Source organism: Acidovorax sp. K2F, assembly GCF_025246485.1.
Classification (GTDB): Bacteria; Pseudomonadota; Gammaproteobacteria; order Burkholderiales; family Burkholderiaceae_C; genus Acidovorax; species Acidovorax delafieldii.
The window spans coordinates 56,773-112,950 of the sequence record NZ_JAOBSQ010000009.1 but is presented as its reverse complement, the minus strand read 5'-3'; the positions used below and the strand labels follow the sequence as shown (position 1 = coordinate 112,950).

Below are 56,178 nucleotides of genomic sequence, written 5' to 3'. Positions count from 1 at the left end.
CCAGGCCATTGCCGAAGCACGGCGCGAGGTCATGCTGGAAACCTTCATCCTGTTCGAGGACAAGATCGGCCAACAGCTGCACGCCGCTTTGCTGGCGGCCGCCCGGCGGGGCGTGGAGGTGCATGTGCTGGTGGACGGCTTTGGCTCGCCCGATCTGTCGGACCAGTTTGTCGGCAGCCTGGTGGAGGCCGGCGTGCACTTTCGCATCTTTGACCCGGGCCGCCGTTTCCTGGGCCAGCGGCTGAACCTGCTGCGCCGCATGCATCGCAAGATCGTGGTGGTGGACGGGCACCTGGGGTTCATTGGTGGCATCAACTACTCGGCCGACCATGTGGCCGACTTTGGCCCCGAAGCCAAGCAGGACTATGCCGTGCAGGTGCGCGGCCCCATCGTGGCGCAGATGCACCACTTCACCCGCGAGGCCGTGCTCAGCCGCCAGGACCGCAAGCGCCACCAGGCCGCAGGCATCACCGGGCGCCCGCACGCGGGCACGGCCCATGCCATGTTCGTGACACGCGACAACCAGCAGCACACCAACGACATCGAGCGCCACTACCGCGTGGCCCTGCGCGCAGCGCGCAGCCGGGTGGTGATTGCCAACGCCTACTTCTTCCCGGGTTACCGGTTCATCCGCGAGATGCGGCGCGCCGCGAAACGGGGTGTGGATGTGCGCATCATCCTGCAAGGCCAGCCCGACATGCCCATCGTGAAGACGGCAGCCAGCCTGCTGTACGACCACCTGCAGCGCGCAGGCGTGCGGGTGTACGAATACTGCGACCGCCCGCTGCACGGCAAAGTGGCGCTGGTGGACGAGGACTGGTCCACCGTGGGCTCCAGCAACCTCGACCCGCTGAGCCTGTCGCTGAACCTGGAGGCCAACGTGATCATCCAGGACCGCGCCTTCAACGCCCACCTGCACCGCCGCCTGTCGCACCTGATGGAGCACAGCTGCAAGCAGGTCGAAGCCACCGCGCCCAGCCGCTGGAACGGCCTGCGCCTACTGCGCAGCTATGCGGTGTTTCACCTGCTGCGCTGGTTCCCCGCCTGGGCGGGCTGGCTGCCCCGGCACGAGCCCCACATCACGCTCGCCAACCCGGGCGCCGCAGAGCCCGCAGGCAGCCCCGCCACCTGAACCGGCGGGCACACACGATGGCCACCCCCACGCTGCACGCGGACACCCCGGTGGGCCGCAACCGGCACACCACCAGTAGCTGGCGCCACTGGCCGCAGCAGGCCTGGTGGCCCTGGCTCACGCGGGGGGTCGCCATCGCCTTCTTTGCGGCGGTAGCCGCGCTGATCTTTCGGCAGGCGCGCACGGTGGACTGGCCCGCCGTGCTGCAGGCGCTGCGCGATCTGCCCACCGCCGCACTGGCGCTGGGCGGCGCACTGGCGCTGCTGAGCCACTTTACCTACGGCAGCTTTGACTGGGTGGGCCGCCATTGCAGCGGCCACCGCCTGCCGCGCGGCACCACCCTGGCCATTGCCATGACGAGCTACCCGTTCACGCTCAACCTGGGCTCGCTGATTGGCGGCGTGGGCGTGCGCTACCGGCTGTACGACCGGCGCGGCGTGGACCCCGGCACCATCGGCCAGGTGGTGGGCACCAGCATCGTGACCAACTGGGTGGGCTACCTGATGCTGGCAGGCGTGCTGTCATGGTTGTGGCAGCCCCCGGCAGTGGCCGGGTGGACGGTAGCGCCCTGGCAATGGCACTTGGGCGGTACGGTACTGGGCGGCCTGCCGCTGGCCTACCTGGCACTGTGCGCGGTGCGCAGGGGCCGCGCGCTCACGCTGCGCGGCCATGCGTTTCCGCTGCCGCACTGGCCCGTCGCACTGTGGCAAATCGCGGCATCGGCCGCCAACTGGATGCTGATGGGCGCCGCGCTGTGGACGGTGCTGCAACACCAGGTGCCCTACCCCGCCGCCCTGGCCACCGTGCTGCTGGGGGCCGTGGCCGGGCTGGTGCTGCGCGTGCCTGCAGGCCTGGGTGTGCTGGAGGCCGTGGGCGTAGCGCTGCTGGCCACCCACGCATTGGGGCAGGAACAGGTGCTGGCTGCACTGCTGGCCTACCGGGCGCTGTACTACTTTGGGCCGTTGGTGCTGGCCGCCGTGGCGCTGGGTGTGGCCGAGCTGCGCTGGCGCCAGGGGCCTGCGCAAGGCATGCAGCGCACTCCGTAGTCAGAATTTCAGCCAAAAGTGCCAGATGCGCTAGTGCATATTGGCCTTGTTGCTATCATTTTTATATAACCCTGCCGCCCGATACCCCGGTAACTCGGTCCGACAGGGGTTCCGCCCGCTGCGCGGACCCCGTATCATCCCGGCCCCACGCCATTGCTTTTCGCCCGATCGACACGGGCCCGCAAGACCATGATCCGACTCTCCGAAATCCGGCTGCCGTTCACCGTGGCCGAAGCCCCCGAGGCGCCCCTGCGCGCCGCTGCCGCCCAAATCCTGGGCCTGGCTGACGCCGACATTGCCCACCTGCACGTCTTCAAGCGCAGCTTTGACGCGCGCAAGGCCGACCTGCTGGCGGTCTACATCGTGGACATCACGCTGGCTCAGCCTGAGCGCGAAGCCGCGCTGCTCGCAAAGTTCGCTGGCAACCCGCACATCCAGCCCACGCCCGACATGGCCTGGCACCCCGTGGGCCAGGCGCCTGCCGAGCTGCCCTTGCGCCCGGTGGTGGTGGGCTTTGGCCCCTGCGGCATCTTTGCTGCGCTGGTGCTGGCGCAGATGGGCTTCAAGCCCATCGTGCTGGAGCGCGGCAAGACCGTGCGCGAACGTACCAAGGACACCTGGGGCCTGTGGCGCAAGCGTGAGCTGCACGCCGAAAGCAACGTGCAGTTTGGCGAAGGTGGCGCCGGCACGTTCAGCGACGGCAAGCTCTACAGCCAGATCAAGGACCCGCGTCACCTGGGCCGCAAGGTGATGAACGAGTTCGTCAAAGCCGGTGCGCCCGAAGAAATCCTGTATGTCGCCCACCCGCACATCGGTACCTTCAAGCTGGTGAAGGTGGTGGAAAACCTGCGCGAGCAGATCATTGCGCTGGGCGGCGAGATCCGCTTCGAGCAGCGCGTGACGGACGTGATCATCGAAGGCCAGGGCGACCAGCGCCACCTGCGCGGCCTGAAGGTGCTGAACCAGGCCACGGGCGAGACCACCGAGCTGCGCGCCGACCATGTGGTGATGGCCCTGGGCCACAGCTCGCGCGACACCTTTGCCATGCTGTACCAGCGCGGCGTGGCCATGGAGGCCAAGCCGTTTTCCATCGGTTTCCGTATCGAGCACCCACAGGGCGTGATCGACCGCGCCCGCTGGGGCCGCCACGCGGGCCACCCGCTGCTGGGCGCGGCCGACTACAAGCTGGTGCACCACGCCGCCAACGGCCGTGCGGTGTACAGCTTCTGCATGTGCCCCGGCGGCACCGTGGTGGCCGCCACCAGCGAGCCCAACCGCGTGGTCACCAACGGCATGAGCCAGTATTCGCGCAACGAGCGCAATGCCAACGCGGGCATGGTGGTGGGCATCGACCCCCGCGACTACCCGCAGGACGCGCAGGCGTTTGAAACCCACCTGGGCCAGACCTACGGCGTGGAGGCCCTGCCCGCCGGGCAGTTCCACCCGCTATCGGGCAGCGTGCTGCAGCGCCAGCTCGAATCCAACGCCTTTGTGCTGGGCGGGCGCGACTACAGCGCACCGGGCCAACTGGTGGGCGAGTTCATTGCGGGCAAGCCTTCGACCCAGTTGGGCAGCGTGGAGCCCTCGTACAAGCCCGGCGTGGCCCTGGGCGACCTGCACGCCGCCCTGCCCGGCTATGCCATCGAGGCGCTGCGCGAGGCGCTGCCCGTGTTCGGTCGCAAGATCAAGGGCTTTGACATGCACGACGCGGTGCTGACCGGCGTGGAGACGCGCACCTCGTCGCCGCTCAAGATTGGCCGTGGCGACAACTTGCAAAGCCTGAACACGCCGGGTCTGTACCCGGCGGGCGAAGGCGCCAGCTACGCGGGCGGCATTCTGTCCGCCGGCGTGGATGGCATCAAGGTCGGCGAGGCCGTGGCCCGGAGTCTGCTGGGCGCAGCGGGCTGACCTGCCTCCTGACGGTGCCGGCCCGGGGCACCGCTTACTTGCGCTGCAAAAAGTCCACGGCCAGCGCCGCCAGCGAGCGAGCGCCCACGGGCAACTGGTCTTCGTCGATGTCGAACAGCGCAGAGTGGTTGGGCGGGGCCTTGGCAAAATCCTTGCCCTTGGGTGGCGCACCCAGGAAGTAGAAGAAGCCCGGCACGACCTTCTGGAACTCCGAGAAGTCCTCCGACCCTGCCACCTTCGGGATCACCATGGTCTTGCCGCCCATGGCCAGGTTCAGCGCGGGCAGCGAGGCCTGCGTGAGCGGCGCCGGGTTGGTGGTCACGGGGTAGGCCACGGGGCCAAAACGCACGCTGGCCTTGGCACCGCTGGCGGCGGCAATCGACTCGGCCGTGGTGGTGATGCGCTTGAGCGCTTCCTGGCGCATGTCTTCGTCAAAGGTGCGCAGCGTGCCCATCATCTCCACCTTGTCGGGGATGATGTTGTAGCGGGTGCCGCCCTGGATCTGGCCGATGGTGACCACCGCCGGTTCCTGGCTGATGTTGAGCTGGCGGCTCACCACGGTCTGCAGGCCCATCACCACCTGGCTGGCGGCCACGATGGGGTCGATGGCGGCCCAGGGCGACGAGCCATGGCCGCCACGCCCTTCCACATGGATGGTGATGTTGTCCGAACCGGCCATCAGCGGGCCGCTGCGGTAGCCCACCACGCCGCCAGGCAGGTTGGAGGTGATGTGCAGCCCATAGATGGCCTGCACGTCCTTGAGCGCACCGGCTTCGATCATGGCCTTGGCGCCGAAGCTGGGCACCTTGCCGTTGGCGTCGGGCTCCACGGGAGCGCCCTCTTCGGCGGGCTGGAAGATGAACTTGATCGTGCCCGGCAGCTGCGCCTTCATGCCCGCCAGCACCTCGGCCGCGCCCATCAGCATGGCGGTGTGGGCGTCATGGCCGCAGGCGTGCATAACGGGCACTTCCTTGCCCAGGTAGTTGGCCTTGGCCTTGCTCGCAAACGGCAGGCCGGTGTTCTCGGGCACGGGCAGGGCATCCATGTCAGCGCGCAGGGCCACCACCTTGCCGGGCAGGCCCCCCTTGAGCGTGCCCACCACGCCGGTGCCGCCCACGCCGGTCTGCACGTCCATGCCCAGCTTCTTCAGGTGCTCGGCCACGAGCTTGGCCGTGCGCACTTCCTGGCCCGAGAGTTCGGGGTGGGCATGGATGTCGCGGCGCCAGTTGACCATCTTGGGCGCCACGGCCGTCACGGCGGCATCGATGGCCTGCAGGCCGGCGGCGTCCAGGGCCTGGGCCTGGGCGGACGGTGCGAACGTCAGCCCGCTGAGAAGCAGGCCGGTGGCCAGCGAGATGGCAGAGAGGGGTTTGTGCATGAGACAGATCCGTGCAGGAAGTGAAAACAAAAGGGAACGCGGCAAAAAAACGCACGTTCATGCTAAGAGCCCACCCCACGCTGCAGACAAGCGAGAATGGCCATCCACAGAGCCAATATCGCCATGCCCCGTTCTTCTGTCCCATCTGCGACGGCGCCGGTTTTTCGCATCGACATCCCGCTGCTGCCCGAATCGGCGGTGGGCAACGCACTGCAGTTCATCGACCTCTTGCGCAGCGCCAATCTGCTGGCCGGCTTGCGGGGCGGCGCTGGCTCGCCCCGCCTGGCCTGGCGGCTGCTGGACGCCCAAGGCCAGCCGCTGGCGCACCAGCCGGGCCCGCTGGCGGCCTACACGCAGCCCCCGGCGGCACCTGCCGAGGGGCCGGCATTCGCCTGGTTCATCCCCTCCTTCCACGCCGCCGACATCCCCGCCATCCGCAGCGTGGCGTCGCGCCACCGCGCCCTCTCGCGCCAGATCGGCATTGCGCTGGATGCAGGGCACAAGGTGCTCACGGTCGGCAGCGGGGCCTGGCTGGCGGCGCAGAGCGGGCGCCTGCAGGGCCGCCGCTGCGGCCTGCCGTGGTTCTACCTGGCCGGGTTTGAGCGCGACTATCCCGACATCGACCTCGATGCAGGCCACGACCTGACCGATGACGGCCCCTGGCTCAGCTGTGCGCTGCCCCACAGCCTGGGAGAAATGGCCATCGCCCTGGTGCGCCACGCACTGGGCGACGCGCTGGCCCAGACCTGCGCCAGCGTGCTGCGGCCCGACCACGAACGCGCCCGGGCTGCGCTGCAGGCCAACGCGCAGCAACACATCCCCGCCACGCGCGACAGCACCCTGGCCCGCGCCATGGCCTGGATGGAGACCCATCTGGACGAGCCCTACTCGCTGGCCCGGCTGGCCGAGGCGGCGGCGGTGAGCCCGCGCACTTTGCTGCGGCACTTTCAGCTGGAGCTGTCGCAGTCGCCGCTGGACCACCTGCACAGCCTGCGCTGCGCACGCGCCAAGGTGCTGCTGGAGGTGACGCTGGAGAGCGTGCCCAGCATTGCCACGGCCTGCGGCTATGCCGACCCGGCGGCGTTCCGGCGCATCTTTGTGCGCTACACCGGCATGGCACCGGCCGAGTACCGCAAGCGCCATGCACTGCGCGCGCCGCGCAGGCGCTGGCGGGTGGATCTGACGTGAAAGCCCGGTGTACTCTCGCCTAGTGTGCTGTCCCGCAAATAGCTGCACGAAATGAAATCGATGGCATCGCGCCCAGGGCAAGGCGCAAACCGCAGTGATAGCCGTAGCTATCGCGAGGATTTGCAACGCAGCCCTGGGGGTGAGGACGCGACTTCATGTGGAGTTATTTGCGGGATAGCACACTAGCGAGGCAGCGCGTTGCCCGAAGGCAGGCGAAACGCCTCCACCAGCTCGGCCAGCTGTTGCGCCTGCACCCGCAGGCCTTGCGCGGCGGCGGAGGATTCTTCCACCAGTGCGGCGTTCTGCTGCGTCATCTGGTCGAGCTGCGAAACCGCCTCACCCACCTGGCTCAGGCCCGTGGTCTGCTCGCGCGCCGCAGTGCTGATCTCGCCAATGATGGTGGCCACCTGCTGCACCGAGTTCACGATCTCGCCCATGGTGCCGCCTGCCGCGTGGACCAGCTGGGTGCCCTCGTCCACCTGCCGCACGCTGTCGCTGATCAGGCCCCCGATCTCCTTCGCCGCCGTGGCGGAACGCTGCGCCAGGCTGCGCACTTCGCTGGCCACCACCGCAAAGCCACGGCCCTGCTCACCGGCACGGGCTGCCTCCACGGCCGCATTCAGCGCGAGGATGTTGGTCTGGAATGCAATGCCGTCGATCACGCTGGTGATGTCGGCAATGCGGCGCGACGACAGCGCAATGCCGTCCATAGTGCCCACCACGCGGTCCACCGCCTCGCGCCCGCGCTGGGCCACGCTGCTGGCGCCAGTGGCCAGGGTGCTGGCCTGCGCAGCCGCGTCGGCGCTGTGGCGCACGGTGGCCAGCAGCTCCTCCATGCTGGCGGCGATCTCTTCGAGGTTGGAGGCGGTCTGCTCGGTGCGGGCCGACAGGTCGCTGTTGCCTGCCGCGATCTCGCTGCTGGCACCGGCCACCGAGGTGCTGGCCTGGCGCATGCCCACCACCAGCTCGGCCAGCCGTGCCTGCATGCCGCCCAGGCGCGCCAGCAGGGCCTGCAGTTCGTCGCGGTTGCCCGCCTGCGGCGCGGGCACGGGGGAAGTGAGGTCGCCTTCGGCAATGCGGTCGGTCACCTCGGACGCATGGGCCAGGGGCTGCAGGATGGAGCGCGACAGCAGCCAGGCACAGGCCAGGCTCAGCAGCAAGCCCACCAACGAGCCCGCCGCCAGCAGCGTGATGCCCTGGCTTTCGCTGCGGGCGGCAGCCGCACGCGCTTCGGCCACACGCTGGCGCTGGTATTCGGCCAGCTTGTCCACGGCTGCGGCGTAGGCGTCTGCCGCAGGACGCAGCTGCTTGGCAATGGCGTCGGGCGGCAAGGCCTCGCCCGCCTTGCGGCGCTTGACGAGGTCGTCCCGCAACGTGCGAAAGCCGTTGCCCGCCTTGTCGATGGCATCGAACAAGGCCTGGGATTCCGGGTCTGCCGCCAGCTCGTCCAGGCGCTTGCGCACTTCGGACGAGCGGGCTGACGTGGTCTTGCGGTCGGCGTCGATGCGCGCCGCGTAGTCGGGGTTGTTGTCGATCTCCAGCAGCGTTTCGGCGCGGGCGGAGCTGAGCACCACGATGGCGTGCAGCTCCCGCGCCAGCAGCGCGCGCTCGGACGACGCACCGCCCAGGTCGTCCGCAATGTCCTGCAGCCCGGCCAGCCGCCAGATGCCCACCGCCGCCGACAGGGACATGACGAGGCAGACCACACCAAAAGCCAGGGCCAGGCGGACAGCAACACGTGCGTGGGAGATGGACATGGGAGGCTCTCGTGAGGGTGAATGGGGCAACGCGGGACAGCCGCTGGGGGTGGCAGGCGTTGGGAATGTATCGACAAAAGGTTACAAGTCCTTGAGCCGGCCCACAACAGGCCACACCCTGCCGGAGCGCCAAAGCAACAGCCGCAACGCACCAACAAAAAGGCCGCCACAGTGCAAGACTGTGGCGGCCTTCGGGGCCGATCAGGCGTCGCGCCTGAGGCGGTTCGGGTTATTGCTGCTGTGCGTTTTGCAGCGCAGCAATGCGCTCTTCGATGGGCGGGTGGGTGCTGAACAGCTTGCCAATGCCACCGGCGATGCCCATGGCCGCCACGCTCTTGGGCAGCTCGCCGGGGTGCATGCCACCCAGGCGGGCCAGCGCGTTGATCATGGGCTGGCGGCGGCCCATCAGCTGGGCAGCGCCCGCGTCGGCGCGGAACTCGCGCTGGCGGCTGAACCAAGCCACGATCATCGCGGCCACAAAGCCCAGCACGATGTCGAGTACGATGGTGGTCACGTAGTAGCCGATGCCGGGGCCCGAGCTGTTCTCGTCGTTCTTGCGCAGGAAGCTGTCCACCGCGTAGCCGATGACCCGCGACAGGAACACCACGAAGGTGTTCATCACGCCCTGGATCAGCGTCATGGTCACCATGTCGCCGTTGGCGATGTGGGCCACTTCGTGGCCGATCACGGCCTCGACCTCATCGCGTGTCATGCCCTGCAGCAGGCCGGTGGACACCGCCACCAGGGCGGAGTTCTTGAACGCGCCCGTGGCAAAGGCATTGGGGTCGCCTTCAAAGATGCCGACTTCGGGCATGCCGATCTGGGCCTGGTCGGCGAACTTGCGCACGGTCTCGACGATCCAGCGCTCGTCGGGCGAGCCGGAGCCGTCGATCACGCGCACACCCGAGGTCCACTTGGCCATGGGCTTGCTGATGAGCAGCGAGATGATCGCGCCGCCAAAACCCATGATGAGCGCAAAGCCCAGCAGCGCGCCCAGGTTGAGCCCGTTGGCCGTGAGGTAGCGGTTCACGCCCAGCAGGCTGGCCACCACCCCCAGCACGACAACGACGGCCAGGTTGGTCATCACAAACAAAAGGATCCGCTTCATGGAATGGTTTCTCCGTGGGGTAAACAACAACGAGTGTTTGCTGGCTCAGATGGGGGCCGGGGGCGCCGCTTCAAGCGCCAGTCTCCAGGCGGCGAGGCCGTGGCAGCCCCCCATGGCCGCGATTTCATCGCGCTATGGTAGGTGCAAACCCCGGCCGGGGCCTTATCACACAAGCCTTGGCGGGAATTACGAAACCGCCGCAGCCCGCAAGGGCCGGAACACCTGCGCATCGGCATAGAAGCCCGGCGCTGCATTGGCCGGCCACCAGCCGGGCACGCCCAGCACCGGCAGCGGCGTGAAGGGCTTGCTGGACCATGCCGAGGCCTCCACCTGCCCTGCCAGCCACGCATCCACCTCCGCTATGAAATCAATAGCTGCTGGCACATGAAATACGTGCGCCACCATGGGTTTTCGCGGAAAAACCAGCTTTTCGAGCAGTGCGTGCCCGAACAGCACCAGCCGGGCCTGGCCCCACAGCGGGCGCAAGTCGGTAAACAGGCGCTGCCAGTCCCGCGCCCGGAGCGCATCCCACAGGGCATCCGGCGCCTGCAGCAGTGCGCCGTTTTCATCAAACACCGTGAGTGCATCGCGCAGCGGTCCGCGCACGGCCTGCACGCCATCGGCGGCGATGGCCTGGGCCTGCAGCTGGTTCAGGCGCCGCTTGGTGTGCGGAAACCGCAACCACACCAGGCCGTTGAAAAAGTCGTGCAGGTTGTCGCGCGTGGGCACGCGGCGGGTGTCCCAGATGTACTGCTCGTAGGCGGTGCCTTCGGGCAGCGCGGACTGGGGCACAAAGACCACCGGAGCACCCTGCGGCGCTGCGGTCTGCAATGCCTGGTGCACCGATGGGTCATCCTGCAGCAGCTGCTGGGCCAGGGGTTGGCCCAGGCCGCGCCACGGCGCCAGCCAGGGAGCGCTCCAGTCGATGGCGTCGAAGGGCGGACTTACACCAGCCGCCACGGCAGGGCTTCACCGGCGCGCAGGGGCTTGAGTTCGGCTTCGCCAAACGCAAAGCTGTCGGGCGGTGTCCACGACTCGCGGCGCAGGGTGATGGTGGTGGTGTTGCGCGGCAGGCTGTAGAAGTCCGGGCCATGAAAGCTGGCGAAGCCTTCGAGCTGGTCGAGCGCCCCGGCATTGTCGAACGCCTCGGCATACATCTCGATGGCCGCGTGGGCGGTGTAGCAGCCCGCGCAGCCGGTGGCGTGCTCCTTGAGGTGCGCCGGGTGCGGTGCACTGTCGGTGCCCAAAAAGAACTTGCTGCTGCCGCTGGTGGCGGCCTGCACCAGGGCCACGCGATGGGTCTCGCGCTTGAGCACCGGCAGGCAGTAGTAATGGGGGCGCACACCGCCGATGAAGATGGCGTTGCGGTTGTACAGCAGGTGGTGCGCGGTGATGGTGGCGGCGGTGAAGCGGTCGGCGCTGGCCACGTAGTCGGCCGCGTCCTTGGTGGTGATGTGCTCGAAGACGATCTTCAGCTCGGGGAAGTCGCGGCGCAGCGGGATGAGCTGCTGCTCGATGAACACGGCCTCGCGGTCGAACAGGTCGATGTCGCTGCTGGTCACTTCGCCGTGCACCAGCAGCAGCATGCCGGCCTTCTGCATGGCTTCCAGCGTTTTATAGGTCTTGCGCAGGTCGGTCACGCCCGCGTCGCTGTTGGTGGTGGCGCCTGCGGGGTAGAGCTTGCAGGCCACCACGCCTGCGGCCTTGGCACGCACGATTTCTTCGGGCGGGAGGTTGTCGGTCAGGTACAGCGTCATCAGCGGCTCAAAGCTCATGCCTGCGGGCACGGCGGCCAGGATGCGCTGCTTGTAGGCCAGGGCCTGCTCGGCCGTGGTGACCGGCGGGCGCAGGTTGGGCATGATGATCGCGCGCCCGAACTGGGCGGCGGTATGGGGCACGACGGTGTGCAAGGGCTCGCCGTCGCGAACGTGCAGGTGCCAGTCGTCGGGGCGGGTGATGGTGAGGGTTTGGGGGGCTGCAGTCATGGGCGTCATTGTCCCATTGCGGACATGCCGCCTCCAAACGCTCTCATTTTCATAGCTAGCGAGGCATATGTTCGTAGCGCTACCGCATGAAACGGCTCATCACGGTAGCGCCAGGGACAGATCTGCCGGTTTATTCGGCGGTGATCCCTGCGCGTTTGACGACCGCGCCGAACTTCACCATCCGGTCCGCCATCATTTTTTCGAACGCGGCGGGCGACATCTCTTCCGGCACGATCACGCCACGGTCCTTGAGGTTGGCCACCATGGCGGGCGATGTGGCCACTTGGCGCACGGCCTTGTACAGCGTCTGCACCACCGCATCGGGTGTGCCCGCAGGCGCGGCCAGGCCTGTCCAGGAAGTGAGGTTGAGCTCGGGGTGGCCCACCTCGGCCATGGTGGGCACATCGGGCAGTTGCGGCAGGCGCTGGTCGGCCGCCACGGCCAGAGCGCGCACCTTGCCCGCCTGGATGTGGGGCAGCATGATGACCAGGTTGTCGAGGATGAACTGCACCTCGTTGCCCAGCACGCCCGTGATCAGCGGCGTGCCCCCACGGTAGGGAATGTGCGTGGTGAACACGCCCGTGGACACCTTGAGCATTTCCACATTGAGCTGGCCCATGCTGCCCACGCCGCCGCTGCCGTAGTTGAGCTTGCCCGGGTTCTTCTTGGCGTAGTCGATGAACTCCTTGAAGGTCTTGAACGGCAGGCTGCTGTGCACCACCAGCGCGTTGGGCTGGCGGCCCAGGATGGCGATGTTCTCAAAATCCTTGACCGGGTCGTAGCCGATCTTGGGCTGGGTCAGCGGGTTGGCCAGGTGGCTGCTTTGCGATGACACGACCAGGGTGTAGCCATCGGCTTTGGAGCGCGCCACATACTGCGCGCCCACCGAGCCACCCGCGCCGGCGCGGTTTTCCACCACGATGGGCACGCCCAGCACGCGCGACAGCGGCTCGGAATACTGGCGCGCCATGATGTCCACCGACCCACCCGGCGGGAAGGGCACCACCAGCGTGATCGGGCGCGAAGGGAACTTGTCTTGCGCCATGGCGGGCAGCGCGGCGAGGCCGGCAAGGCCCAGTCCGGTGGTCAGAAGGTGGCGGCGGGAAGGTGTGGTGTGCATGACGATCAAAGAACTCAAAAAAGGGGCGGGAAGGTACAAAAAATCAGGGGTGTGCCAGCACGGCCAGCGCCACGGCCTGCGCGCGTGGCACAAAGGTGGACAGCTCGCAGTACTCGCGTTCGGTGTGTGCGTGGCCGCCCACCGGGCCCGTGGCGCACAGCGTAGGCACGCCCACTGATGCGGTCAGGCCGCTGTCGGCCGCGCCGCCGGTGAACTCGCCTTGCACCTCAAAGCCCAGCGACCGCGCGCCTTGCTGGTACAGCGCCAGCAGGTCGTCCGGGGTGGGCTTCATGGGCAGGGTGCGGCGCGTGGTGGTGATGCGGCCCTGAGTGCGGGGCACGGACTCTTCTTCGACGATGGCACGCACGCGCTCCAGCAGTTCGTCGGGGTTGGTGTCGGCGGTAAAGCGCAGGTCCACCTCAGCGCGGGCGTGTGGGGCCACCATGTTGGGCACGATACCCCCTTGCACCACGCCCACATTACAGGTGACGCCCGTGGCCGGGTCGGTCAGCGCATGCAGCGCCAGGGTCTTGCGGGCCAGGGCTTCGATGGCGCTGGCGCCAGCGGCATGGTTGATGCCTGCATGCGCGGCCACGCCCTGCACCTCGAACTCCACCACCATCGAGCCCTTGCGGCTGGTGACCACGTTGCCGCTGACGCGGCCCGGCTCGGCGTTGAACACCACACGCGCCCCCCGCACGCGGGCCATGATGAGGTCACGCGTGGCGGGCGAACCGATCTCTTCATCGCACGAGAAGAACAGGTGCAGCGGCGCCTGCAGGCCGCCGCAGCGCGCAAAGGCCTCGGCCACAAACACGTTGAGCACCAGGCCGGACTTCATGTCGGCCACGCCTGGGCCGTAGGCGCGCCCCGCTTCTTCGCGGTAAGGGCGCTTGGCCACGGTGCCATCGGGAAACACCGTGTCCATGTGCCCCATGAGGATGATGGGCGCGCCACCGGCTGCAGCGCCCTCTGCCGGGTTGACCTGCGCATGCAGCAGCACGCCATAACCGGGCACGGGCTCAAACTGCACCGGCACACCGGCCGCCTGCAGGCGCTCGGCCAGGGCATGGGCCACGGCTGTCACGCCCGCCTCATTGCGGCTGCCGCTCTCGATATTGACCACTTTTTGCAACAGGTCTTGCATGGACTGCTGCTGTCTGGCCAGCCAGTCCAGGACCTGCGCACGCACCGGCAGCAGACCTTCGTTCAGGGTATTGAGCATCGTTGTCCTTGGGCAAGCCCCAGGTAGGGGCAAAATTTGGGCCGCAGTGTTGCACGCGACCCGGGGTTCTGCAACGTATTTTGCACGAATGAGAATTTTATGAAATCATCATTGCACGAATCCAGCGCCTTGCTGACCGAGCGGCTGGCCCGCCAGGACGCCGACCTGACCGCCAGCGAACGGGCGCTGGCCGAGGCCCTGGGGCGCGACTACCCCCACGCCCTGCTGGAGTCCGCCACCGCCCTCGCTGCGCGCACTGGCACCAGTGCATCGACCGTGGTGCGGCTGTTTGCCAAGCTGGGCTACGGCAGCTATGCCGAGGCCCAGCGCGAGGCGCGGGCCGAGGTCACCGCCCTGCTGCAAACGGCGGGGCAGCGCGCGCCGGTCACCATCGGCACCCGGCGCAGCCTGCAGCAGTGCGTGGACGACGCGCTGCTGCACGACCAGCACAACCTCACCACCACGCGCGACGGACTGGACATGGCGGCCTTCGAGGCCATGGTGGCACGTATCGCACAGGGCAAGGGACGCATCTTTGTGCTGGCGCAGATCAACAGCGCCCCGGTGGCCGCCTGGCTGGCGCTGCACCTGAACATGTGCCGCCCGGGCGTGCACGAACTGGGGGCTGGCGCGGTGGACGCCACCGACCAGCTGCTGTGGATCCAGCCCGAAGATGCCTTGCTGGTCTTCAGCATCCGCCGCTACGCCAGCGGGCCGGTGAAAGTGGCGCAGCGCTTTCGCGACGCCGGGGCCCAGGTGCTGGCCATCACCGACAGCGCCGCTGCGCCCTTGGCCGCGCTGTCCCACCACCGGCTGCAGGTGCGCACATCCAATGCGTCGCCGTTCGACTCTTACACCGCCGCGTTCTTCCTGTGCAATGCGCTGGTGTCGGCCGTGGCCCAGCTGCGGCACAAGGCGGTGTCCGAGGCACTGAAGCGGCGCGACGATCTGTGGACGGATTTCGAGTCGCAACTCATCGTGGAAAGCCCCTCGCCAGCCAGTCGGCGGAGCAAGCGCTAGCCTGTGCGCGGCAGACGTTCAGCCCTGGGTGGCCCCATGAAAAAAGCGCTCCGGAGAGCGCTTTTTTGTAGCCCCCAACCCTTGCGGCACGGGAGTGCAGGCACCGTTCAGTGCTGCAGGATCTTGTTGAGGAAGTCCTTGGTACGCGGCTGGCGTGCGTCGGGGTTGTTGAAGAAGTCGTCCTTGGAGCAGTCTTCCAGGATCTTGCCGCCCACGTCCATGAAGATCACGCGGTTGCTCACCTTGCGGGCAAAGCCCATTTCGTGGGTCACGCACATCATGGTCATGCCTTCGTTGGCCAGGCCCACCATCACGTCCAGCACTTCACCGACCATTTCGGGGTCGAGCGCGGATGTGGGTTCGTCGAACAGCATCACGATGGGGTCCATGCTCAGCGCGCGCGCAATGGCCACGCGCTGTTGCTGACCGCCCGAGAGCTGGCCGGGGAACTTGTCCTTGTGGGCGATCAGGCCCACGCGCTCCAGCATCTTGAGGCCGCGCTTCTTGGCGTCGTCCGCGCTGCGGCCCAGCACCTTGATCTGCGCAATGGTCAGGTTGTCCGTCACCGACAGGTGGGGGAACAGCTCGAAGTGCTGGAACACCATGCCCACGCGGCTGCGCAGCTTGGGCAGGTTGGTGCTGGGGTCATGCAGCTTCACGCCATCGACCGTGATCTCGCCCTTCTGGAAGGGTTCGAGCGCGTTGATGGTCTTGATGAGTGTGGACTTGCCAGAGCCCGAGGGCCCGCAGACCACGACCACTTCACCCTTGTTGATGGTGGCCGAGCACTCGTTGAGCACCTGCACCGGGCCATACCACTTGGATACGTTTTTGAGTTCGATCATTTCTTTTTCCTCAATCCAATCTCTTTTGCACCAGCCTCGATCAGCGGATGATCGCGATCTTCTGGTGCAGGCGCTTGACCGCCCAGGACAGCGCATAGCACATGATGAAGTACAGAACCGCAGCGGCCAGGTACGCCTCGATCGGACGACCAAAGTTCTTGCCCGCCACTTCAAAGCCCTTGAGCATGTCGTAGGCGCCAATGGCATAAACCAGCGACGTGTCCTGGAACAGGATGATGGTCTGGGTGAGCAGCACGGGCAGCATGTTGCGGAACGCCTGGGGCAGCACCACCAGCTTCATGTTCTGGCCGTAGGTCATGCCCAATGCCTGGCCGGCGTACACCTGGCCGCGTGGGATGGACTGGATGCCAGCGCGCATGATTTCGCTGAAGTACGCTGCCTCAAAGGCAATGAAGGTGATGACTGCCGACACTTCGGCGCCAATGGGGCGGCCGATGATGGCGGGCACCAGCAGGAAGAACCACAGGATCACCATCACCAGCGGAATGGAGCGCATGCCGTTGACGTAGATGGTGGCGGGCACATCCAGCCACTTCTTGCCCGACAGGCGCATAAGTGCCAGCACGGTGCCAAACAGCACGCCCCCGATGGTGGCCACCAGCGTGAGTATCAGGCTGAAGTACAGCCCCTTGAGCACGAAGTTGGAGATCAGGTCCCAGTTGTAGAAGGAGAAATCGAGATTCATATCAATGCCCCCCTCCGGCCGCGCCACTCACGACCATGCCAGGGATGCGTGCGCGCTTTTCAATGAAGGCCATGATGCGGTTGATCGCAAACGCCGAGATGATGTACAGCGTGGTCACCGCCAGATAGACCTCGATGCCGCGCGAGGTTTCTTCCTGCGCCTGCATGGCGAACATGGTGAGTTCGGCCACCGACACAGCAAACGCCACGGACGAGTTCTTGAAGATGTTCATCGTCTCGCTGGTCAGCGGCGGAATGATGATGCGAAACGCCATGGGCAGCAGCACATAGCGGTAGGTCTGGAAGGTGGTGAAACCCATGGCCATGCCGGCGTACCGCTGGCCGCGTGGCAGGGCCTGGATGCCCGAGCGCACCTGCTCGGCGATACGTGCCGAGGTGAAAAAGCCCAGCGCCAGCACCACCAGCGCAAAACCGGGCACGCCCCGTAGCACCGGGAACAGGCTGGGCAGCACGTGGTACCACAGGAAAATCTGCACCAGCAGCGGAATATTGCGAAACAGCTCGACCCAGGCATTGCCCAGCCGAACGATCATCGGGCGATCCTGCAAGGTGCGCAGCGTACCGATGAATGAACCCAACACAAGCGCCAGCAGCAAGGCCAGCAGCGAAACGGACACCGTCCAGCCCCAGGCCGACAGCATCCAGTCCAGGTAGGTGATCTCGCCGCCTTTGCCAAAGCAGCCCTGCACCACATCCCGGTCCATGGTGTCCTGGCAGAACACCTGCCAATCCCAACTCATAGGAGCACCCCTTTAATTTTTGGTTTTGCGCTGGGGGGCCCACTGGGCCGACCCAACAAAAAAGCCCCTTCAAACCAGCTGGCCGAAGGGGCACAAGCGTTGCAGAGCTTACTTCTTGGCGTAGTCTTCCATGGGCTTGTCGTTAGGCGATGCCCAAGCTGCCTTGGTAGCGTCGGACATCGGCAGACCGATCTTGGTGTTGGTCGGTGGCACAGGTTGCATGAACCACTTGTCGTACAGCTTGGCCAGCGAGCCGTCGGCGATCTGGCGCTTGATGGAGTCGTCCACAGCCTTCTTGAACGCGGGGTCGTCCTTGCGCAGCATGCAGGCGATGGGTTCCACCGACAGCACTTCGCCCACGATCTTGTAATCGGCAGGGTTCTTGGACTTGGAGACGTTGGCAGCCAGGATGGAGCCGTCCATCACGAATGCGTCAGCACGGCCGGTTTCCAGCATCAGGAAGCTGTCGGCGTGGTCCTTGCCAAACACTTCCTTGAAGTCGATGCCGCCAGCACGTTCGTGCTTGCGCAGGGTCTGCACGGAGGTCGTGCCGGTGGTGGTGGCCACGGTCTTGCCGTTCAGGTCCTTGATCGAGGTGATGCCCGAGTTGGCCTTCACCACGGTGCGCACTTCTTCCACATAGGTGGTCACGGCAAACGCCACGTCCTTTTGGCGGGCAGCGTTGTTGGTGGTGGAGCCGCACTCCAGATCCACGGTGCCGTTGGTCACCAGCGGAATACGGTTTTGCGAGGTCACGGGCTGGTACTTGATATCCAGCTTGGGCAAGCCCAGTTGCTTCTGGATATCGTGCAGAACGATCTCGCCCATTTCGGTGTGGAAACCCACGTACTTGCCGTTGCCCAGCGTGTACGAAAGACCCGAAGACTCGCGCACGCCCAGCGTCACGCTGCCGGAGGCCTTGATCTTGGCCAGAGTGTCATTGGCCTGGGCAAATACGCTGCCTGCAGCCAAGGCGGTCACGGCAACCGCGAGCAAATGTTTCTTCATAGGGATCTCCTTGTGTTGAAAACGAAAAAGGGGGGGATTTTAGAGACAGGGGCCAGCCGGGGGTAACCGGTCAGGACCGCACTCCAAAAAGGGGTAGCACGCAACCAGGGATATTAGTCAGAACGGGACCTGGTCGGTAGGGTATTTCCAGAAGTCGCGCAACAAGTAACTGACCGGCAGGCTCAGCACGGTGTTGTTGGGCGGAATGGCCTTGTTGAACCACTTGTCGTAAATCGGGTAAATCTCGCGGCTGGTAATCAGGCGGCGCATTTCCTCATCCACCAGCTTTTTGAACTCAGGGTCGTTCTTGGGCAGCATGATGGCCAGTGGCTCGGTGGTCATGAAGCGGCCCACCACCTTGAGCGCCTTGGGGTCGGGCCGCCCGGCCGCCAGGCCGTACAGCAGCACGTCGTCCATCACAAATGCATCGGCCTCACCCTTCTCGACCATCTCGACCGCCTTGGCATGGTCGGGTGCCTCGACGATGGTGATGCCCATCAGGCGCTCTCGGTTGGCCTGGTCGGCCGCCTTCAGGGGCGTCGTGCCCTTGGTGGACACCAGCTTCTTGCCGTTGAGATCCTCCACCCTGTCGACGGCGCTGGAGGACTTGACCAGCAGCCGCGCGCCGGTGATGAAGTGGGGGATGGTGAAGGCCACCTTCTGGCGCCGCTCGGCGTTGTTGGTGGTGGAGCCACACTCCATGTCGGCCTTGCCCTGCTCGATCATGGCGATGCGGTTGGCCGGCGTGACAGGCACCAGCTCGATCTCCATGTCCTTCTTGCCGGTCTTCTTGCGCACCAGCTCGGCCATGCGCAGGCACAGGTCCAGCGCATAGCCCACAGGCTTGCCCGACTGGCTGTCGATGTACGAGAAAGGCACCGAGGATTCACGGTAGGCAATGACCAGCTTGCCACCGCCAGCCACGCGCTCCAGCACGCTGGCCTGCGCAGACGCACCGACCGCACAGCACAGTGCTGCGAGGCCCCAGGCCAATCCCCAATGCTGAACTTTCATACGATGCCTCTGTGAAGGAATGAACCGGGTTTGCAATCTTCGTGCCACCGTGGGGCCCTGCCAAGGCACACGCTGCTATCCACCGATCCGGCGATGGCGCAGACTGTACGTGTCGTTACGGTGAAATTCCAATGCCGTTTGCGCGCACAACTATGCAAAGTGTTTATGTCCGTATTTACCCTTAGCATGAGGCCGCTTGGGCCTGCAGGTAGGTCCACAGCGCCTGCGCCGTGCCTTTAGGGGTGTCCTTGCCATTGGGCTTTTCGCGGTAGGCACGCACATCCATGGTCATCTGCAGGCCTTCGGTATCGGGGGGCGCGGCGCTGACCAGGCGGCGCGAGCGCAGCTCCTTCTTCACGGCGCTGTGGGGCAAGAAGGCCACGCCATGCCCTTCCAGCGCCATGGCCTTGAGACCTTCGGCCATATCGGTCTCGTACACACGCTCCAGGTGAATGGGCGTCTGCGATTGTTTGAGGATGAGTTCGGTCACCCGCCCCAGGTAGGCGCCGGGCGCATAGCCCAGGTAGGGCAGCGGCTGCCCCGCGCGGCCGGGCAGGCGGTGCACGGGCTGGCCCTCGGCGTCGGCCTTGCTGTAGGGCGACAACACTTCCTGACCCAGGCTGACCATTTCATACCGATCGGCATCGAGCTGAAAGGGCTGCGAGGGGTGGTGGTAGGCGATCAGCAAGTCGCACCCGCCTTCGACCAGGCGCATCACCGCGTCGTGCACATTCAGCGCAATCAGGCGGCTTTTGAACGGGCCGAACTTGTCGTGCAGGCTGGACACCCAGGCCGGGAAGAACGTGAACGCCAGCGTGTGGGGCACGGCGAACTCGATCATGTCCTTGCCTGCGCTGGTGTGCGCGCGCAGCATGGCACGCGTGTTCTGCAGCGACTGGAGCATTTCCAGGGCCTGGTCGTACAGGGTTTTGCCGGCCGGGGTCAGCCGGGTGGGGTAGGAGCTGCGGTCCACCAGGTCGGTGCCTGCCCAGGCCTCCAGCGCCTGGATGCGCCGCGAGAACGCTGGCTGGGTCACATGCCGCAGCTGCGCTGACCGGCTGAAGCTGCGGGTTTCCGCAAGACTGACGAAATCTTCAAGCCACTTGGTTTCCATCGGTGCATTATCCGCGCGCGGGCTACACCGTGCTGGCCGCTGGCATGAGGGTTTACACAGTGCTGACGCGGCGCACCAATGGTGTGCATGCATAGCAACCCATCGCATAATAGAAAGCGGCGCCTACAGCGCTCCGCGTCGAGGCCCCTGGTGCACAACACTGCCGGGCAGGGCGACCCGCATGCTCCCGTGTTTGTTCTCCTCCTTCCCCTGCCCCATGTCCTCCTCCTCCCCCCAAGGGCCTGCGACCGACGCACTGCCCGGCGCCGCGAGTCCCGAGGCCGAGCCCCGCTCGCTGCGCCTTGAAGACTGGCTCACCGTCATCGTCATGGCGGCCCTCGCACTCATCACATTTGCCAACGTGCTGGTGCGTTACTTCACCAACTCCTCGTTCGCCTGGACCGAAGAAATCTCGGTGTTCCTGATGATCGCGCTGGCGCTCATCGCAGGCTCGGCCGCCGTGGCGCGCGACCAGCACATCCGCATCGAGTACTTTGCCGAGGGCGGCTCTGCCCTGCGCAGCAAGCGCCTGTCCATGCTGGGCGCGGCCACTGTGGCCCTGCTGTTTGGCGTCATCGCCGTCCTGAGCGTGCGCGTGGTGTGGGACGACTACAGCTTTGGCGAAACCTCCCCCGGCATCGGCGTGCCGCAGTGGTGGTATTCAATCTGGCTGCCCGTGTTCTCTGCGCTCATCACGGCACGCGCCATCGGGCTGTTCATCCGCCGCAGCCGCGGCGCGGTCAGCGATGCCGCCCCGGCGCACAAGGATGCGCAACCATGATCGCAACGCTGCTGTTTGTGGCCTTTCTGGGCCTGATGTTTGTGGGCGTGCCGATTGGCGCCGCGCTGGGCCTGGCCGGTGCCGCCGCCATTGCGCTGGCCAATGCCGACAGCCAGTGGTTCGGCCTGCTGGCCGTGCCGCAGAACTTCTACGCCGGCCTGGGCAAATACCCGCTGCTGGCCATCCCGATGTTCGTGCTGGTCGGCTCCATCTTCGACCGCTCGGGCGTGGCGCTGCGCCTCGTGAACTTTGCCGTGGCCATCGTCGGGCGTGGCCCGGGCATGCTGCCGCTAGTGGCCATTGCGGTGGCCATGTTCCTGGGCGGCATCTCGGGCTCGGGCCCGGCCAATGCCGCTGCTGTGGGCGGGGTGATGATCGCGGCCATGTCGCGCGCGGGCTACCCGCCCTCGTTCTCGGCCAGCGTGGTGGGGGCCGCTGCGGCCACCGACATCCTGATCCCGCCCTCGGTCGCGTTCATCATCTACTCGGTGCTGGTGCCCGGCGCCTCGGTGCCCGCGCTGTTTGCGGCCGGCATGATCCCGGGCATCCTGGCGGGCGTGGCGCTGATCGTGCCCGCCGTGTGGATGGCGCGCAAGCACAAGATGGGCGCGCTCGAAGCCACCATGCCCCGCCCCCCATTCTGGAAGAGCCTGCGCGAGGCCACCTGGGGCCTGGCCGCACCGGTGCTGATCCTGGGCGGCATGCGCGCAGGCTGGTTCACGCCGACGGAAGCCGCTGTGGTCGCGGTGTTCTATGGCCTGTTCGTGGGCATGGTGATCCACCGCACGATTTCTGTGCGCGACCTGTTCCCCATCTTGCGCGAATCGGGCGAGCTGTCGGCGGTGATCCTCATCGTGGTGTCGCTCGCGGGCATCTTTGCGTATTCGCTGTCCACGCTGGGCGTGATCGACCCGGTGGCCAACGCCATCGTGAACTCGGGCCTGGGCGAGTACGGCGTGCTGGCGCTGCTCATCGTGCTGCTGATCACGGTGGGCATGTTCCTTGACGGCATCTCGATCTTCCTGATCTTTGTGCCGCTGCTCTTGCCCATCATGCAGCACTACCAATGGGACCCGGTGTGGTTTGGCGTCATCCTCACGCTCAAGGTGGCCCTGGGCCAGTTCACCCCGCCACTGGCCGTGAACCTGATGGTGTCTTGCCGCATTGCCGGTGTGCGCATGGAATCGACCGTGCGCTGGGTGGGCTGGATGCTGTTCGCCATGTTCCTTGTGATGGTGGCCGTGATCGCCTTCCCGCAACTGGCCCTGTGGCTGCCCGCCAAACTGGGCTACTGACCCCTTGCCGACGAATTTCTAACCAGGAGACTGAAACAATGAAACTGCGCACCTTCCTCACTTCCGCCGTGGCCGCTGCCGCCGCCCTGGCGTTCACCGCCCCAGCCGCCATCGCGCAGACCGCGTACAAGAGCGAGTACCGCATGTCGCTGGTGCTGGGCACGGCCTTTCCCTGGGGCAAGGGCGGCGAGCTGTGGGCCAACAAGGTGCGCGAGCGCACCCAGGGCCGCATCAACATCAAGCTCTACCCCGGGGTGTCGCTGATCCAGGGCGACCAGACGCGCGAGTTCAGCGCCCTGCGCCAGGGCGTGATCGACATGGCCGTGGGCTCCACCATCAACTGGTCGCCCCAGGTCAAGCAACTCAACCTTTTCTCGCTGCCCTTCCTGTTCCCCGACTACGCTGCGGTGGATGCAGTGACGCAAGGCGAAGTGGGCAAGCAGATCTTCACCACGCTGGAGAAGGCAGGTGTCGTGCCGCTCGCCTGGGGTGAGAACGGCTACCGCGAAATCTCCAACTCCAAGCTGGCCATCAAGAGCCCCGCCGACCTCAAGGGGCTGAAGATCCGCGTGGTGGGCTCGCCCCTGTTCCTGGACACCTTCACCGCGCTGGGCGCCAACCCCACACAAATGAGCTGGGCCGACGCACAGCCCGCCTTTGCCAGCGGCGCGGTGGACGGCCAGGAGAACCCCATCGCCGTGTACCAGGCCGCCAAGCTGCATACCGTGGCGCAGAAGCACATCACCATGTGGGGCTACGTGAACGACCCGCTGGTGTTCGTGGTGAACAAGGACATCTGGGCTTCGTGGACCCCTGCGGACCGAGAGATCGTGAAGCAGGCCGCCATCGACGCTGGCAAGGAAGAAATCGCCATCGCCCGCAAGGGCATGGTCGAGGCCGACAAGCCCCTGCTCAAGGAAATCGCCGCCAACGGCGTGACCGTCACGCAGCTGTCCGCCGCCGAGCGCGACGCGTTCGTGAAGGCCACGCGCCCCGTGTACGAAAAGTGGAAGGGCCAGATCGGCGCCGACCTCGTGGGCTCTGCCGAGAAGGCCATTGCTGCACGCAAGAAATGACCCTTGAGTGGGCCCATCCGTCACCGGTGCGAGCAGTCGCCCGGTACATGCCAAAGCCCCGCCATGGCGGGGCTTTTTGCTGGGTAGACCGGAAGACGGGCCCTGGTGCTGCATCCGCCATGAAACTATTAATTTGATAGCAACACAAGCATATTGCACTAGCGCTACCGGCCACTTTCACTTCAAACCATCGGGAACTGGGTGCTTGACCGCGTTTTTGCGCAGCTTGTGCTCCACGGCCTCCGCCAGGTCCACGCCCGCATGGTCCGCGAGCTGCAGCAGGTACAGCAGCACGTCGGCCACCTCATCGGCAATGGGCTCCTTCAGCGCTGGGTCCTCACGCACGGCGAGCGACTGTTCCGGCGTCATCCACTGGAAGATCTCGGCCAGCTCGGCCGCCTCGACCATCAGCGCCATCGCCAGGTTCTTGGGGGTGTGGAACGGCTGCCACTGCCGCTCCGCCGCAAACGCGCGCAACCGGGTCTGCAGCGCCGTCAGATCGACAGACATTCCATTGCTCCTGATTCAATAGCTAACAGCGCATATTCCACTAGCGCTATCGACCTGCACAGCCCCAAACCGGTCACACCGGCGTGACCGGCGCCTCACCTGCCAGATGGCGCCGGGCGTTCTCCATGAACCGATCCACCGAGGCCTGCACGGCTTCGGGCGACCAGCCTGCCACATGGGGCGTGAGTACCACGTTGTCCAGGTCCAGCAGCTCGGCCGGAGGGGCGGGCTCGCTCTCGTACACATCCAGCCCTGCGGCGGCAATGCGGCCGTCGCGCAGCGCTGCGGCCAGGGCGGTGGTGTCGATCACGCTGCCGCGTGCGATGTTGACCACCACGCCCCGCGCGCCGAGCGCCTTCAGCACGTCTGCGTTGACCAGGTGCCTGGTGCCCGCGCCGCCCGGCGTGGCGACCACGAGGAAGTCCGCCCATTCGGCCAGCGCGGTGACGTCAGCAAAGTAGCGGTAAGGCACATCGGTGCGTGCACTGCGGTTGTGGTAGCCCACCTCGATCTCGAAGCCCAGCGCGCGCTGGGCAATCTTCTTGCCGATGGTCCCCAGGCCGATGATGCCCAGCCGCTTGTGCGACACGTTGGGCGGTAGCGGCAAGGCCGTGCGCCAGATGCCGGCGCGGGTGGCCTTGTCCAGCGGCAGGATGCGGCGCTGCGCCGCGATCAGCAGGCCCCAGGTGTGGTCGGCCACGCAGTCGTCGTTGGTGCCTGCACCGGTGGCCACCACAATGCCGCGCGCCTTCGCATGGGCCACCGCCACGTTCTCGTAGCCTGCGCCCAGCGCGCAGATGAGTGTGAGCGCGGGCAGCGCATCGATCTGCGCCGGGCTCAGGCCCACCGTACCGATGGTGAGCACCACACGCACGCGGCTGCCGTGCTGCGCGATGGCGGTGGCGGCCTGCGGTGCATCGGGGGCGTAGAGCACTTCAAAGGTCTGGGCCATCTGCGCGATGTGCTCTTCAGACAAAAACATGAGGGCAAGAAGGACGGGCTTCATGGATGACAAATCGCGAAACAAATAAAAGAGAGAGAGGGATGCCGCTCAGGCGGCAGCATCGCTTTGCTGGAGCGACCACATGCTGGCGTAGCGGCCGCCGAGGGCCAGCAGCTGCGCGTGCGTGCCGCGCTCGATGATGCGGCCCGCGTCCATGACCAGGATCTCGTGCGCGTCCACCACCGTGGACAGGCGGTGGGCAATCACCAGCGTGGTCTTGTTCTGCGCCACGCCCTGCAGCTCGGCCTGGATGGCGCGCTCGTTGGCGGAGTCCAGCGCGCTGGTGGCCTCGTCAAAGATCAGGATGGGCGGGTTCTTGAGCAAGGTGCGGGCAATCGCCACGCGCTGCTTTTCACCGCCCGAAAGCTTGAGCCCCCGCTCGCCGACCATGGTGGCGTAGCCCTTGGGTGTGCTGGCGATGAAGTCGTGGATGCGCGCGGCGCGGGCGGCGGATTCGATCTCGTCCTGCGTGGCGCCAGGGCGGCCATAGGCGATGTTGTAGGCCACGGTGTCGTTGAACAGCACGGTGTCCTGCGGCACGATGCCAATCGCCTGGCGCACGCTGGCCTGCGTCACGCTGCGGATCTCCTGCCCCGCAATGGTGATGCGCCCCTGCTGGATGTCATAGAAGCGGAACAGCAGCCGTGCGAGTGTGCTCTTGCCCGAGCCCGAGGGCCCCACCACCGCCACCGTCTTGCCCGCCGGGATCTCGAAGCTGACGCCTTGCAGGATGGTGCGCCCGCCCTTGGCGTCATAGGCAAACACCACGTCCTCGAAACGCACGGTGGGCTGGTCCAGCCCCGCCAGCGGCTGGGCGCCCGGGGCGTCGGCCACCTCGCGCTCCTTGTCCATCAGCGTGAACATCTTGTCCAGGTCGGTCAGGCTCTGCTTGATTTCGCGGTAGATCACGCCCAGAAAGTTGAGCGGGATGTACAGCTGGATCATGAAGGCATTGACCATGACCAGGTCGCCCAGCGTCATGCGGCCATCGACCACGCCCTGCGTTGCGCGCCAGAGCATGGCCACCAGGCCCACGGCAATGATGAGCTGCTGGCCGGTGTTGAGCAGCGACAGCGTGGTCTGGCTCTTCAGGCGCGCGCGGCGCAGGCGCTCCAGGCTTTCGTCATAGCGGCGGGCCTCGAAGCCTTCGTTGTTGAAGTACTTCACCGTCTCGTAGTTGAGCAGCGAATCCACGGCCTTGGAATGCGCGGCCGAGTCGAACTCATTGGCCTCGCGGCGGAACTGGGTGCGCCACTCGGTCACCAGCACGGTGAAGAGGATGTACAGCGCCAGCGCCGCCAGCGTGATCCACGCAAACCAGGCGTCGAACTTGATGGCCAGCACCGACAGCACCAGCACCACCTCGACCAGGGTGGCGACCACGTTGAACAGCGTGAACGAGATCAGCGACTCGATGCCACGCACGCCGCGCTCGATGTCGCGGGTCATGCCGCCGGTCTGCCGCTCCAGGTGAAACCGCAGGCTGAGCGCATGCAGGTGTTCAAAGGTCTGCAGTGCAATCGAGCGCGCCGCGCCCTGCGTGGCCTTGGCAAACACCAGCTCGCGCAGCTCGGTGAACAGCGAAGTGGACAGCCGCAGCGCGCCGTAGGCCACGAGCAGCCCCACGGGCACCACCAGCAGCGCGGCGGGGTCGCCCGGCTTCAGGCTCATGGCATCGACCAGCGTCTTGAGCAGGATGGGCACGCCCACGTTGGCGAACTTGGCGCCCACCATGAAGACGATGGCGGCTATCACGCGCCATTTGTATTGCCACAGGTAGGGCAGCAATCGGTGCAGGGTGACCCAGTCCGACTGGACCGGTGCGGGACTGGCGGCCGTGCCACTGGCGGTGGCACCGGGCGCGTTGGCGGCGGTAGGGGGGGAGGTTTCGCCGTGGTGGCGCATGGGGGACAATTCCGGTTGTTGTTTTTACCGACCTGGCTGATGCCCAGGTGGCTTTTTCAGGGCGCGAGGCCTTGTGAAACCACCGGTTTCCCCAAGGATTGGCTCAGCCCCAACCGAGATTGTGCCCATGTCTGCCGTTTTCAGCCCACCACCCGCCGCATTGCCCACCGACAAGGAGCTGGTGCTCAAGGTCATCCCCATGCCCGCCGACACCAACGGCAATGGCGACATCTTTGGCGGATGGGTGATGGCGCAGGTCGACCTGGCGGGCTCCGTGCTGCCCGCGCGCTACATCCAGGGCCGCATGGCCACGGTGGCGGTCAATGAATTCATCTTCAAGCAGCCCGTGCGCGTGGGCGACATCCTGTCGTTCTTCTCGGCCATCACGCGCGTCGGCAACACCTCGGTCACCGTGGAGGTGGAGGTGTATGCCGAGCGTTTTTCTGCCCAGGGGCAGTATGTGAAAGTGACGGAGGCGCGCCTGACCTATGTAGCCATCGACCACCAGGGCAGGCCGCGCCCGGTGCCCAAGCACAACGCGCCTGAGTGAGCCACCGAACGGAATCGAACGGACTGACCGCGCCTATCGGGACGCGGTTGTGAGTGCAGATCAGGCTGCCAGCGCGGCTGGCTCAGCCCTCAAGGGGGCTGCTGCCCGCTGTGTGCTGCTGGACGACGATGCGGAAAAACCGGCCTCGATCTCTCCCGCAAGCTGTCCACCCTCTTCCACCACCAGCTTGCCGTAGCGGATCTTGCCGTTGACCTTGCCGGTGCTGTAGATCACCAGCTTTTGCCGCACGGTGAGCGTGCCGTTGAACTCGCCGTGGATCTCGGCAATGTCGATCTCAGCCGAGCCCTTGAAGGCGCCGTGCTCCGAGATCTGGATCACGCGCGAATCCATCGTGGCCTCGACCGTGCCTTCGACCACGAGCGTGTCGCAGTCGGTGATCTCCACGCCCTTGAGCTTGATGTTCGGGCCCACCGTGAGCTTGCTGCCCGAGCTGTCGCTGGCACTGGCCGACTTGGGGGCAGACGGAGCAGGCACCGGCTGCGCAGGTGCGGCGCTGCTGGCCGCCGTGCCGCCCAATACGGAGCCTGAGGTGGTGCTGCTGCGGGGTTGGAACGACTCGGGTTCACGCTTGCCAAAGAAAGGGTTTTGCACGGCCATCAGATCTCCTTGAAAAGAGAGTCATCGTAGGTTTCGTGTCCCTGGAAAGATGCCTTCGTTACGCAAGAACGGTAACCAAACGGTTCTCTCGTAGCATGCGCTTGCAAGGCTTGCGGGATCACACATCCCGCGCACGGCAGCACGCCCGGATCAAGAAACGATGTACGCCGCAGCCCCCGCCGACATGATCTGCCCGTCCGGCCCCAGAAACTCCATGCGTGTCGTGGCGACACGCGAGCCCAGCCGCAACACCTGCGCGCGCAGCTCAAAGTGGCTGCCAATGCCCGGGCGCAGGTAGTCGATGCGCAGGTCGATGGTGCCCAGCTTGGCAAAGCGGTGCAGGCGCTGCTCGGGCGGCTCGTCCAGGTGCTTGGCGCCAATCGCAGCCATCACGGCCAGGCCGCCCATGGCGTCGAGCCCCGCACTGATCACGCCACCGTGGATGCGGTTGTAGGCGTAGTGCCCCACCAGGTCGGGCTTCATGTCGATGCGTCCCACCACGCCGTCAGGCGCCAGGGCGGTGACCTTGAGCCCCAGGACCTGGTTGAACACGATCTTTTCTTCAAAGATGGACTTGAGCCCAGCGATGAACTCGGGCTCAAAAGCCTGTGGCTGGGGGGAAATGGTTTTGCTCATGGTGTGCTGTGTGCGGACCTGCAGCGCGCTGCGCCCACCGGTCCGATGACTCCTGTTTTTATAGCTGCTGGCGCTTGATACACAAGCACCTGGAGGCATTTTGACTTAAAACTGTCCGTGGCGTCCCTGCCCAGCCGCAAACCGCGAGGCGCCACGCAGCGCGTCGGCCAGGCATTCGCGGCCACCCGCCCACTCCTGCAGCAAGGCCTGCTGCAAAGGCAAGCCCTCCGCGGCCAGCGCGCTGGCGCGGTCTGCACGCAGGGTAGCCTGCGGGAAGGCGGCCAACTGATGTGCCAGCGCCAGGGCGGCCTCCAGCGCCTGCCCGGCAGGCACCACGCGGTTGCATAGCCCCATGCGCAGGGCTTCGGCAGATTCCACCTTGCGCCCGGTCAGGATCAGGTCGAGCGCGTGCGACAGCCCGACAAGGCGCGGCAGGCGCACGGTGCCGCCATCGATCAGCGGCACGCCAAAACGACGGCAGAACACGCCCATGTAGGCGTCCTCCGCCATCACGCGCAGGTCGCACCACAGTGCCAGCTCCATGCCGCCGGCCACAGCGGCGCCTTCGATCGCGGCGATCACCGGCTTGGACAGATGCAGGCGACTCGGCCCCATGGGCCCAGGTGGGTGGACCGCATCGGCCGTGAAGTCCAGCGTCTCCGCGAGCGCCTCGGGCGTGACGCCGGCGGCCAGCAGACGCGCGCCCGACTGCAGATCCCAGCCCGCACAAAAATGCCCGCCAGCGCCCTGGAACACCGCCACATTGGCGCTTTCATCGTGCTCAAAGGCCAGAAAGGCCGCATGCAGTGCGCGGGCGGTGTCGGCATCCACCGCGTTGCGCACATCAGGCCGGCGCAATGTCACCAGCGTGACACCGCCTTGCGTTTCAACCTCTACGGACATGCAGCTCTCCTGTGGTCCGGTGTCAGAACCTGTTCACCCACCCGACGTTACTCCTATTGCGCAGGGTGCAGCGCTGCGTCAATATCCGCCGCTACCCGCTCGCCCACCCCATCAGGGTTAGCCCCGAGTGCGGTATGCACAGCACGCGTGCACCATTATTTATGCAAAGCAATCGCTTTGTAAAAATAATCTGCAGGACCTGCGCAAGCAACGATGCACCTGGCACATGCCCACAAGGCATACGCCCCGCTCTTACCCGCTTTGCGTATCACTTATTCTGGAGAGCCAGTGTGCAATTTGTGCAACTGTTGATCAGCGGTGTCTCCCAGGGGTGCATCTACGGCCTGATCGCGCTGGGCTTCGTGCTCATCTACAAGGCCACGGAGACCGTGAGCTTCGCCCAGGGCGAACTCATGATGCTCGGCGCCTTCTGCGGGCTGGCACTCATGACGGTGCTGGGCTTTCCCTTCTGGGTGGCCGTGCTCGCCAGCATCCTGGCCATGGGCTGCTTTGGCGTGGTGCTGGAGCGCGCCGTGATCCGTCCCATCCTGGGCCAGCCCGCCTTCTCCATTGTCATGCTCACCATCGGCATCGGCTACGTGCTGCGTGGGCTGGTGACCATGATCCCCAACATCGGCACGGAAACTCACACGCTGCCCGTGCCCTACAAGGACCTGTCGTTTCGCCTCGGTGCACTGGTGCTCAACGCCGAGCAGCTGGTGGTGATCGGCGCCACGGGCGTGTTGTGCGTGCTGCTGTTTGCCATGTTCCGCTACAGCAAGCTGGGCATCGCCATGCAGGCGTCGTCGCAGAACCAGCTGGCCGCCTACTACATGGGCATTCCGGTGCAGCGGCTCAATGGCCTGGCCTGGGGCCTGGCCGCCGCTGTGGCGGCGGTGGCAGGCCTGCTGCTGGCGCCCATTACCTTCGTGCACGCCAACATGGGGCTGATCGGCCTCAAGGCATTTCCGGCCGCTGTGGTGGGCGGATTTGGCAGCCTGCCGGGCGCCATCGTCGGCGGACTGGTGATCGGCATCGTCGAATCGCTCTCGGGCTTCTATCTGCCCGATGGGTTCAAGGACACGGCCGCGTACATCGTGGTGCTGATCATGCTGATGGTCAAACCCAACGGACTGTTCGGCGAGAAGCTGAGAAAGAAAGTCTGACCCATGCGCTTTCTCTTCAAGACCTCGTACGAGCAAGACATTCGCCTCGCCAAGCATGGCGGGCATGTGTTCTGGTACAGCCTGCTGTGCCTGGCGCTGGTCGCCGCGCCCTGGGTGGCGCCGGAGTACTGGCTGGCGCAGCTCACCTTTGTGCTCATCTACGCCATCGTGGGCCTGGGGCTGATGCTGCTGGCGGGCTTCACCGGCTTGTTCTCGCTCGGGCATGCAGCGTTTCTGGGCGTGGGGGCGTATACGCAGGCCGTGCTCACGGGAATGGGCTGGCCGTTTGCGCTGTCGCTGGCCTGCGCGGCGGGGCTGTCGGCCGCTGTGGGCGTGGTGGTGGGCCTGCCCGCATTGCGCGTCAAGGGCATCTACCTGGGCATGGCCACGCTGTCGTTCGGGTTCATTGTGGAAGAAGTTTTTGCGCGCTGGGAGTCGGTGACCGGCGGCAACTCCGGCAAGCACCTGGTACCACCACAAATCGCGGGCTACTCGTTCGAGACCACGGAGTCGTTCTACTTTTTGTGCCTCGTGATTGCGGTGGTCAGCACGCTGGCCATCCTGAACCTGCTGCGCTCGCCCACGGGCCGCGCGTTTGTCGCCATCCGTGATTCAGAGATCTCCGCACAGAGCATGGGCATCCACCTCGCGCGCTACAAGACGCTGTCATTCTCCATATCGGCCGCACTGGCAGGCGTCGGCGGTGCGTTGTACGCGCACAAGCTGCAGTTCATCTCGCCCGACCAGTTCAACATCCTGCAGTCCATCGACCTGCTGCTGATGATCGTGATCGGCGGGCTGGGCTCGGTGCATGGCGCCTTTCTGGGCGCAATTTTCCTGATCTCCATGCCACAGCTCATCTCCCTGGGCAAGGACTGGCTCCCGGATTCCATCGGCCAGTCACCCGGCCTGCAGGCGGTGGTGTACGGCGTCGTGCTGATCGCGTTTGTGCTGTTCGAGCCCATGGGGCTGTATGGCCGCTGGCTCAAGGTGCGCACCTGGCTGCAGATGTTCCCGTTCTACCGCAAGGGCTTGTTCAAGCGGCAGAAATCGTTTCAAAAATCAGATCGGCTGAAATGAACAACGAAATCCTGCTCAGCGCCCAGAACCTCAGCGTGCGCTTTGGCGGCGTGCTCGCGGTCAACAACGTGAGCTTTGACGTGCGCCGTGGAGAGGTGTTCACCCTCATCGGCCCCAACGGCGCGGGCAAGACGACGGTGTTCAACCTGATCAGCCGCATCTATACGCCCACCACCGGCACCATCGCCTATGCGGGCCCGGGCGGGGCCCTGCTGCCACTGACCGACCAGCCGCCGCACAAGGTAGCAGGCCTGGGCATTGCACGCACCTTCCAGAACATCGAACTTTTCGAGCACGCGAGTGTGCTGCACAACCTGCTGATCGGCCGCCACACCCGACAACACAGCAGCCTGTGGGCCGAGATGTTCTTCACGCGCAAGGTGCGCGAAGGGGAAATTCAGGCCCGGGAGAAGGCCGAGCAGGTCATCGATTTTCTCGACTTGCAGCACTACCGCGACACCATGGTGGCAGGCCTGCCCTACGGCGTGCGCAAGGTGGTGGAGCTGGCCCGTGCGCTGTGCACCGAGCCGCAGTTGCTGCTGCTCGACGAGCCCTCGTCGGGCCTGAACGTGGAGGAGACTGACGACATGGCCTTCTGGATACAGGACATCCAGCACGAGCTGGGCATCACCGTGCTGATGGTGGAGCACGACATGTCGCTGGTCTCCAAGGTGTCCGACCGCGTGCTGGCGATGAACCAGGGCGAGGTCGTGGCCATGGGCACGCCGCGCGAGGTGCAGTCGCACCCCGGAGTGATCGAAGCGTATCTGGGCACCATCGACGATGTGAGCAACCTGCGCCGCCCGGCGGGGTCCCACATGGGGGTTCGGGCATGAGCGCCACGCCGGGCCGCCCCAAGCAAGCTCGCACCGCAGTGCGCAGCACGGAGGTTTCCTAATGAGCGCCGTACTTGCCGCCACCAGCACACCAGTTGCAGCAGCAGCTGACCAACCCCTGCTGCGCCTGCAGAACGTGGAGAGCGCCTACGGCCCCATCAAGGCCATCCGGGGCGTGAGCCTGCAGGTGCGGCGCGGCGAGATCGCTGCCGTGCTGGGCAGCAACGGCGCCGGCAAGACCACCATCCTGAAGACCATCAGCGGCATCATCGACCCGCGCAAGGGCTCCATCGAATTCCAGGGCGCCGACATCACCGCCAACGACCCAGCCGCCATCGTGCGCCGGGGCCTCATGCATGTGCCCGAGGGGCGCGAGGTGTTTGCGCTGCTCTCGGTGCGCGACAACCTGCTCATGGGCGCCTACACGCGCAGCGATGCCGACGCCGTGGCTCGGGATATCGAAACGGTGTATGGCTACTTCCCCATCCTGAAGGAGCGCGCCGCGCAGGACGCCGGCCTGCTGTCGGGAGGGCAGCAGCAGATGCTGGCGATCTCGCGCGCGCTCATGGCCAACCCCGAGCTCATCCTGCTCGACGAGCCCAGCCTGGGCCTGTCCCCCAAGCTCACCAAGGAGATCTTCGAAATCGTGGTGCGCATCAACCGCGAGCGCGGCACCACCATCCTGCTGGTGGAGCAGAACGCCAACATGGCGCTCAACGCGTCGGACTACGGCTATGTGCTGGAGAACGGCCGCATCGTGATGGAAGACAGCTGCGAGCGCCTGCGCGAGAAGGACGACATCAAGGAGTTCTACCTTGGGATGAAAGATGTCGGCGTGCGCGGAGAGCGGCGCTGGAAGAAAAAGAAGACCTGGAGATAAGCGCAAATGTCCAACCTCTGGGACCTCGATCACATCCAGCCCGCAGGCACCGACGTGCTCGCGGGCGACACCATCGCCGCCATGTTCTGGAACGCCGTGGCCGAGCGCGGCCCGCGCGTGTGGATGCGCCAGAAGGAGCTGGGCATCTGGAAGAGCTGGACCTGGGACCAGACGGCGGAAGCCGTGCGGGAGATTGCGGGCGGCCTGATGTCGCTGGGGTTTGCGCCTGGCGAATGCGCATCCATCCTGTCCAACACCAACATCGAATGGGTGCTGGCCGATCTGGCCGTGCTGAGCTGCGGCGGCGTGGCCAACGGCATCTACCCCACTGACGCTGCGGCGCAGGTGCACTACCTGAGCGAAGACTCTCGCACCACCGTGCTGTTTGTGGAAGACGATGAACAGCTCGACAAGGCCCTGGAAGTGCGCAGCAGCCTGCCCCTGCTGCGCAAGGTGGTGGTGTTCGACATGGAAGGCCTGCGCAGCCTGAACGACCCCGATGTGCTGAGCCTTGCGGACCTGCGCGAGCTGGGCCGCGCCTGGAATACACAACACCCCGACGCGCTGATGCAGCGCGTCAAGGCCTGCCGACCCGAAGACTTGGCCATCCTGGTCTACACCTCGGGCACCACCGGCAAGCCCAAGGGTGCCATGCACACGCACGCCGCGCTCACCTACACCGTGCGCGGCTACAACACGCTGATCTCGCGCAGTGAGGCCGACGAGACCATGTGTTTTCTGCCGCTGTGCCACATCGCCGAGCGCATGGGGGGTGAATACTTCTCGCTCTACACCGGCGCGCGCCTGAACTTTGTCGAGAACCCCGACACCGTACCCGAGAACGTGCGCGAGATCGCCCCCACGGTGTTCACCGCCGTACCCCGGGTGTGGGAGAAGTTCTATTCGGGCGTGATGATCGCGCTCAAGGAATCCACGCGCATGCAGCAGGCGGCCTATGCCTGGTCGATTGGCGTGGGCACCCGCATCGCTGACTTGGTGCTAGCCGGACAGCCGGTGGGCGGTTTGCTGAAGGCGCAGTTCATGCTGGCGCGCTTTCTGGCACTCAACAATGTGCGCAAGCTCATCGGCATCCACCGTGCGCGCTTTCTGGTCACAGGCGCAGCGCCCATTTCGCCCGATCTGGTGAAGTGGTACCTGGCGCTGGGCGTGCCCATGCTCGAGGTGTGGGGCATGACCGAGACCTGCGGCGCCTCCACCGGTGTGCCGGCCAGCCGCATCAAACCCGGCTCCATCGGCCCCGCAGCCAGCTACAACGAGGTGCGCATCGACCCCGCCACAAGCGAAATCCTGGTGCGTGGCCCCAATGTGTTCAAGGGCTATCTCAACCAACCCGAGAAAACGGCCGAAACCATCGACCCCGAAGGCTGGCTGCACACGGGCGATGTGGGCCTGATCGACGCTGATGGCTACCTGCGCATCACCGACCGCATGAAGGACATCATCATCACAGCGGGCGGCAAGAACATCACGCCGAGCGAGCTGGAGAACGAACTCAAGTTCAGCCCTTACATCACCGATGCGGTAGTGATTGGCGACAAGCTGCCCTACCTCACGGTGATCATCATGATCGACCAGGAGAACGTGGAGAAGTACGCTCAGGACAACGACGTGCCGTTCTCCAACTACGCCAGCCTGACCCGCACGCGCGAGGTGCAGGAGCTGATTCAGGCCGAGATCGACCGCGTGAACGCCAAGTTCGCCCGCGTGGAGCAGATCAAGAAGTTCTTCCTGCTCGACACCCAGCTCACGGCCGAGGATGAAGAGCTGACACCCACCATGAAGCTCAAGCGCAAGCTGGTGCAGCAGAAGTACGCCCCCCAGATTGAGGCGATGTACCGGTAGGTGCGCACGTCACGCAACCACAGGCCACGCCCGTCAGGATAGGGAAAGTGCTGGTGCCCCACCCCGGGCATCGTTCTATAACGAGCAACCGAGTTCGATCCAACCAAAGGAGACGTGCCATGAAACTTCATCACATTGCCGCGCTGGCCATCGTGGCCATGGCCGGAGGTGCTGCACAGGCGCAGCCCAGCCAGGGCGTGAGCAAGGACACCATCACGCTGGGTTCCATCCAGGATCTGTCCGGCCCGCTGGCGGGCTTTGGCAAGCAGGTCCGGCTGGGCATGATGCTGCGCGTGGACGAGGCCAACGAGCAAGGCGGCGTCAATGGCCGCAAGCTGGACCTGAAGGTGGAAGACTCGGGCTACGACCCCAAGAAAGCCGTGCTGGCCGCGCAAAAGCTCGTGAACCAGGACAAGATCTTCATGATGGTGGCGCACATCGGCACGGCGCAAAACCTGGCCGCCATGCCGGTGCAGTTCAGCAAGAACGTGATCAACTTCTTCCCGGTGACGGCCGCGCGGGAAATGTACGAGCCCTTCCACAAGCTCAAGTATTCGTTTGCCGCCACTTACTACGACCAGATCCGCCTGGCAGCCCCCAAGCTCATCAAGGAAAAGGGCGCGAAAAAGATCTGCACTATCTACCAGGACGATGAGTTTGGCCTGGAGGTGATGCGCGGGGGCGAGGCGGCACTCAAGTCCATGGGCATGGACTTCACCGAGAAGACCTCTTACAAGCGCGGCGCCACCGACTTCTCTTCACAGGTCGCCAAGATGAAGTCTTCCGAATGCGACTTCGTGATCCTGGGCACCATCATCCGCGAGACCATCGGCACGATTGGCGAGGCGCGCAAAACGGGCTTCAACCCCACCTTCCTGGGCTCCAGCGCCGCCTACACCGACCTCATCCACAAGCTGGGCGGCAAGCCCATGGATGGGCTGTACGCCACCATGACGGTGCAACACCCCTACCTGGATGAAGCCAGCCAGCCCATCCGTTTCTGGGCCAACAAGTACAAGACCAAGTTCAACGAAGACCCCACCGTGTTCTCGGTCTACGGCTACAACGCCATCGACGCCTTCATCAAGGCGGCCCAGAAGGCAGGACCCAACCTGAGCACCGACAGCTTCATCAAGGCCATGGACACCATGGTGATTCCGCCCGACATGTTCGGCAGCGCCGAGGGCACCTTTGGCCCACAAAAGCGCCTGGGCAGCGATCTTTCTCGCCTGTCGCAGATCACCGATGGCAAGTGGAAGGTGGTCTCCGACCACGTCAAGCCATGAGCGCCTGACCCGCCTCCTTCAAGCCGCCTTCGGGCGGCTTTTGCGTTTCAGGGGGTGCATCCGGGCTCAGTCGGTGGCAGAATTTAACCAAGCAGTAACTTTGCATAAATAAACTGGTTGCCCCACCATGATCGAACGCACCCTCTTCCAGCCCGACCACCAGGCCTTTGCTGACAGCTTTCGCCGCTTCATCGACAAGGAAGTTACGCCCCATCACGCCGCCTGGGAAGAGCAGGGCTATGTGGCGCGCGAGGTGTGGAGCCAGGCGGGCGCCAACGGCTTTCTTTGCATGAGCCTGCCCGAGGAGTACGGCGGCGCCGGGGCCGACAAGCTGTATTCGGTGGCGCAGATGGAAGAGCTGGCGCGTGCAGGCACCACTGGTATCGGCTTTGGTCTGCACAGCGAGATCGTGGCGCCGTACATCCTGCACTACGGCACTGAAGCCCAGAGACAGAAGTACCTGCCGCAGATGGCCAGCGGCGACGTGGTGGGCGCCATCGCCATGAGCGAGCCGGCTGCGGGCAGCGACCTGCAAGGCATCAAGACCACAGCCATCAAAAGTGCGGACGGGTCGCACTACGTGCTGAACGGCAGCAAAACCTTCATCACCAACGGCTGGCATGCCGACCTTGTGATCGTGGTCGCCAAGACCGACCCGGCTGCGGGCGCCAAGGGCACCAGCCTGTTATTGGTGGAACGCGGCATGCCCGGCTTTGAAAAAGGCCAGCGCCTCAAGAAGATGGGCATGAAGGCGCAGGACACGTCCGAGCTGTTCTTCAACGACGTGCAGGTGCCGGTGGGCAACCTGCTGGGCGGCCCCGCCATGGAAGGGCGTGGCTTCATCTGCCTGATGGAGCAGTTGCCCTGGGAGCGCCTGCAGATCGCCATCACCGCCGTGGCCGCCGCCCAGGCCGCCATTGACTGGACGCTGGACTACGTCAAGCAGCGCAAGGTCTTTGGCCAGAGCGTGGCGTCCTTTCAGAACACCCGCCACACCCTGGCCGAGCTTCAAACGCAGGTGCAGGTGGCCCGCGTGTTCGTGGACAAATGCTGTGAGCTGATCGTGCGCGATCAGCTCGATACCGAAACCGCCAGCATGGCCAAGTACTGGACGACCGACCTGCAGTGCAAGGTGATGGACGAATGCGTTCAGCTGTTTGGCGGCTATGGCTACATGTGGGAATACCCCATCACCCGCGCCTATGCCGACGCACGCGTGCAGCGCATTTATGGCGGCACCAACGAGATCATGAAAGAAGTGATTGCACGGGCCATGGGCCTGGGCAAATAACGGAATGCACCGCACCGTGAATAACGCAGTGCACGACGCCCTGCACAACGCCCTTCACAACGTACCAGTGGGCGCCGAATGCCGCTACAGCTACAGATACCAGGCGGCGCGGGCCTCTTCGGGGCTCAGCGGCGCCCCAGGGCGGCGGTCGGTGACATTCAGCCAGGAGCGCACACCCTGGCTGCCGCTCAGCGCACGCATCAGCAGCAAGCCTGCGCCAATGCCGCGAATGGCCGCCGAGCTGCGGCTGGGCGCCATGAAGGCCGCCACCGCCAGAGCACTGGATGCCGCCAGCACGACATGGTGCTCCAGCGCAAATCCTTCGCGCGTGTCGTCGTATTCGATGGCGCTGCGAGCGATGCGCTGCAATGCAGGGGATGTATTTCGTTCCATAGCCAGAAATGTAGATAGCAACCGCCGAAAGATAGTGCAAAAACCACTGCACCCGCGTCAGAAAGCACCTTGTAGTGGCGTGAGCCAGCCCAGCTGCTTTACCGCCGCACTGCTTGAAGTTTAGAGAAACCACCGGAGACCATTCATGACCGAAGCCTATGTATTCGATGCGCTGCGCACCCCGCGCGGCAAGGGCAAGAAGGACGGCACCCTGCACGAGGTGAAGCCCATCGACCTGCTGGCAGGCCTGCTGACGGAGCTGCAAACGCGCCACCGCTTTGACACGGCGGCAGTGGACGACGTGGTCATGGGCATCGTCTCGCCCGTGGGCGAACAGGGCTCGGTGCTGCCCAAGGTCGCGGCGCTCAAGGCCGGGTGGGACTTTCGCTGTGCGGGTGTGCAGGTCAACCGCTTCTGCGCCTCGGGCCTGGAGGCGGTGAACCTGGCGGCGCAGAAGGTGCGCAGCGGCTGGGAGGATCTGGTGGTGGCGGGCGGCGTGGAGAGCATGAGCCGCGTGCCCATCGGCTCCGACGGCGGCGCCTGGGCGCAAGACCCGGAGACCAACTCCGCCACGCTGTTCGTGCCCCAGGGCATCGGCGCCGACCTGATCGCCACGCTGGACGGATACACCCGTGCCGATGTGGACGCCTTCGCGCTCGAATCGCAGCGCCGCGCCACCGCCGCGCGCGCGGCAGGCTACTTCAAGAACTCCGTCGTGCCCGTGCGCGACTTCATCGGCCAGACCATCCTGGCGGAAGACGAATTCATCAAGCCCAAGACAACCCTTGAAGGCCTGGGCGCGCTCAAGGCCTCGTTCGAGCAACTGGGCAGCATGGGCTTTGACGCCGTGGCGCTACAGCGCTACCCGCAGGTGGAGCGCATCCACCACGTGCACCACGCGGGCAACTCGTCGGGCATCGTGGACGGCGCCGCCGCCGTGCTGATTGGCAACGAAGCCGCCGCCAAGGCCCACGGCCTCACGCCACGCGCGCGCATTGTGGCCACGGCGCTCAGCGGGGCCGACCCCACCATCATGCTCACCGGCCCCGTGCCCGCTGCCAAGAAGGCGCTGGCCCGCGCGGGCATGACCATCGACCAGATCGACCTGTTTGAAGTGAACGAGGCCTTTGCGGCCGTGCCCATGCGCTTCATGCGCGAGCTGGGCGTGCCGCACGACAAGGTCAACGTGAACGGTGGCGCCATCGCCATGGGCCACCCGCTGGGCGCCACGGGGGCGATGATCCTCGGCACCCTGATTGACGAGCTGCACCGCCGGGGCCAGCGCTATGGCCTGGCCACGCTGTGCGTGGGCGGCGGCATGGGCATTGCCACCATCGTCGAGCGAATCTGATTGACTGGGAAGGAGACAACAACATGCAAACCATCCGCTACGAACTCATCCCCGCCCAGGGCACCGAAGGCCAGGTCGCCGTCATCACGTTTGACGAAACCAACTCCCCCGTCAACACCATGTGCCGCCAGTGGCAGCAAGAGCTGGGCGAGGTCACGGCCCAGGTGCTGGGCGACCGCGAACGCCTGGGCACTGCGCTCAAAGGCATCGTGCTCGCATCGACCAAGACCAGCTTTTTTGCGGGCGCCGACCTCAAGGCCACCATGCGCCTGACACCTGCGGATGCGCCCAGCGCGTTTGGCGAAATCGAGCGGATGAAGAAGCACTTTCGCACGCTAGAAACCCTGGGCATCCCCGTGGTGGCCTGCCTCAACGGCGCCGCGCTGGGTGGCGGCTGGGAGGTGGCCTTGGTCGCCCACTACCGCATCGCCGTGGCCGACCCCAAGATCCAATTCGGCTTGCCCGAGGTCACGCTGGGCCTGATGCCGGGCGCCACCGGCGTGACCAAGATGACGCGCCTGCTGGGCCTGATGGGTGCGCAGCCCTACATCCTGGAAGGCAAGCTCTTCAACCCCGCAGAGGCGCTGGAGCTGCAACTGGTGCATGAGCTGGTTGCCACGCGCGACCAGCTGCTGCCCGCAGCCCTGGCCCACATCGCCACCCACCCGCACGCGGTGCAGCCGTGGGATGACAAGAACTACAGGATGCCCGGCGGCACACCCGCCAACCCCAAGATTGCAGGCGCCCTCACCGTCGCGCCCGCGATGCTCAAGAAGACCACGCGCGGCCGCTACCCCGCACCCGAGGCTGCGCTGGCCGCCATGGTCGAAGGCGCCATGGTGGACTACGACACCGCCCTGCGCATCGAAAGCCGCTACCTCGCCCGCCTGATGACCGGCCCCGTGGCGCGCAACATGATCAACACGTTCTTCTTCGACATGAACGCGATCAAGAGCGGCAAGTCGCGCCCAGGCTCGGCCCCACGCTACAAGCCGCAAAAGGTCGGCATCCTGGGCGCCGGCATGATGGGCGCGGGCATCGCCTGGGCCCAGGCCAGCCGGGGCATCGCCACCGTGCTCAAGGACGTGAGCGCGGAGAAGGCCGAGGCCGGCAAGGCCTACAGCGCCAAACTCACCCAGGCCCGCGTGGACAAGGGCCGCATGACCGCCGAGGCGCAGCAGGCCCTACTGGCCCGCATCACGCCCACCGCCAGCGCAGCCGACCTGGTGGGCTGCGACCTCATCATCGAAGCCGTGTTTGAAAGCCGCGACCTGAAGGCCAAGGTCACACAAGAAGCCGAGCCGCAACTCGCGCCCGGCGGCTTCTTTGCCAGCAACACCTCCACCCTACCCATCAGCGGCCTGGCCACGGCCAGCCGCCGGCCCGAGAAGTTTGTCGGCATCCATTTCTTCAGCCCCGTGGACAAGATGAAGCTGGTGGAGATCATTCGCGGCAAGGCTACCGACGACGAGACCGTGGCCCGCGCCTTCGACTACGTGCAGGCCCTGGGAAAAGTGCCCATCGTGGTCAACGACTCACGCGGCTTCTACACCAGCCGCACCTTCGGCACCTTTGTGATGGAAGGCGCCGCCATGCTGGGCGAGGGCATCCCCGCCGCCGCCATTGAAAACGCCGCCATGCAGGCCGGCCTGCCCGTGGGCCCGCTGGCCGTGCTGGACGAAACCGCGCTGACCCTGAGCGTGCATGTGCTGGACCAGACCCGTGCCGACTACGCGGCCGAAGGCAAAACCTACACCGCCACGCCCGGCGAGCTGCTGGTGGAGCGCATGGTCAAGGAACTGAAGCGCCCAGGCCGCGCCGGTGGCGGCGGTTTTTATGACTACCCCGCAGGCGCCAAGAAGCACCTGTGGCCGGAGCTGAAAACGCTGTTCGAAAAGCCCGGCGTGGAGTGGAGCGTGCAGGAGATTCAGGACCGCCTGCTCTACCGCCAGGCCATCGAGACCGCGCGCTGCCTGGCCGAGGGAGTGCTGACCAGCGTGCATGACGCGAACATCGGGTCGATTTTTGGGATTGGGTTTCCGGCGTGGACGGGGGGGGCGATGCAGTTCGTATATGGAACTGGGGTGGAGGCCTTCTTGCAGCGGGCGGATGAGCTTGCAGCCAAGTACGGTGTTGGGTTTGCCGTGGACGAAGGTTCTCGCGAAAATCTCAAGCGTTTTGAGCCAGTCCATTAGATCCAAAGTTATCGCCTATGCCCGCCTCTGCGCACGAAGTTCTACTTGAATGCATTTCTCATGCAGCCGCGTGGATCAGCGACGATTCCAACTGTGAAATCCGGTGCGTCGAATACATCAATGAGGATGGTGCCGTAATACAAGATGCCAGCCTTACGCTTGCACCTCATTTTGTTAGCTTAGTCACTGACAACGATTTGCAGCTAACAGTGACATCCTTGCGTGCCACCCAATTCAGCACATCCCGCGTTGCCAAGGAAGACGCATTGACTCTAGTGAAAAGAGCTTGCGAGGGCACTTTGTACCTGGGCAACAGGGCGGCCGCACTAAAGATTCCAGACTCAGGAATCGACATTTACAGTGAATCGCTTATCCGGGATCGATGGCTTTCTCCTTTGCGCTTTAGGGTCTCGGGCGACAGGCTCAAATACTTGTCTGAGTTGGAATCTATTCGACTTGATGACTCACTCAGATCCAATTCAACTCCCTTTGACGGTATTGGTGAGCTTTCTCAATGGTTGTTGCTAAAGGCCGCTATCGACGGGACATCCCCCAGTGGAATCACTGTAACTGTCTGGCCGCCCGTTGAATTGATATTCAGCGAATGCTCTCTCAAAAACTCCCAGCTTCACCTTAAAGTAAAAGTGGCAGCCAACGTCAGCCTCCCACAGCTAGGCATCGCTGTGCGATTGACCTCGGGCTCCCTTCACACCGCGCGAATGCAAATTGCTGATGCGATGACTTGGGCCGCTCAAGATTCAGGGGAATTCATTGGTTCCATCTCGCTCGCTACAACTGACTCGGTGGGAGCGCAAATCTTGGTCGGATATGCGGGAAGAACGTATGTGAGGCAATGGTTTTGGGACCCTTCGAAATCCTCTAGCCCGAGGTATCACGCATTGAACGAGTTCGATCCAGACCTCAAAGGTCTGAAGCAAGCGCTATTTACTTCTCCAGAAGGGCGTGATTTCGAGAAAGCAGTAGGGTGTATCGCTTACCTTCTTGGCCTCTCTTCCGCACTGCCGTTGCAGAGCAACACACCCGACCTAGTCGCCAGCACGCCGAGAGGGCGCCATCTGGTAGTTGAATGCACACTTGGGATATCTGACTTCTCGAAGAAACTTGGCAAACTAGTTGACCGCTGCAATGCGTTGAGAAAGAGCTTTGCTGGAGCAACACTGACCATGGAAATCGTTGGTGTGCTGGTGTGCAGGCTCCCCCGTGACCAAATTGCCGCACGGGAGTCCGAACTGCAACAGCACCACATACTCCTTGCAACCAAGGAAAACCTTGACTACGTGATGAACCGAGCGTGGCAAGTGCATGAACCAGATGCCCTACTGGATGCAGCCATTGCATCAATGACCGCACAACATCGCATCGTGGGTCAAACCAGCGCAGAGTAGGCCCGACCTACAGGGCACGGCGACGCCAACTCTTGAATGCGCTGCCAAGCGCCACAATTTTTCCTTGCAAATTGATCGTCTATCGATCAATTTGCAAGGTAGATGATGGGCAACCTCGTTCGGAAAATGAGCCAGGGCATTTATGCAGCGGCAGTCGCAGCGCCAATTGCCTTCAACCCCAACATCCCCCGCGCCTCCTGCGGCGAAGCCACCTCCCGCCCCGCATTGCGCGCGTACTCCGCCAGTTTCTCAATCAACGGCCCGTTCGAATCTGCCTTCGTCCCATCCGGCAGATAGAACGTATCTTCCAGCCCTGTGCGCAAATGCCCGCCCAGTTCGGCCACGCGCTGGTGCACGGGCCAGATCTCGGTGCGGCCGATGACGGTGGCTTGCCAGGGAGCGTCCTTGATTTTCAGCTTGAGCAAGATGGGCAGCAGGTCCGGGTCGGCAGGCATGCCGGACTCCACACCCATCACAAAGTTGTATTCGGGCAGGCGCTCGGTGTACATGCCGGTCTGCACATACATCTCCACGCAGCGCACGATGCCCACATCAAAGCATTCGAACTCGGGCAGCGTGCCGGTTTCCAGCATCACGTCGATGAAGTCCTTGACCTTGGCGGGCTGGTTGTCGAACAGCATGGGCGGCCAGGCCCAGGTGCCGTTGCTGCGCACCTTCAGGTAGTTGAGCGAGCCCGCGTTGCACGCGGCCATCTCGGGGCGGGTGGCGCGCAGGCAATCCAGTGGGCCTTGGTAATTGGGGCCGACCACGCCGGTGGTCTGGTTGATGATCAAGCCCGGGCAGGCCTCGCGCATGGCTTGCACGCAGTCGCGCGCCACCTGCGGGTCCCAGCTGGGCAGGTGGCCTTTGCCGGGCTCCTGGTTGCGAAAGTGCACGTGGACCACGGCGGCGCCAGCGTCGTAGGCGCGGCGGGCTTCCTGGGCCAGTTGCTCGGGCGTGACGGGCACGTGGTGCTGGCCGGGGTCCGTCAGCACGCCGGTGATGGCGCAGGTGATGATGGCCTTGTTGCCGTGGTCGGTGCTGTTCATGGTGGCTGTCTCCTTCAAATGCCGAGCTGCTTGGCAGCCAGGTCTTTCATGATTTCTTCTGCGCCGCCGCCGATCATCATGACCTTGACCTCGCGGTAGATGCGCTCGCTGACGGTGCCGCGCATGAAGCCCATGCCGCCCAGGATCTGCACGGCCTGGTCGGCGCAGAACTGCATGGTTTGGGTGGCGTGGTTCTTGAGCAGGCACACCTGAACAACCCAAGCACTGTCTGCCCCCACGCTTCCCTGCTGCGCATGGGTCGCTGCCCCCCAAGGGGGCTGATGCGGCTTGGGGCGGCCCGGCGCTGCATCGCCCGCGCGCCCCGCATCGGCCTGCGCGGCCACGAACTCGCACCACGCGGCGGTGGACTGGATGCGCATCTGCATGTCCACCAGCTTGTGGCGGATGACCTGGTGCTCCACCAGCGCGGCGCCAAAGGTCTTGCGCTGGCGGGCCCAGGCCAGGGCTTCGTCGTAGCAGGCCTCGGCAAAGCCCAGGGCCGACGCGGCCAGGCCAAAACGCTCACCGTTGAAGTTGGCCATGATGATGCGAAAGCCCGCGCCCTCTTCGCCTAGCAGGTAGCGGACGGGCACGCGCACGTTGTCAAAACGCAGGTGGGCGGTGTCGGAGCAGAGCCAGCCCATCTTGTCGAGCTTGCTGCGCGACAGGCCTGCGCTGTGGCCGGGGATGAGCAGCATCGATATGCCGCCACTGCCCTTGCTGCCAGCGTCGCCAGTGCGCACAGCCACCGTGATCCAGTCCGCGCGCATGCCGGAGGTGATGAACACCTTTTCGCCGTTGACGAGGTACTCATCGCCCTCGCGCCGCGCAGTGGTCTTGAGTTGGGCCACGTCGGACCCGCCCCCGGGTTCGGTAATCGCCAGTGCGGCAATCTGCTCGCCCGCCAGCACCGGTGGAATGACCTCAGCACGCACAGCGTCGCTGCCATGGGCCAGCACCGGCGGCAGGCCGATGTTGTGCGACAGCAGGCTGGCCAGCACGCCGCCGCTGGCGCCGTGGCGGCTGAGCGCGCGCCACAGTGGCAGGCGAAGCAGGTAGCTGGCGGGCGTGCCGCCGTACTGCTCTGGGTAGCCCAGGCCCAGCAGGCCCAGGTCGGCCGCGCGGCGGTACAGGCTGCGGGGGAACTCACCGGCAGCATCCCACGCGTCGACATGCGGCGCGATCTCGGTACGGGCAAAACGGGTGACGGTGTCGGTGAGGGCAGTGCGGTCTTCGTTGCTCACAGGGGTCGCGTCGGACGTGGCGGTCATGCGGGCGCTCCTTGCGTGGCAGGTGCAAAGCGGGCCAGCACCTGGCCGGGCGACACCTGCTGGCCGGGGGCCACCAGCAGCTCGGCCACGGTGGCGGCGGCGGGGCTGGCCAGGCTGTGTTCGAGCTTCATGGATTCGATGACCACCACGGTGTCGCCCGCCGACAGCGCCTGGCCTGCGGCCACAGGCAGTGCCACCACCTTGCCGTTGAAGGGAGCGCGCAACTCCATCGCACCGCCCGCCGCACCCGCGCGCGCGGCGGGTTCCCATGAGGCGTCCTCCACCCAGCCATCCACACCACCGGTTTGCCAGTGCCAGCGCCGGGGGCCTACCGCCACGCAGTGCACACCGCGCTGGGGCAGTTGCAAAGTCACAGGCTCTGCCCCGGCCTGTTCCACCAGCAGCCGCCCGCCGCCCAGCTCGCGCACGGCGATGGAGTGCACCTCGCCCAGGTGGCGCAGCCGCAGGGGCCTGGCCATGGCACAAGGCAGGTCCGACGTCGGATTTGAAGCAAAAATGGCCGATAGCGCCGAAGGAATATGCACTGACAGCTCACTATTTGATAGCAACCGCTGCAACTCCTGGGCATGCTCCGCCAAGAACGGCACCAGCGCTTGGCCGCTGGCAAACACGGGGTGCTGCAGGCAGGCCGCCAGAAACGCGCGGTTGGTGGGCAGGCCCAGCACGCGGGTGCCCTGCAGCGCGCGGACCAGCGCGGCGATGGCCTCCGCCCGCGTGGGCGCGTGCACGATGAGCTTGCCCAGCATGGCGTCGTAGTGAGGCGTGACCTCTGCCCCCTCCTCCAGCGCGTGGTCAAAGCGCAGCGCGCCCGGCGCAGCCCGTTCAAACGCGGTGGCCGGTGGTGCGCTGAACTGCAGCACGCGGCCGGTGTGGGGGCGGAAGTGCGCGTCTTCGGCACACAGGCGCACTTCGACGGCGTGGCCTTGCAGATGCACCTCATCTTGCGTGAGCGGCAGCGGCTCGCCCCGAGCCATGCGGATTTGCCATTCCACCAGGTCCAGCCCCGTGAGCGCTTCGGTCACCGGGTGCTCCACCTGCAGGCGGGTGTTCATCTCCATCAAGAAGAATTCAGCCCCATCCAGAAGGAATTCCACCGTGCCCGCACCCACATAGCCAGCGGCCTGTGCCAGCGCCACGGCGCAGGCACCCATGCGCTCGCGCAGCGCTGCGTCCACGGCGGGGCTGGGGGACTCTTCGATGATCTTCTGGTGGCGGCGCTGTACCGAGCAATCGCGCTCGCCCAGGTGGATGCATGCGCCGTGAGCGTCGGCAAAGATCTGCACCTCCACATGGCGCGGCTGCAGCAGTGCGCGTTCGATGAGCAGGTCGCTACAGCCAAAACCCGCCAGCGCCTCCGACCGTGCGCTGGCCAGTGCAGCGGGCAACTGCGCCAGGTCGGTGACCAGGCGCATGCCACGCCCTCCCCCACCCGCTACGGCCTTGACCATGATAGGCGTTCCGATGCGCGCAGCCTCGGCGGCAAAGCGTTCGTCGCTCTGGTCGTCGCCCGCATAGCCGGGCAGGCAGGGCACGTCCTGCGACTGGGCCAACGCCTTGGCCCCGGCCTTGCTGCCCAGCGCGCGGATGGCGCCGGGCGGCGGGCCGATCCAGGTCAGGCCCGCATCGACCACGGCCTGGGCGAAGTCGGCGTTCTCGCTGAGGAAGCCATAGCCGGGGTGCACGGCATCGGCGCCGGTGGCTCGCGCTACGGCCAGCAGCTTGTCGATGCGCAGGTAGGTGTCCGCGCTGGCTGCGCCGCCCAGCGCGACGGCCTGAGTGGCTTCGCGCACATGCAGGGCGTTGGCATCGGGGTCGGAATAGACCGCGACCGTTTCGATGCCCACGCGGTGGGCGGTGTGGATGATGCGGCGGGCGATCTCTGATCGATTCGCTACGAGTATCTTTTTCATGGCTTCGCACTCCAGGGCGGCGCCTTGCGTGCCGCAAACGCAGCCAGACCTTGCGGCGCCTCGGACCCGCGCAGCGCCTGCGCAAAGGCGATGGCGGCCTCATCCAGCAGCGCAGGCAACGGCGTCTCGGGCTGTGCCAGCAACAAACGTTTGGTAGCGGCCACGGCCTGCGGCGCAGCGACGGCATGGCGTCCGATGGCGGCTTGCATAGCAGCCTCCATGTCGCCACTCACCACCTCATCGACCAGCCCCGCGATTTGAGCTTTCGCGGCATCCCAGCGCTCGCCCGTCAGCAGACAACGCCGCGCAGCAGACGGGCCAAGGCGCCGCACCACAAAGGGCGCGATCTGCGCAGGCACGATGCCCAGCGTTACCTCGGGCGTGGCGAACTGCGCGCTTGTGTGGGCCAGCACATGGTCGGCACAGCAAACGAGCCCAAAGCCGCCCCCCATCGCCGCGCCCTCCACCGCCACGATGAGCCACTGCGGCAGCGCACACAGGGCCTGCAGCAGCGCGCCAAAGCGGCGGTTCAGGGGCACCAGCGGGTCGGCTTCGCCGGCAGCCAGGGGCTGGCCAATGGTCTTGGCAAAGCCGCCCAGGCTGCCACCCGCGCAAAAGTGGCTGCCCGCGCCGCGCAGCACCACGCCTCGCAGGTCGGCATCGGTTGCAGCCCGCTCACACGCGGCTATCAAACCGTCAACCACCGCCTCGGACAGCGCATTGCGGCTGGCCGGGTCGTTGAGCGTCCAGGTTTCCACACAGCCGCTGGCCAGCGGCGCGCGGTCGATCAACAGCGAATCGGCCATGTCAGTGCACGGGCCGCTTGGCGATGCCCATGAGCTTGGACAGGATGCCGAGCATTACCTCGTCGGCCCCGCCGCCGATGGACGCCAGCCGCCCGTCGCGGTACATGCGCGAGACCTTGTTCTCCAGCGTGTAGCCCATGCCGCCCCAGAACTGCAGGCAGGTGTCGGGCACCTCGCGGTTCAGGCGGCCAGCCTTGAGCTTGGCCATGCTGGCCAGCTCCAGCACGTCCTGCCCGTTCACGTACAGGTCGCAGGCGCGGTAGGTGAGTGCGCGCAGGGCCTCGACCTCGGTCTTGAGCTCGGCCAGCTTGAACTGCACCCACTGCTGGTCGGCCAGCGTGGCGCCAAACAACTTGCGCTCCTGCGCGTAGTCGATAGTCCACTGGATGCAGTGGTTCAGCGATTCAAGCGTGCTGGCGGCGCACCACAGGCGCTCTTCCTGGAACTGCTGCATCTGGTAGATAAAGCCCTGCCCTTCAGCGCCGATGCGGTAGCGCTGCGGCACGCGCACCTCGTCAAAGTAGATCAGGCCGGTGTCGCTGCTGTGCATGCCAATCTTGCGGATCTTTTTCGACACCTCAATGCCCTTGGTGAGCTTGCCGCCGGGGCCGTCGCGCATGGGCACCATCACCAGGCTCTTGTTCTTGTGCACCGGGCCTTCGCCCGTGTTGACCAGCATGCACATCCAGTCGGCCTGCAGGCTGTTGGTGATCCACATCTTCTGGCCGGTGATCACGTAGTCGTCGCCGTCCTTGCGGGCCACGCTTTTGATGCCGGATACGTCGCTGCCCGCCGCAGGCTCGCTCACGCCGATGCAGCCCACCATGTCGCCCGCAATCGCAGGGGCCAGAAACTGGCGCTTGAGTTCTTCGCTGCCGTAGCGCGCCAGCGCCGGGGTGCACATGTCGGTCTGCACACCAATGGCCATGGGCACGCCGCCACAGTGGATGTGGCCCAGCGCCTCGGCCATGGCCAAGCTGTAGGAGTAGTCCAGCCCTGCGCCGCCATATTCCTCGGGCTTGCACAGGCCCAACAGGCCCAGGTTGCCCATCTTCTTGAAGACCTCGTGCGCGGGGAAGATCTCGGCCGCCTCCCACTCGTCCACATGGGGGTTGATCTCTTCGTCGATGAAGCGCTTGAGGGTCTTCTGGATCTCGCGGTGCTCGTGTGTGAACTGCATGGTGCTTGTCTCCTGCTGTTGCGTTTGTACGTTTGTATGCCTGCAAACCTCGATCACGAAAGCTGAAATTGCCCCAGCGGCTGGGGCCGCCCGTTGAGCACCAGCTCCACTTGGTGCGCGCCGGGGTAGTGGGTGCGTGTGGTCATCTGCTGCAGCGACAGCGTCTTGCCCACCGCCACGGTGGCGCCGGGTGCGATGTCCAGCGTCTGCAGCTTGAACACCTTGGGCGCCGCACCGCCGTGGGCCTTGACGTAGTGCACCTTCAGGTCCGCCAGCACGCGCTGGGGCTGGGGTGTGGGGTTGTGCAGTTCGACCTCGATGCGCACCTTGTCGCCGATGCGTGCGCGGGCGGGCAGCACGCGCGCGGCCCGCACATCCAGCGCCACGGCATGGCCCACGCCCAGGGCATCGAGCGCAGCGGCGTCGCCGCGTTTGATGAGAAAGCGCAGGCCGTGGCGCACCAGGGCTTCACGCGGTGCGGGTGCACCCTGCAGCCAGGTGCGGGCGGTGCCTACGGCGAGGTCGGGGTGGTCCTTGGCGATGTCGCCCAGGTGGTTGGCCACAGAGCGACGCACGTAGGACGACGGGTCGTCCTTGAGCGCATCGAGCAGCGGCAGGGCCAGTTGCGGGTTGTTCTGGAATGCAGGCAAACGCGGCGCCCAGGGCAGGCGGGGCCGCGTGCCTTCGCTCACCAGGCGGCGCACATGGGCGTTGTCGTCCTGCGCCCAGTCGCGCAGCCGCGCGAGCGTGGCGCCCTGGTGGTGCAGCAGGTAGGGGCGGATGCTGAACTCGGCCGTAAAGCGCTGGGTCAACGCGTACTGCGCGGCCATGGCCGCCTCGAAATGCGGCAGGCCGTGTGTGCCGATGTAGATGCTGTGGGGCAGGTACAGGAAGGCGCTGTAAGGGCGGTCACCCGCGTCGGGCTCGCCAGCGGCATCGAGGCCCATGGGTGGGTCCATGGAGTCGACCAGCACACCCAGCGCGCGCGGCACGTCTTGCGGCAGGTGGGCCTGCAGGGCCTGGGCGATGCGCTGGCCGCGTGCCATCAGCTCCAGCGATTCGTAGCCGGGCTGTACCTGCTGCAGAAAAGCGGTGGTGTCGAACTTGCGCCACGCGCGCCGCACCATGGCCGCGATGCGCGGGGGCACGGTGTCGTTCAGCAGGTATTTGAGAGGCTCGGCCATCGCGAAGGTTGCGTGCGAAGCGCCTACATCCGCGCCACACCAAAGCTCAGGGGCCGCAGCGTGCGTGCCTGGGCCTCTGTGCAGGTGTCTAGGCAAAAGGCCAGCACGGCCCGCGTGTCGCGCGGGTCGATCACGCCGTCGTCCAGCAGCAGGCCGCTGGTGTAGAACGCATCGGCCTGGGCCTCGAACATGGCGACGATCTTGTCGAACTGGGCCTGCGATTCGGCCGGGTCGGGCGTGATGCCTTTGCGCGCGAGCGCCGCCTCGGTCACGATCTGCATGGTGCGCGCAGCCTGCTCGCCACCCATCACGGCGGTCTTGGCCCCGGGCCAGCTGAACAGGAAGCGCGGCGCATAGCCGCGCCCGCACATGCCATAGTTGCCCGCGCCAAAGCTCGCGCCGCACTGGATGGTGATCTGCGGCACGGTGGCGTTGGTCACGGCCTGGATCATCTTGCTGCCGTGCTTGATCATGCCGCCCTGCTCGCTGTCCTTGCCCACCATGTAGCCCGTGGTGTTCTGCAGGTAGATGATGGGGTGGCCCAGCTGGCACATCCAGTGAATGAAGTGCGTGGCCTTGTTGGCGCCTGCCACGTCGATGGGGCCGTTGTTGCTGATGAAGCCCACGGCATGGCCCTGGATGTGGCCCTGCGCGCACAGGGTTGCCATGCCGTAGCGGGACTTGAATTCGAGCAGCTCTGAGCCGTCCACGAGCCGCGCCATCACCTCGCGCATGTCCATGGGCTGGCGCAGGTCGGCGGACATCAGGGACAGCAGGTCGTCTGATGGCAAGGTGGGCCCAGGTGCATTGATGCGCGAGGGTACGTTCCACCCCAGCTGCGCCACCACATCGCGCGCCAGGCCAATGGCCTCGCGGTCGTCCTGCGCCAGGTATTCGCCCAGGCCCGAGACGGCGGTGTGCATCTCGGCACCGCCCAGTTCCTCTTCCGTCGCAATCTCGCCCGTCGCAGCCATGAGCAGCGGAGGTCCGGCCAGAAAGGCGCGCGAGCGGCCCTGCACCATGATGACCACGTCCGACAGCCCCGGCATATAGGCGCCGCCTGCGGTGCCCGAGCCGTGCTGCACGGTGATGACCGGAATGCCCGCCGCCGACAGCCGCGCGAGATTGCGAAACAGTGTGCCGCCGTGCACGAAGCCCTCCACCCGGTAGCGCATGAGGTTGGCACCCGCGCTCTCCACCAGGTGGATGAACGGCAAGCGGTTTTGCAGCGCGATCTCCTGCACACGCAAGATCTTTTCCAGGCCCATGGGCTGGATGGCACCGGCTTCGATGCCCGAATCGCTGGCCACCACCATGCAGCGCACGCCGCTGACAAAGCCGATGCCGGCGACCATGCCGCCACCGGGCACGGACTTCTCAGGGTCTTTCACATCCTGCAGATAGCCCGCCAGCGTGCACAGCGGCAGCCAGGGCGCACCAGCATCCAGCAACAGCGCCACCCGCTGGCGCGGCAGCAGCTGGCCGCGTTTTTCAAACTGGGGGAGCGAGCGGGCCGAGGCGGCGGCGGCACGCTCTTCCAACGCGCGCAGGGCATGAAGGCGGACCTGCAGCGCCGCGCGGCGCTGCGTGGCCTCGGCGCCGCCTGGGTTGAATCGGGAAGCGAAGACGGCAGTCATGCGGCCTCGGTCTTGGGGGGATAGGAAGGTGCAAACACCTGGGGCACCTGCGCGCGGTGAAAGCCGTCAAACGGCCGCACGGCCGGGTGTGCTGCGGCAGTGGCACCAGGCGGGCGCTGCGGCCAGCCCATGCGCACCTGGGGCCGCGCGCCGTCAACCCGCAACGTGGTGCCGCTGATGAAGCTGGCTGCCGGGCTGAGCAAAAAGGTGATGGCCGCCGACACCTCGGCCTCGTTGCCAAAGCGCCCAAGCGGCACCGTGCGCGGCATGGCACGCAGCATGTCTGCCGCCTCGGGCGGGTAGTTGTCCATGCCGCTGGAGGCGATGTAGCCCGGCGCCACGGCGTTCACGCGCACACCGCTGTGCGCCCATTCCAGCGCTGCCGTTTCCGTCAAGCTGACCATCCCCGCGCGCGCTGCACCGCTGTGCCCCATGCCCGGCATGGAGCCCCACATGTCGGCCACGATGTTGACGATGGAGCCGCCGTGCTGCGCCATCCACTGCCGGTAGCACTCGCGCGCCATCAGAAAGCCGCCGGTGAGGTTAGTGTTCAGCACCGCCTCCCAGCCCTTGGCGCTGATGGATTCAAGCGGCGACATGAACTGCCCGCCCGCGTTGTTGACCAGCGCATCGATGTGGCCCTGCGCAGCAAGGATCTGCTGCACCAGCGCGACCACACCTTCTTCGGAGCGGATGTCGCACACCTGGCACGACACGTGGCCGCCATCGGCGGTGATCTCTTCGGCCACGGCCAGCAACTTTTCAGGCTTGCGCCCCACCAGCACCACATGCGCCCCCAGGTGCGCCAGTTCGTGTGCCGTACACCGGCCAATGCCCGAGCCGCCGCCGGTGACCACTACCACCTGGCCCTGAAACAGGCCCGGAGCAAACACAGACTGGTAGGCGTTGCGCGCGGTGGGGACCATGGTGACTCTGCCTTGATGGGGTGGTTTGTTATGAGCGGATGAACAAGGCCAACGCCTCGTCGGTGAGCGCGTCGAGCGACTTGCCCTTTTTGGGCGAGAACCACTGCACCGCCCAGTTGAGCGCCCCAAAGATGAACAGCCGCGCCACACCCGGCTCGGCCTGCAGCGCGCCCTGCTGTGCCAGCGCTTCCAGCACGGGCATCCAGGTGGCCTCGTAGCTGTCCTTGATGCGGGCAATGCCCTTGCGCTGCGCAGGCGTGAGCGAACGCCATTCGTACAACATCACCGGGATGAAGCTGCTGCGGGGCCCGAGCAGGATCTCAAAGTGGTGGCGAATGAGCGTGTGCAATTGCTCGCGCGGTGTGGCCGTGGCGGGCAGTGCATCGAGTGCCTGCTGCTGGCTTTGTGTGGCCATGGTCATGCCCTCGCTCATCACGGCATAGAGCAGCGCGCTTTTGCTTTCGAAGTGGTAGAAGGGCGAGCCGCTGTGCATGCCCGCCGCCGCTGCAATGTCGCGCGTGCTGGTGGCGGCAAAGCCCTGGGTGCGAAAGAGCTTGGCCGCGCCGTCCATGAGCTTGCGGCGGCGGTTGCCGTCGTCGAGTTCTTCGGCGGTTTTGCGGGGGCGGCCGCGGGGGCGACGGGTGGGGGTTGCCTCTGCAGCGGCTGCGTTGGCGTCGGAGGAAGCTGCGGCCTTGCTGCGAGTGCGGGCCGGGGGTTTCTTGGGAGCGGGGGCGATGGCGCTGGTGCGCGGCACGGGTGAATCCATGCAGGCACGATAGCAAAACTGTTTATTTTTAGCAAGCAAGTGCTTTGTAAAAATAGATAGCTTGTCAGATCGCGATTGCTACGGGTGCTTTTTGAGGTGAAACGCCGGTATTCACTGCCTGATTTGCTGTTCATTTGGAAGCAGATCGCATGCCTATGCTAAGGACGGAGGCCGGGAGTCGCCCGGCAGGCGAGTAACTTTCTTTCGCGTCGCCGAAAGAAAGTCACCAAAGAAAGGGCGCCCCTACTGTCTGCGACCCCTTCGCTGCGCTTCGGGGCAACCTGGGGTGCTCGGTCACGGGGTGCACCGCAGAACTCGCTGCGCGCCTGCGGCGCTCCGCTCGAACAACTGCGGTGAGTCAGATCACTCAGCATGCGCGCTCCGACGCGCATGCCACCCCGCGCCCTGCGCGCCCCAGGCGCATACAGAAGGGAACCCACCGGGATCGGACATCCATTCGGGCCATCGCTGCGCTCGGCCCCATCTCGCGGGCGCAAGCGCCACGCGCTGCGCAGGCGCGGCCGAGCGAAGCAAAGGCCCGTGGGGGTGTCCGGCTGTTGGATGTTCGGCTGCCCAACCCCCTGCTGGCTGCGCCTGCGGCGGGGCGGTTGCGGGGTGAGCATGGGCGTCGAAGCGCCCATGCCTCGCGAACTGACTCGCCGTGGATGTCCGAGCGGCGCTGCGCAGCAGCAAAGCGAGTTCCACGGCGCACCCCGCAACCGCCCCGCCGCAGGTTTGCCCCTTCGCACCGCGAAGGGGTCGCAGACTGGGGGTCGCCTTTTCTTTGGTGACTTTCTTTTGGCGAAGCAAAAGAAAGTTACTCGCACGCCGGGCGACTCCCGGCTCCCGCACTCCACACGGGCATGCAGTAGCCACCGCCAAAACAAGCTTCGGTAGGCTCAACCCGAACGGATGGGGCGAGAACGAGCTATAAAAACAATAGCTGCCAGCGCTTTATATACAAGCGCCAGCAGCCCAAAATGCCTCAGAACTAGCGAATCAAACCGCGCTGAAATCAGGCTTTCTCTTCTCCATAAAAGCCGAGAACGCCTCCCGCGCCGCAGGCTCACGCAACATGCGCCCAAAGCTCTCGCCCTCTTCCGCCATCACCTCCAGCACCTTCGCCGTCTGCCCGCCCTTCATCAACCGCTTGGTTTCGATGAGCGACGACAACGGCTTGGCCGCCAGCTTCTTGGCCTGCGCCTGTGCGACGCCATTGCACTCGGTGGGCGGCACCACACGATTCACCAGCCCCACTTCCAACGCGGCCTCGGCCATGAAAGGCTCGCCCAACAACAAGGCTTCCGCAGCGCGGTGATACCCCAGCATCTGCGGCACCAGCAGGCTCGACGCCGCCTCGGGACACAGGCCCAAATTCACGAACGGCATGGAGAACGCCGCGTTATCGCCCGCATAGACCAGGTCGCAATGGAACAGCATCGTCGTGCCGATGCCCACGGCCGGGCCACACACCGAGGCAATCACGGGCTTGGGGAAGGTGGCGATGCCGCGCAGAAAACGGAACACGGGCGAGTCCTGCGTGGCGGGCGGCTGCTGCAGAAAGTCGCCGATATCGTTGCCCGCGCTGAAGATCGCCACGTCGCCCTGGAACACCACCACACGCACGCTGGCATCGGCCTTGGCGGCGTCGAGCGCATCCGCCATGGCGGCATACATGTCACGCGTGATGGAGTTCTTCTTGTCCACGCGGTTGAAGGTGATGGTGGTCACACCGGCTTCGGAGTGAACCAGGATGTCTTGGGTGGCTTCTGTCATGGTGGTGAGAATTCCGGGTCTGAAGGTTGGGGACGAAAGAAATGATGCACGGTGGCGCAGAGCAACTGCGCCCGCGCACTATTCCTTGTAGTAAACAATCTGGTGACTGGTGGCCAGCATGGTGCCAGCCTCGTTCCACAGCTGCACGGTCTGGTCAAAGAAACCGTTGCGGAACTCCTGCCCGCGCGCCTGGCCGAGCAGGAAGCCCGTGCCCGTGGCCTGCAGCTGCTCTGCCGTGGCGTGGAAGTACACGGTGATCGACACCGTGCCCGCAGGCACCTGGCGCGCACGGCGCAGCCACACGCGGGGGAAGA

The 56,178-nt window shown here is 65.5% G+C and carries 50 protein-coding genes (2 of these 50 cut by a window edge); 19 read left to right on the top strand and 31 right to left on the bottom strand.

Annotated elements, in window-relative coordinates:
- The 3 genes from clsB to N4G42_RS04045 form a co-directional block, all read left to right on the top strand.
- Nucleotides 1–1,132: the 3' portion of a cardiolipin synthase ClsB gene (gene clsB, locus N4G42_RS04055; RefSeq protein WP_260666261.1), read on the top strand. 101 nt of this gene lie to the left of the window's left edge; 1,132 of the gene's 1,233 nt are visible here — the last part of the coding sequence; its start codon lies beyond the left edge, outside the window; it ends in the stop codon at nt 1,130–1,132.
- Nucleotides 1,133–1,149: 17 nt separating this feature from the next.
- On the top strand, nt 1,150–2,178 hold the full coding sequence (locus N4G42_RS04050; RefSeq protein ID WP_260666260.1) for a YbhN family protein: 1,029 nt from the start codon (nt 1,150–1,152) through the stop codon (nt 2,176–2,178).
- 189 nt (nt 2,179–2,367) lie between these two features.
- Nucleotides 2,368–4,086 (top strand): NAD(P)/FAD-dependent oxidoreductase, encoded by a 1,719-nt coding sequence (locus tag N4G42_RS04045; RefSeq protein ID WP_260666259.1) that lies wholly within the window; start codon nt 2,368–2,370, stop codon nt 4,084–4,086.
- Nucleotides 4,087–4,120: 34 nt separating this feature from the next.
- Here N4G42_RS04045 and N4G42_RS04040 read toward each other — a convergent pair whose 3' ends face one another.
- Complete coding sequence (locus tag N4G42_RS04040; RefSeq protein ID WP_260666258.1) at nt 4,121–5,464, bottom strand: amidohydrolase; 1,344 nt, start codon at nt 5,462–5,464, stop codon at nt 4,121–4,123.
- A 123-nt stretch (nt 5,465–5,587) separates the two neighbouring features.
- Between N4G42_RS04040 and N4G42_RS04035 the strand changes: the two genes are divergently transcribed.
- A complete protein-coding gene (locus tag N4G42_RS04035; protein ID WP_260666257.1) occupies nt 5,588–6,652 on the top strand; it encodes a GlxA family transcriptional regulator in 1,065 nt (354 codons plus the stop codon).
- A 182-nt stretch (nt 6,653–6,834) separates the two neighbouring features.
- On the opposite strand, the gene N4G42_RS04030 is transcribed toward N4G42_RS04035, so the two are convergent.
- From N4G42_RS04030 to N4G42_RS04005, 6 genes are all read right to left on the bottom strand, one after another.
- Complete coding sequence (locus N4G42_RS04030) at nt 6,835–8,409, bottom strand: methyl-accepting chemotaxis protein (RefSeq protein WP_260666256.1); 1,575 nt, start codon at nt 8,407–8,409, stop codon at nt 6,835–6,837.
- A gap of 229 nt (nt 8,410–8,638) precedes the next feature.
- Nucleotides 8,639–9,517 carry a protease HtpX gene (gene htpX / locus N4G42_RS04025; protein WP_056745306.1) on the bottom strand — a complete coding sequence of 293 codons (879 nt, stop codon included), beginning with the start codon at nt 9,515–9,517 and terminating at the stop codon, nt 8,639–8,641.
- Nucleotides 9,518–9,703: 186 nt separating this feature from the next.
- Entirely contained in the window at nt 9,704–10,477 is a 774-nt protein-coding gene (locus N4G42_RS04020; protein ID WP_260666255.1) for a DUF3025 domain-containing protein, read from the bottom strand.
- Complete coding sequence (gene pyrC / locus N4G42_RS04015) at nt 10,462–11,502, bottom strand: dihydroorotase (protein ID WP_056745863.1); 1,041 nt, start codon at nt 11,500–11,502, stop codon at nt 10,462–10,464. Before pyrC ends, N4G42_RS04020 begins: the two co-directional genes overlap by 16 nt.
- A 130-nt stretch (nt 11,503–11,632) precedes the next feature.
- Nucleotides 11,633–12,622 (bottom strand): Bug family tripartite tricarboxylate transporter substrate binding protein, encoded by a 990-nt coding sequence (locus N4G42_RS04010; RefSeq protein ID WP_099731250.1) that lies wholly within the window; start codon nt 12,620–12,622, stop codon nt 11,633–11,635.
- Between the two features lie 43 nt (nt 12,623–12,665).
- Nucleotides 12,666–13,847, bottom strand: coding sequence for a M20 family metallopeptidase (locus tag N4G42_RS04005; protein WP_056059337.1), 1,182 nt, complete (start codon nt 13,845–13,847; stop codon nt 12,666–12,668).
- A 99-nt stretch (nt 13,848–13,946) separates the two neighbouring features.
- Here N4G42_RS04005 and N4G42_RS04000 point away from each other — a divergent pair, with 99 nt between their 5' ends.
- Nucleotides 13,947–14,867, top strand: coding sequence for a MurR/RpiR family transcriptional regulator (locus N4G42_RS04000; protein WP_260666253.1), 921 nt, complete (start codon nt 13,947–13,949; stop codon nt 14,865–14,867).
- A gap of 107 nt (nt 14,868–14,974) precedes the next feature.
- Here the strand turns inward: N4G42_RS04000 and N4G42_RS03995 are convergent, their stop codons facing one another.
- The 6 genes from N4G42_RS03995 to N4G42_RS03970 form a co-directional block, all read right to left on the bottom strand.
- Nucleotides 14,975–15,712, bottom strand: a complete 738-nt coding sequence (locus N4G42_RS03995; protein ID WP_056059339.1) for an amino acid ABC transporter ATP-binding protein — start codon at nt 15,710–15,712, stop codon at nt 14,975–14,977.
- A gap of 40 nt (nt 15,713–15,752) precedes the next feature.
- Complete coding sequence (locus N4G42_RS03990; protein ID WP_056059987.1) at nt 15,753–16,418, bottom strand: amino acid ABC transporter permease; 666 nt, start codon at nt 16,416–16,418, stop codon at nt 15,753–15,755.
- Nucleotide 16,419: 1 nt separating this feature from the next.
- Nucleotides 16,420–17,178: an amino acid ABC transporter permease gene (locus tag N4G42_RS03985; protein WP_056059340.1), complete on the bottom strand. Its 759-nt coding sequence runs from the start codon at nt 17,176–17,178 to the stop codon at nt 16,420–16,422.
- Between the two features lie 108 nt (nt 17,179–17,286).
- Complete coding sequence (locus N4G42_RS03980) at nt 17,287–18,186, bottom strand: amino acid ABC transporter substrate-binding protein (protein WP_056059342.1); 900 nt, start codon at nt 18,184–18,186, stop codon at nt 17,287–17,289.
- Nucleotides 18,187–18,303: 117 nt separating this feature from the next.
- Nucleotides 18,304–19,200 (bottom strand): amino acid ABC transporter substrate-binding protein, encoded by an 897-nt coding sequence (locus tag N4G42_RS03975; protein ID WP_260666251.1) that lies wholly within the window; start codon nt 19,198–19,200, stop codon nt 18,304–18,306.
- 181 nt (nt 19,201–19,381) lie between these two features.
- Entirely contained in the window at nt 19,382–20,314 is a 933-nt protein-coding gene (locus N4G42_RS03970; protein ID WP_056059345.1) for a LysR family transcriptional regulator, read from the bottom strand.
- Nucleotides 20,315–20,531: 217 nt separating this feature from the next.
- Here N4G42_RS03970 and N4G42_RS03965 point away from each other — a divergent pair, with 217 nt between their 5' ends.
- Genes N4G42_RS03965 through N4G42_RS03955 form a run of 3 tightly spaced genes read left to right on the top strand, consistent with a single transcriptional unit; the run spans nt 20,532 to nt 23,466 of the window.
- On the top strand, nt 20,532–21,095 hold the full coding sequence (locus N4G42_RS03965) for a TRAP transporter small permease (protein WP_056059347.1): 564 nt from the start codon (nt 20,532–20,534) through the stop codon (nt 21,093–21,095).
- Nucleotides 21,092–22,390 (top strand): TRAP transporter large permease, encoded by a 1,299-nt coding sequence (locus tag N4G42_RS03960; protein WP_056059349.1) that lies wholly within the window; start codon nt 21,092–21,094, stop codon nt 22,388–22,390. The genes N4G42_RS03965 and N4G42_RS03960 overlap by 4 nt, the downstream gene beginning before the upstream one ends.
- 38 nt (nt 22,391–22,428) lie before the next feature.
- Nucleotides 22,429–23,466 carry a DctP family TRAP transporter solute-binding subunit gene (locus N4G42_RS03955; protein WP_260666250.1) on the top strand — a complete coding sequence of 346 codons (1,038 nt, stop codon included), beginning with the start codon at nt 22,429–22,431 and terminating at the stop codon, nt 23,464–23,466.
- Nucleotides 23,467–23,643: 177 nt separating this feature from the next.
- Here N4G42_RS03955 and N4G42_RS03950 read toward each other — a convergent pair whose 3' ends face one another.
- From N4G42_RS03950 to N4G42_RS03940, 3 genes are all read right to left on the bottom strand, one after another.
- Nucleotides 23,644–23,976, bottom strand: coding sequence for a nucleotide pyrophosphohydrolase (locus N4G42_RS03950; protein WP_108498499.1), 333 nt, complete (start codon nt 23,974–23,976; stop codon nt 23,644–23,646).
- Nucleotides 23,977–24,049: 73 nt separating this feature from the next.
- Nucleotides 24,050–24,982 carry a 2-hydroxyacid dehydrogenase gene (locus N4G42_RS03945; protein ID WP_260666249.1) on the bottom strand — a complete coding sequence of 311 codons (933 nt, stop codon included), beginning with the start codon at nt 24,980–24,982 and terminating at the stop codon, nt 24,050–24,052.
- A gap of 45 nt (nt 24,983–25,027) precedes the next feature.
- Nucleotides 25,028–26,884 (bottom strand): ABCB family ABC transporter ATP-binding protein/permease, encoded by a 1,857-nt coding sequence (locus N4G42_RS03940; RefSeq protein ID WP_260666248.1) that lies wholly within the window; start codon nt 26,882–26,884, stop codon nt 25,028–25,030.
- A gap of 127 nt (nt 26,885–27,011) precedes the next feature.
- On the opposite strand from N4G42_RS03940, the gene N4G42_RS03935 reads away from it, so the two are divergent.
- On the top strand, nt 27,012–27,434 hold the full coding sequence (locus N4G42_RS03935; protein WP_260666247.1) for an acyl-CoA thioesterase: 423 nt from the start codon (nt 27,012–27,014) through the stop codon (nt 27,432–27,434).
- Nucleotides 27,435–27,494: 60 nt separating this feature from the next.
- On the opposite strand, the gene N4G42_RS03930 is transcribed toward N4G42_RS03935, so the two are convergent.
- The 3 genes from N4G42_RS03930 to N4G42_RS03920 all read right to left on the bottom strand — a co-directional run bounded on the left by N4G42_RS03930 (nt 27,495) and on the right by N4G42_RS03920 (nt 29,591).
- Nucleotides 27,495–28,052, bottom strand: coding sequence for a polymer-forming cytoskeletal protein (locus N4G42_RS03930; RefSeq protein WP_056059359.1), 558 nt, complete (start codon nt 28,050–28,052; stop codon nt 27,495–27,497).
- 150 nt (nt 28,053–28,202) lie between these two features.
- A complete protein-coding gene (locus tag N4G42_RS03925; protein WP_056059361.1) occupies nt 28,203–28,688 on the bottom strand; it encodes a thioesterase family protein in 486 nt (161 codons plus the stop codon).
- 105 nt (nt 28,689–28,793) lie between these two features.
- Nucleotides 28,794–29,591, bottom strand: coding sequence for a crotonase/enoyl-CoA hydratase family protein (locus tag N4G42_RS03920; protein WP_260666245.1), 798 nt, complete (start codon nt 29,589–29,591; stop codon nt 28,794–28,796).
- A gap of 290 nt (nt 29,592–29,881) precedes the next feature.
- Between N4G42_RS03920 and N4G42_RS03915 the strand changes: the two genes are divergently transcribed.
- The 7 genes from N4G42_RS03915 (at nt 29,882) to N4G42_RS03885 (ending at nt 37,993) form a co-directional block, all read left to right on the top strand.
- Nucleotides 29,882–30,757, top strand: coding sequence for a branched-chain amino acid ABC transporter permease (locus N4G42_RS03915; RefSeq protein ID WP_056059365.1), 876 nt, complete (start codon nt 29,882–29,884; stop codon nt 30,755–30,757).
- Between the two features lie 3 nt (nt 30,758–30,760).
- Entirely contained in the window at nt 30,761–31,837 is a 1,077-nt protein-coding gene (locus tag N4G42_RS03910; RefSeq protein ID WP_057229158.1) for a branched-chain amino acid ABC transporter permease, read from the top strand.
- On the top strand, nt 31,834–32,673 hold the full coding sequence (locus tag N4G42_RS03905; RefSeq protein WP_260666243.1) for an ABC transporter ATP-binding protein: 840 nt from the start codon (nt 31,834–31,836) through the stop codon (nt 32,671–32,673). Before N4G42_RS03910 ends, N4G42_RS03905 begins: the two co-directional genes overlap by 4 nt.
- A gap of 61 nt (nt 32,674–32,734) precedes the next feature.
- The gene (locus N4G42_RS03900; RefSeq protein ID WP_116748900.1) at nt 32,735–33,553 is read left to right on the top strand and encodes an ABC transporter ATP-binding protein; all 819 of its coding nucleotides are present in this window, start codon (nt 32,735–32,737) and stop codon (nt 33,551–33,553) included.
- A 6-nt stretch (nt 33,554–33,559) separates the two neighbouring features.
- Nucleotides 33,560–35,416 (top strand): long-chain fatty acid--CoA ligase, encoded by a 1,857-nt coding sequence (locus N4G42_RS03895; protein ID WP_260666242.1) that lies wholly within the window; start codon nt 33,560–33,562, stop codon nt 35,414–35,416.
- A 119-nt stretch (nt 35,417–35,535) separates the two neighbouring features.
- The gene (locus N4G42_RS03890; RefSeq protein WP_260666241.1) at nt 35,536–36,702 is read left to right on the top strand and encodes an ABC transporter substrate-binding protein; all 1,167 of its coding nucleotides are present in this window, start codon (nt 35,536–35,538) and stop codon (nt 36,700–36,702) included.
- Nucleotides 36,703–36,829: 127 nt separating this feature from the next.
- Nucleotides 36,830–37,993 carry an acyl-CoA dehydrogenase family protein gene (locus N4G42_RS03885; RefSeq protein WP_260666240.1) on the top strand — a complete coding sequence of 388 codons (1,164 nt, stop codon included), beginning with the start codon at nt 36,830–36,832 and terminating at the stop codon, nt 37,991–37,993.
- A 90-nt stretch (nt 37,994–38,083) separates the two neighbouring features.
- On the opposite strand, the gene N4G42_RS03880 is transcribed toward N4G42_RS03885, so the two are convergent.
- Complete coding sequence (locus N4G42_RS03880; protein ID WP_225581100.1) at nt 38,084–38,386, bottom strand: hypothetical protein; 303 nt, start codon at nt 38,384–38,386, stop codon at nt 38,084–38,086.
- A gap of 145 nt (nt 38,387–38,531) precedes the next feature.
- On the opposite strand from N4G42_RS03880, the gene N4G42_RS03875 reads away from it, so the two are divergent.
- From N4G42_RS03875 to N4G42_RS03865, 3 genes are read left to right on the top strand one after another with little or no spacing between them, the layout of a single operon-like run.
- Nucleotides 38,532–39,737 carry an acetyl-CoA C-acetyltransferase gene (locus N4G42_RS03875; RefSeq protein WP_260666239.1) on the top strand — a complete coding sequence of 402 codons (1,206 nt, stop codon included), beginning with the start codon at nt 38,532–38,534 and terminating at the stop codon, nt 39,735–39,737.
- A 23-nt stretch (nt 39,738–39,760) separates the two neighbouring features.
- The gene (locus N4G42_RS03870) at nt 39,761–41,932 is read left to right on the top strand and encodes a 3-hydroxyacyl-CoA dehydrogenase NAD-binding domain-containing protein (protein ID WP_260666238.1); all 2,172 of its coding nucleotides are present in this window, start codon (nt 39,761–39,763) and stop codon (nt 41,930–41,932) included.
- 17 nt (nt 41,933–41,949) lie between these two features.
- Nucleotides 41,950–43,338: a hypothetical protein gene (locus tag N4G42_RS03865; RefSeq protein ID WP_260666236.1), complete on the top strand. Its 1,389-nt coding sequence runs from the start codon at nt 41,950–41,952 to the stop codon at nt 43,336–43,338.
- 140 nt (nt 43,339–43,478) lie between these two features.
- Here the strand turns inward: N4G42_RS03865 and N4G42_RS03860 are convergent, their stop codons facing one another.
- The 11 genes from N4G42_RS03860 to N4G42_RS03810 all read right to left on the bottom strand — a co-directional run.
- Nucleotides 43,479–44,387 (bottom strand): 3-keto-5-aminohexanoate cleavage protein, encoded by a 909-nt coding sequence (locus N4G42_RS03860; RefSeq protein ID WP_260666235.1) that lies wholly within the window; start codon nt 44,385–44,387, stop codon nt 43,479–43,481.
- A gap of 14 nt (nt 44,388–44,401) precedes the next feature.
- On the bottom strand, nt 44,402–45,658 hold the full coding sequence (locus N4G42_RS03855) for an acyl-CoA dehydrogenase family protein (RefSeq protein ID WP_260666234.1): 1,257 nt from the start codon (nt 45,656–45,658) through the stop codon (nt 44,402–44,404).
- On the bottom strand, nt 45,655–47,589 hold the full coding sequence (locus N4G42_RS03850; protein WP_260666233.1) for an acetyl/propionyl/methylcrotonyl-CoA carboxylase subunit alpha: 1,935 nt from the start codon (nt 47,587–47,589) through the stop codon (nt 45,655–45,657). Before N4G42_RS03850 ends, N4G42_RS03855 begins: the two co-directional genes overlap by 4 nt.
- Nucleotides 47,586–48,395, bottom strand: coding sequence for an enoyl-CoA hydratase/isomerase family protein (locus N4G42_RS03845; protein WP_260666232.1), 810 nt, complete (start codon nt 48,393–48,395; stop codon nt 47,586–47,588). The genes N4G42_RS03850 and N4G42_RS03845 overlap by 4 nt, the downstream gene beginning before the upstream one ends.
- Before the next feature lies 1 nt (nt 48,396).
- Nucleotides 48,397–49,575: an acyl-CoA dehydrogenase family protein gene (locus N4G42_RS03840; protein WP_260666231.1), complete on the bottom strand. Its 1,179-nt coding sequence runs from the start codon at nt 49,573–49,575 to the stop codon at nt 48,397–48,399.
- 53 nt (nt 49,576–49,628) lie between these two features.
- Nucleotides 49,629–50,759, bottom strand: coding sequence for a DNA alkylation repair protein (locus tag N4G42_RS03835; RefSeq protein WP_260666230.1), 1,131 nt, complete (start codon nt 50,757–50,759; stop codon nt 49,629–49,631).
- Nucleotides 50,760–50,782: 23 nt separating this feature from the next.
- Nucleotides 50,783–52,396, bottom strand: a complete 1,614-nt coding sequence (locus N4G42_RS03830) for an acyl-CoA carboxylase subunit beta (protein WP_260666229.1) — start codon at nt 52,394–52,396, stop codon at nt 50,783–50,785.
- Nucleotides 52,393–53,322 (bottom strand): SDR family oxidoreductase, encoded by a 930-nt coding sequence (locus N4G42_RS03825; protein WP_260666228.1) that lies wholly within the window; start codon nt 53,320–53,322, stop codon nt 52,393–52,395. Before N4G42_RS03825 ends, N4G42_RS03830 begins: the two co-directional genes overlap by 4 nt.
- A gap of 28 nt (nt 53,323–53,350) precedes the next feature.
- The gene (locus tag N4G42_RS03820; protein ID WP_260666227.1) at nt 53,351–54,088 is read right to left on the bottom strand and encodes a TetR/AcrR family transcriptional regulator; all 738 of its coding nucleotides are present in this window, start codon (nt 54,086–54,088) and stop codon (nt 53,351–53,353) included.
- Between the two features lie 999 nt (nt 54,089–55,087).
- Complete coding sequence (locus tag N4G42_RS03815) at nt 55,088–55,864, bottom strand: enoyl-CoA hydratase (protein WP_099731277.1); 777 nt, start codon at nt 55,862–55,864, stop codon at nt 55,088–55,090.
- Nucleotides 55,865–55,942: 78 nt separating this feature from the next.
- Nucleotides 55,943–56,178: the end of an acyl-CoA thioesterase gene (locus N4G42_RS03810; RefSeq protein ID WP_218298862.1), read on the bottom strand. The gene runs 637 nt beyond the window's last position; the window shows 236 of its 873 coding nt (coding positions 638–873); its start codon lies off the right edge, out of view; it ends in the stop codon at nt 55,943–55,945.

What these genes read in the sequence shown, in the direction of transcription:
- N4G42_RS03945 (WP_260666249.1), bottom strand. Translation starts at nt 24,982, where the DNA reads ATGAAGCCCGTCCTTCTTGCCCTCATGTTTTTGTCTGAAGAGCACATC.
- N4G42_RS03980 (WP_056059342.1), bottom strand. Translation starts at nt 18,186, where the DNA reads ATGAAGAAACATTTGCTCGCGGTTGCCGTGACCGCCTTGGCTGCAGGC.
- N4G42_RS03880 (WP_225581100.1), bottom strand. Translation starts at nt 38,386, where the DNA reads ATGGAACGAAATACATCCCCTGCATTGCAGCGCATCGCTCGCAGCGCC.
- N4G42_RS04040 (WP_260666258.1), bottom strand. Translation starts at nt 5,464, where the DNA reads ATGCACAAACCCCTCTCTGCCATCTCGCTGGCCACCGGCCTGCTTCTC.
- N4G42_RS03955 (WP_260666250.1), top strand. Translation starts at nt 22,429, where the DNA reads ATGAAACTGCGCACCTTCCTCACTTCCGCCGTGGCCGCTGCCGCCGCC.
- N4G42_RS04010 (WP_099731250.1), bottom strand. Translation starts at nt 12,622, where the DNA reads ATGCACACCACACCTTCCCGCCGCCACCTTCTGACCACCGGACTGGGC.
- N4G42_RS03820 (WP_260666227.1), bottom strand. Translation starts at nt 54,088, where the DNA reads ATGGATTCACCCGTGCCGCGCACCAGCGCCATCGCCCCCGCTCCCAAG.
- N4G42_RS03990 (WP_056059987.1), bottom strand. Translation starts at nt 16,418, where the DNA reads ATGAATCTCGATTTCTCCTTCTACAACTGGGACCTGATCTCCAACTTC.
- N4G42_RS04050 (WP_260666260.1), top strand. Translation starts at nt 1,150, where the DNA reads ATGGCCACCCCCACGCTGCACGCGGACACCCCGGTGGGCCGCAACCGG.
- N4G42_RS03815 (WP_099731277.1), bottom strand. Translation starts at nt 55,864, where the DNA reads ATGACAGAAGCCACCCAAGACATCCTGGTTCACTCCGAAGCCGGTGTG.
- N4G42_RS03970 (WP_056059345.1), bottom strand. Translation starts at nt 20,314, where the DNA reads ATGGAAACCAAGTGGCTTGAAGATTTCGTCAGTCTTGCGGAAACCCGC.
- N4G42_RS03850 (WP_260666233.1), bottom strand. Translation starts at nt 47,589, where the DNA reads ATGAAAAAGATACTCGTAGCGAATCGATCAGAGATCGCCCGCCGCATC.
- N4G42_RS03895 (WP_260666242.1), top strand. Translation starts at nt 33,560, where the DNA reads ATGTCCAACCTCTGGGACCTCGATCACATCCAGCCCGCAGGCACCGAC.
- N4G42_RS04030 (WP_260666256.1), bottom strand. Translation starts at nt 8,409, where the DNA reads ATGTCCATCTCCCACGCACGTGTTGCTGTCCGCCTGGCCCTGGCTTTT.
- N4G42_RS03825 (WP_260666228.1), bottom strand. Translation starts at nt 53,322, where the DNA reads ATGGTCCCCACCGCGCGCAACGCCTACCAGTCTGTGTTTGCTCCGGGC.
- N4G42_RS03975 (WP_260666251.1), bottom strand. Translation starts at nt 19,200, where the DNA reads ATGAAAGTTCAGCATTGGGGATTGGCCTGGGGCCTCGCAGCACTGTGC.
- N4G42_RS03940 (WP_260666248.1), bottom strand. Translation starts at nt 26,884, where the DNA reads ATGCGCCACCACGGCGAAACCTCCCCCCCTACCGCCGCCAACGCGCCC.
- N4G42_RS03920 (WP_260666245.1), bottom strand. Translation starts at nt 29,591, where the DNA reads ATGTCCGTAGAGGTTGAAACGCAAGGCGGTGTCACGCTGGTGACATTG.
- N4G42_RS03890 (WP_260666241.1), top strand. Translation starts at nt 35,536, where the DNA reads ATGAAACTTCATCACATTGCCGCGCTGGCCATCGTGGCCATGGCCGGA.
- N4G42_RS03865 (WP_260666236.1), top strand. Translation starts at nt 41,950, where the DNA reads ATGCCCGCCTCTGCGCACGAAGTTCTACTTGAATGCATTTCTCATGCA.
- N4G42_RS03870 (WP_260666238.1), top strand. Translation starts at nt 39,761, where the DNA reads ATGCAAACCATCCGCTACGAACTCATCCCCGCCCAGGGCACCGAAGGC.
- N4G42_RS03935 (WP_260666247.1), top strand. Translation starts at nt 27,012, where the DNA reads ATGTCTGCCGTTTTCAGCCCACCACCCGCCGCATTGCCCACCGACAAG.
- pyrC (WP_056745863.1), bottom strand. Translation starts at nt 11,502, where the DNA reads ATGACTGCAGCCCCCCAAACCCTCACCATCACCCGCCCCGACGACTGG.
- N4G42_RS03950 (WP_108498499.1), bottom strand. Translation starts at nt 23,976, where the DNA reads ATGTCTGTCGATCTGACGGCGCTGCAGACCCGGTTGCGCGCGTTTGCG.
- N4G42_RS03840 (WP_260666231.1), bottom strand. Translation starts at nt 49,575, where the DNA reads ATGCAGTTCACACACGAGCACCGCGAGATCCAGAAGACCCTCAAGCGC.
- N4G42_RS04000 (WP_260666253.1), top strand. Translation starts at nt 13,947, where the DNA reads ATGAAATCATCATTGCACGAATCCAGCGCCTTGCTGACCGAGCGGCTG.
- N4G42_RS03885 (WP_260666240.1), top strand. Translation starts at nt 36,830, where the DNA reads ATGATCGAACGCACCCTCTTCCAGCCCGACCACCAGGCCTTTGCTGAC.
- N4G42_RS03875 (WP_260666239.1), top strand. Translation starts at nt 38,532, where the DNA reads ATGACCGAAGCCTATGTATTCGATGCGCTGCGCACCCCGCGCGGCAAG.
- N4G42_RS04045 (WP_260666259.1), top strand. Translation starts at nt 2,368, where the DNA reads ATGATCCGACTCTCCGAAATCCGGCTGCCGTTCACCGTGGCCGAAGCC.
- N4G42_RS03905 (WP_260666243.1), top strand. Translation starts at nt 31,834, where the DNA reads ATGAACAACGAAATCCTGCTCAGCGCCCAGAACCTCAGCGTGCGCTTT.
- N4G42_RS03845 (WP_260666232.1), bottom strand. Translation starts at nt 48,395, where the DNA reads ATGGCCGATTCGCTGTTGATCGACCGCGCGCCGCTGGCCAGCGGCTGT.
- N4G42_RS03860 (WP_260666235.1), bottom strand. Translation starts at nt 44,387, where the DNA reads ATGAACAGCACCGACCACGGCAACAAGGCCATCATCACCTGCGCCATC.
- N4G42_RS03910 (WP_057229158.1), top strand. Translation starts at nt 30,761, where the DNA reads ATGCGCTTTCTCTTCAAGACCTCGTACGAGCAAGACATTCGCCTCGCC.
- N4G42_RS03965 (WP_056059347.1), top strand. Translation starts at nt 20,532, where the DNA reads ATGTCCTCCTCCTCCCCCCAAGGGCCTGCGACCGACGCACTGCCCGGC.
- N4G42_RS03985 (WP_056059340.1), bottom strand. Translation starts at nt 17,178, where the DNA reads ATGAGTTGGGATTGGCAGGTGTTCTGCCAGGACACCATGGACCGGGAT.
- N4G42_RS03900 (WP_116748900.1), top strand. Translation starts at nt 32,735, where the DNA reads ATGAGCGCCGTACTTGCCGCCACCAGCACACCAGTTGCAGCAGCAGCT.
- N4G42_RS03925 (WP_056059361.1), bottom strand. Translation starts at nt 28,688, where the DNA reads ATGAGCAAAACCATTTCCCCCCAGCCACAGGCTTTTGAGCCCGAGTTC.
- N4G42_RS04005 (WP_056059337.1), bottom strand. Translation starts at nt 13,847, where the DNA reads ATGCTCAATACCCTGAACGAAGGTCTGCTGCCGGTGCGTGCGCAGGTC.
- N4G42_RS03930 (WP_056059359.1), bottom strand. Translation starts at nt 28,052, where the DNA reads ATGGCCGTGCAAAACCCTTTCTTTGGCAAGCGTGAACCCGAGTCGTTC.
- htpX (WP_056745306.1), bottom strand. Translation starts at nt 9,517, where the DNA reads ATGAAGCGGATCCTTTTGTTTGTGATGACCAACCTGGCCGTCGTTGTC.
- N4G42_RS03855 (WP_260666234.1), bottom strand. Translation starts at nt 45,658, where the DNA reads ATGACCGCCACGTCCGACGCGACCCCTGTGAGCAACGAAGACCGCACT.
- N4G42_RS03995 (WP_056059339.1), bottom strand. Translation starts at nt 15,712, where the DNA reads ATGATCGAACTCAAAAACGTATCCAAGTGGTATGGCCCGGTGCAGGTG.
- N4G42_RS03830 (WP_260666229.1), bottom strand. Translation starts at nt 52,396, where the DNA reads ATGACTGCCGTCTTCGCTTCCCGATTCAACCCAGGCGGCGCCGAGGCC.
- N4G42_RS03835 (WP_260666230.1), bottom strand. Translation starts at nt 50,759, where the DNA reads ATGGCCGAGCCTCTCAAATACCTGCTGAACGACACCGTGCCCCCGCGC.
- N4G42_RS04035 (WP_260666257.1), top strand. Translation starts at nt 5,588, where the DNA reads ATGCCCCGTTCTTCTGTCCCATCTGCGACGGCGCCGGTTTTTCGCATC.
- N4G42_RS03960 (WP_056059349.1), top strand. Translation starts at nt 21,092, where the DNA reads ATGATCGCAACGCTGCTGTTTGTGGCCTTTCTGGGCCTGATGTTTGTG.